Genomic DNA, 55,904 nt, shown 5'->3' on the forward strand with positions numbered 1-55,904 from the left:
GCCGGGGGGGGAAACCGGTCGGTCGGTCAGCGCACGCCGACGGCGGGGAGGGCGACGCCAACGCCGGCGTCGTCCAGGCGGGTCTTCCAGTCCCTGGCCTCGCCGATGGCGGCGGCGTAGTCGGCCCGGCGCCGGGCGGCCCGGCCGGTGACGGCGACCTCGGCCATCGCCCGCCCCGCGTACTGGGCCTCGATCCCCTCCCGCAGCATCTGGAGGGCCTCGGACCGCAGCTGGGAGATGCGGGACTCGGTGACGCCGAGGAAGCGGGCCAGCTCCTGGCTGGTCGTCCCCTCGAGGAAGTAGCCGACGATCACGAGGCGGTGCCGCTCGGGCAGCAGGCCGACCGCGTCGCGCAGGTAGGCGTGCAGCTCACGGCTCTCCAGCTCCTCGGACGGCTCGAGGGTGGCGTGGTCGGTCAGGACGTCGACCAGGGTCATCTCCTCCTCGTCGTCCTCGGCCACCGTGTGCTCGAGGGCCAGGACGACGGACCGGAAGATGCGGTCCTGGAGGCGGGCCAGCTCGCTCGCCGACATGCCGAGCGCCTCGGCCATCTCGTCGCGGGTCGGGACCCGGCCGAGGTCGGTCGCCAGCTGCTGCTCGACCCCCTCAAGCTTGCGGGCCAGGTTCCGCACCGAGCGCGGGGCCCAGTCGGCCGAGCGGACGGCGTCGAGGATGGCGCCCCTGATCCGCTGGGCGGCGAACCGGTCGAACGGCACGCCCCGGGAGGCGTCCCACCGCTGGGCCGCCTCGACCAGCCCGAGCGCACCCGCCCGGGCCAGCTCCTCGCGGTCCACGTGACGGGGGAAGTGCACCGCCACCTGGAACACGATGTGCTTCACGAGGGGCAGGTGCTCCTCGACCAACGCCGACAGCTCACGGTCCTCGACCATTGCACGCCCTCCACTCCAGCTCGCCGCCACCGGTCATCGACGGTTGCGGGGGAGGGCTTGAGGAATTTCTCTCAGGGCTGGTAGGCGGCGCCCTCGAACACGGCGGCCCGGACCCCCCGCCGGGCCAGCTCGGCGAGGAACGGGACCGGCTCCACGAGCTCGGCCAGCCCGGCCGCGCCCGGTCGCCGCACGTCCCCGTTGGCGACGGCGAGGGCGGCGACGGCGGCGACGGCCCCGGCGGCCACGGCCGGCCGGTCCATGGCCCCGAGCACCCGCACGTCGCGGCTCACGCCCTGGCGCCCGCGGACCTCGACCCGCACGGCGCCGACCGTCCCCTCCGGGTGGGGGCGGCGCAGCATCGGCAGGTGGGCGGTGAAGCGGTCCCGGCGGTTGGCCGCCAGGCGCGCGGTGACCCGGCCGACGCCCGGGAAGGCGGGCACGAGCAGGAGCGCGTCGGGCAGCGCGGCCCGGTAGCAGTCCTCGGCGCCGACGGGGTCGGGGAACCAGCACAGCTCCCGACCCGAGCCGCCCCGGCGCCGGACCCAGCCGCCGTCCCGCCAGTCGATGGCCATGCCGCCGAGGGCCTTGTGGTGCAGGCGGGCGCACGCCGGCCCGCCGGTGCCGACCTTGGCGACGTGGATCTCGTCCACCCGCTCGACGTCGGCGGCCGCGTGCCGGGCCAGCACGCAGGTGAGGCCGGGCGAGAAGCCGGCGGCCACGACGACCGAGCGGCCCCGCTCCCTCGCCTCGGGGTCGAGGTCGAGGAGCGCCTCCACGTCGGCCACGGCGTCCGACACCGACACGACCGACACGCCCCGCTCGAGCAGCGCCCTGGCCTCGGCGGCGTGGTCGCCCGACGGGGTGGCCAGCACGGCGACGTCGGCCTCGACGGGCGCCGGGTAGGGCGGCTTGTCGACGACGGCCTTGGCGCCGAGCGAGGCCGCCGCCGACTCCACCCGGTCGACCCGCTCGTCGCGGAGGACGACCTGGTCGACCTCGTCGGCGGACACCAGCTGGCGGGCGACCCGGGCGCCGACGGCCCCGACGCCCACGACCGCGACCCGCATCAGCGCAGGTCCGGCCCGGACAGCTCCCGCCAGCCGCCCTCCTGGGGCGGCACCCCACCGGAGCCCCGCAGGCGGATGGCGGCGGCGATGGCGCCGGCCGCGACCAGTGCCGTCACCGCTCGCCGGAGGGCCTTCATGCGCCGAAGGGTACCCGCGCCGTCCCCGGCGTCAGCAGACGGCGGGGATGCGGGTGGTGAGGACGTACCGGTAGGCGGCGTCGCAGTTGCCGAAGATCACGAGGCGGATCGAGCCGTCCTCGTTGTGGACCTGGCGGCCGTCGACCGGGAGCTGCTCGGGCTTGGCCGACTGCTCGGCCGCCGCCTTGAGCGGCACCGCGCACCCGGCCACCGTGAGGACCAGGGCCGCCAGCGCCGCGGCGCCCCGCCCGGAGGTGCGTCGTCCTCCACCGCCCTCTGCCATCCCCGACCTCCGCGCCGACGCCGACCGAGCCGTGGACGAACCGGGATCGGCGGTCGGTGGCGACGGTGCCGCGGACGAGTCGGTCCAGGAACGCTCGGCCCGTCCTTGCCCAGGATCCGCCGGCCGAACCGTGGTGGCACTCGGGCGAGCACGCGCCGTGAGCCCGCCGGTCGCGAGGCTCGACGGCCGGGGCGGCCGGAGCGCCGGGGCCCGCCCCCGGCGTGCGATCGGGTGGGGCTAGCTGGAATCGAACCAGCGACCTCATCCTTATCAGGGATGCGCTCTAACCGACTGAGCTATAGCCCCGGAGGCGGTCGAGGCTACACGACCGGGCGGCGGGTCTCCTCCTCGATGACCGTCACCCGGATGCCGCCGACGAGGTCGCTGATGAGGTTGAACAGCACGGCCATCAGCACGTTCGTGGCGGTGCCGGCGACGACCATGACGAGGCCGACGAGGGCCGACGCCCGCAGCATCTGGTTGGGCTCGAACTGGAACGTCTCGAACCCGAACAGCTCCTCGACGAAGCTCTCGATGTTGTCCACCAGGCCGGTGGACGCGGCCGCGTTCCACAGCAGGACGGCGGCGGTGAGCACGACGAGGAACAGCACCAGGTAGAAGAGCAGCGAGAGCTTCAGCACCGACCACGGGTCGACGTGGCGGATCTGGCGACGGACCTTGCGGGCCCGCATCTTCCGGGTGCGGCGCTTGGCCCGCCAGCCCCGGTTGAGGTTGGCCGGGGGCGAGTGCTTGCCGCGGCGGGGCAGCGGCTGGGTGTCCTCCGGCGACGCGTCCGGGTCGACGTCGGGCAGCGGGGCGGCCCGGAGGTCGACCCTCGTCTGGTCCGGGGCCATCGCCGGCGCCGCCGCCCCGGTGACGAACGGCGGCGGCATGGTGGGCGCGGTCACGTGCCCGGTCCCGTTGCCGCCGACGGCGGGAGGTGCCGGCGGGGCGGCCGTCGCCCCGGTGGCGTAGTGGCCGGCCCCGTTGCCGGTGTACGGCGGCGGGGGCGGCGGCAGGACCGACGGACGGCCGGCGTGGCCGGCGCCGTTGCCCGACATCGGCGGCGGCGGCACGACGGACGGGCCGCTCCCCATGTGACCGGCGCCGTTGGCGGCGACCGGCGGCGGGGGCGGCACGTAGGACGGCGCGGGCGCGGCGGTGAGGGGCAGGGTCGTCGCCCCTGGCGGCGGGACCGGTCCGGTCCCGGGAACGGCGGGCGCCGGCTTCGGCGGGGCGACGACCTCGTCCCAGGCGCGTTGGGGCCGAGAGCCGTCGGGCTGCATCACAGGCAGTGTAGGTAACCAGTCGGGCGGGTCGTAGTCGCGCCCTTCCCGTCGGCCGCCCCGGCACCGGCGTGAGGCCGCCGATCAGGGCCCACGGGCACCGCAGAGCTCGAAGTGGACGGGGTCCGTCGCCGGCAGCGGCTGGCACAGCCCGGCCTCGGCGGCCACCGTCAGCAACGTCGGGACGAACGACGACGGGACGTCGATGGCCAGCCCCCGCTCGTGCATCGACGTGCCCGGCCGGGCCACCGGGAACGGGTTGGTGGCTCGGTCGGCCCACAGGACCGCCTGCTCGGCCGTCGAGCGGTACCCCGAGACCACCGGCACCGGCTGCCCGAGCAGCGCGCCGGCCCGCTCCACGGCCGCCGCCATCGCCGGCACCAGGCCGCCCACGTCGCCCGCGCCGGCGCCACTGACGCCGCCCCCGCCCCGCTCCAACGCGGCCCTCGCCCTGGCCGTCGCCCCGTCGACGGTCACCTCGACCTGGGCGGCGCCCCCGTCGACCGTGAACGAGACGAGGCGACCGCCGTTGGCCGCCGCGGCGTCGGCGGCGGACGCCTCGCCCTCGGCGGCACCGGCCAGCGCGCCGGCGTCGGCGGCCGTGCGGGCCCTGGCCCTGGCGAACGTGGCCCCTCCGAGGTGGGTGAGGGCGACCGCCGCCACCCCGGCCAGGAGGACGACGACGGCGAGCAGGGGCGTCGCCTGCCCCCGGTCGTGAGGAACGGGGGGACGACGGAGATCGGATCCGGGCGGCACGGGCCACCTCCAGGGCGCGACAGGGTCGAGGCGTCGGGGGAAGTGGCGCTGGGCTGCCGCGGCGTCGGGCGCGGCGGACGTCAGCCCGTCGTGGCGTCGGGGGAAGTGGCGCCGGGGGAAGCGACGTGGGTGGCGGCGGGAGGCCGCCGGAGGTCAGGCCTCCGGGTCGTCGGCGCCGAGCACGGGGGCGGCGGCGGCCACGGCCTGGCCGCGATCGAGGTTCATCACCCGGACGCCGGTGGCGTCGCGGCCCTGGGAGCTGATCTCCCTGACCGGGATGCGGATGACCACGCCGGCCCCGCCGATCAGCAGGATCTCGTCGTCCAGGCCGGCGAGGAAGGCGGCGACGACCCGACCCCGGGCACGCGTCAGTCGCATGCCGATCACGCCCATCCCGCCCCTGCCCTTGCGGGGGTAGTGGACGAGCTTGGTGCGCTTCCCGTAGCCGGCATCCGTGACGATGATCAGGTCGGCGTCGTCCCTGGCCACGTCGCAGGACACGACCTCGTCGCCGGCCCGCAGCTTCATGCCGATCACGCCGCCGGCGGCCCGGCCCATGGGCCGCACTTCGTCGCCGGCGAAGCGGATCGTCTGGCCGTCGGCGCTGACCATGAACACGTCGTCGCCCTCGTTGGCCGGGATCACCCGCACGAGCTCGTCGCCGTCGCGGAGGTTGATGGCGATGAGCCCCGCCCGCAGGGACGAGTCGTACTCGGTGAACCGGGTCTTCTTCACCTGCCCGTTCTTCGTCGCGAAGAACAGGAAGTGGTGGGACTCGTAGTCGCGGGTGTCGATGATGGCCTGCACGGTCTCACCCGGCGCCAGCGGCAGCAGGTTGACGATGGCCGTGCCCCTGGCCGTGCGGTCCTTCATCGGGATCTCGTGGGCCCGCAGCCGGTACACCTTGCCGCGGTTCGAGAAGAACAGCAGGTAGGCGTGGGCGCTCGTGTGGATGATGTGGACGACGTAGTCCTCGTCCCGCAGGCGGGTGCCGGCCACGCCCCGCCCGCCCCTCGCCTGGGTGCGGAAGGCGTCGGCCGGGACCGTCTTCACGTAGCCCTTGGCGCTCATGGTGACGACGAGCTCCTCGTCGTCGATGAGGTCGAGGTTGTCGAGGTCGCCGGGGTCGAAGGTGATCTCGGCCTTGCGGGGCGTGGCGAAGTCGGCGCGGATGCGGCCCAGCTCGTCCTTGATGACCCCCCGCAGCTTGCCCTCGTCCTCGAGGATCGAGCGCAGCTCGGCGATGCGGGCCCGCAGGGTCTCGGCCTCGCCCTCGAGGTCCGAGCGACCCAGCCGGGTGAGGCGGCTGAGGGTCATGTCCAGGATGTGCTCGGCCTGCACGTCGGTGAACGAGAACGGCTCCGCCGTGAGCGCGGCGCGGGCGGCGGCCCGGTCGTCCGACGCCCGGATGGCGGCGATGATCGCGTCGATCAGGTCGAGCGCCTTGAGCAGGCCCTCGACGATGTGGAGCCGGCGCTCGTCCTTGTCCAGGCGGAAGCGGGTCCGCCGGGTGACGACCTCGATCTGGTGGGCGATGTAGGCGCTCAGCAACTGGGCGAGGTTGAGGGTGCGGGGCACGCCGTCGACCAGCGCCACCATGTTCACGCCGAAGCTCGTCTGGAGCGGCGTGTGCTTCCAGAGGTTGTTGAGCACGACGTTGGCGTTGGCGTCCCGCTTGAGCTTGATGACGAGCTTGGTGTCGTTGCCGGACGACTCGTCGTTCAGCTCGGCGATCCCCTCGAGCTCGCGGCTCGTCACCAGCTCGGCGATGCGGGCGAGGATGGCGTTGGGCGACGCCTGGTAGGGCAGCTCGGTGACGACGATCCACGTCGTCCCCCGCCGGTCCTCCCGGATCTCGGCCCTCGCCCGGATCTTGATCGAGCCCCGGCCCGTCCGGTAGGCGTCGAGGATCCCCGAGCGGCCGAGGATCAGCGCGCCGGTCGGGAAGTCCGGCCCCTTCACGAACTGCATGAGGTCATCCGGCGTGGCGTCCGGGTGGTCGATCAGGTGGACGGTGGCGTCGATCGCTTCGCCCAGGTTGTGGGGCGGGATGTTCGTCGCCATGCCGACGGCGATGCCCTGGCTGCCGTTGACGAGCAGGTTCGGGAAGCGGGCGGGCAGCACCTTGGGCTCGGTGAACTCGCCCGAGTAGTTGTCCTGGAAGTCGACGGTGTCCTCGTCGATCCCGTCGAGCATGTGGTTGGCCAGGGTGGCCAGCCGGCACTCGGTGTAGCGCTGGGCGGCGGGCGGGTGGTCGGGCGAGCCGAAGTTGCCCTGCCCGTCGATGAGCGGGTGGCGGAGGCTGAAGTCCTGCGCCATGCGGACGAGCGCGTCGTAGATCGCCCCCTCGCCGTGGGGGTGCAGCTTCCCCATCACGTCGCCGGTGACCCTGGCGCACTTCAGCCGGGGCCGGTCGGGGCGGGCGCCGAGGTCGTGCATACCGTAGAGGATCCGGCGGTGGACCGGCTTGAGCCCGTCGCGCGCGTCCGGCAGGGCGCGGCTGACGATGACGGACATGGCGTAGTCCAGGAAGGACCGCTCCATCTCCTCCTGGATCTCGATGGCCTCGAAGGAGCCGAACGTCGTGGAGGTGCCGTCGCCGTCGTCGGGCGGGAGGTTCGTCGTGTCGCTCATCGTCCTAGATGTCCAGGAACCGGACGTCCTTGGCGTTGGCCGTGATGAACTGCTTGCGCAGCGGCACGTCGTCGCCCATGAGGATGCTCATCACCTCGTCGGCGATCGAGGCCTGCTCGACCGACACCTGGAGCAGGGTCCGCCTGCCCGGGTCCATCGTCGTCTCGCCGAGCTCCTGCCAGCCCATCTCGCCGAGGCCCTTCAGGCGCTGGAACTCGAACTTCCGGCCCTCGTGGCGGGCGAGGAACACCGCCTTCGCGGCGTCGTCCTTCAGGTAGACCTTCTCCTTCCCGACGACCGTGGAGTACAGCGGCGGCTGGGCGATGAAGACGTGGCCGGCCTCGACGAGCGGCTTCATCTGGCGGAAGAAGAACGTGAGCAGCAGGGTGCGGATGTGGCTGCCGTCGACGTCGGCGTCCGCCATGATGATCACCTTGTGGTACCGGATCTTGGCGAGGTCGAACTCCTCGCCGAAGCCGGCGCCGATGGCCTTCACCAGGGCCTCGATCTCGTTGTTCTTCAGCATCTTGTCGATGCGGGCCCGCTCGACGTTCAGGATCTTGCCCCTGATCGGCAGGATCGCCTGGGTGGCCGGGTTGCGGGCCTTGATGGCCGAGCCGCCGGCGGAGTCGCCCTCGACGATGAACAGCTCGGCCTCGCGGGGGTTGCGCGAGGAGCAGTCGGTCAGCTTGCCGGGCATGCCGGCGCCCTCCAGGGGCGACTTGCGGATGGCGGCGCGGGCCTGGCGGGCGGCGACCCTGGCCCGTGACGCCTGGATCGCCTTCTGCACGACCTGGCGGGCCTCGGTGGGGTGCTCCTCGAGGAAGTCGCCGAACTTCTCGTTGGTGGCCCGCTCGACGAGGGACCGGATGCTGACGTTCCCGAGCTTGGACTTCGTCTGCCCCTCGAACTGGGGGTCGCGCAGCCGGACGCTGATGATGGCGCTCAGGCCCTCGCGGATGTCCTCGCCCTGGAGGTTGTCGTCCTTCTCCTTCAGCAGCCCCTTGGCCCGCGCGTACTTGTTGACGGCGTTGGTGAGGGCCTTCTTGAAGCCCTCCTCGTGCATGCCGCCCTCGTTGGTGGCGATGCCGTTGGCGAAGGAGTGGAGGCCGTCGGTGTTGTAGCCGGTGTTCCACTGGAACGCGACCTCGACCTCTTGGTCCTCCTCCTGCTGGGAGAAGTAGCCGACCCGCTTGAACAGCGCCTCACGGGAGGCGTTGACGTGGCGGACGAAGTCGACGATGCCGCCCGAGTAGCGGTAGGTGACCGGCTCGACGATGGCGTCCGGGCGCAGGTCGCGGAAGCGGATCTCGAGGCCCTTGTTGAGGAACGCCATCATCTGCAGGCGCTCGAGCAGGGTGCGGGCCGAGAACGTCGTGTCCTCGAAGATCAGCGGGTCGGGCCAGAACCGCACGGTCGTGCCCGTCCGCCCCCGGGGCGCCCGGCCGATCATGTGCAGCTTCTGCTCGGTCTTGCCGCCCTTGGCGAAGGACATGAAGTGGCGGTTGCCGTCCCGGTCGATCTCGACCTCGACCCGCTCCGACAGCGCGTTGACGACCGACACGCCGACGCCGTGCAGGCCGCCCGACACCTTGTAGCCGGCGCCGCCGAACTTGCCGCCGGCGTGGAGGATGGTGAGCACGACCTCGGCGGCCGACATGTTCTTGTACTTCGGGTGGAGGTCGACGGGGATGCCGCGGCCGTCGTCGATCACCTCGCAGCCGCCGTCGGGCAGCAGGGTCACGTCGATGCGCGTGCAGTAGCCCTGCATGGCCTCGTCGACGGCGTTGTCCACGACCTCGTACACGAGGTGGTGGAGGCCGCTCGGGCCGGTCGAGCCGATGTACATGCCGGGCCGCTTGCGCACCGCCTCCAGGCCCTCGAGGACCTGGATGTCCTTCGCCCCGTAGGACCGGTCATCCGGCGGCACGGCGCGCTCCTCCAGGGCTCGAGGGACCGAGGCGAACGATCGGCCCGACCGGGGAAAACCGCAGGTCGGGAGCCGTGTTCACGATGGTTGACAGTTTACCAGCGGGGTGTGACAGCCAGGCTCACCGTCGCTCCGGCGGGCGCACGCGGACCTCGATCCTGGTGACCACGCCCTCCCCCGCCACGTCGGCGACGCGGCGCAGCAGGTCGGCCTGCAGGTAGCGCAGCTGGGTGGCCCAGCCCGGCTCGTCGACGGCGACGAGGAGCCGGCCGTCGTGGATCGACACGGGGCTGGCGTGGGCGGCCACCTGCTCGCCGACGAGCTCCTCCCAGCGCCCGAACACGGCCACCACGGCGCGGGCCCCCGGCAGCCCCAGGTCGCCGAGCGCCCGGTCCAGCCCCTCGCCGAGCGGGACGAGCGGGCGGCCGCCCTCGTCGTCGGTGCGCTCCCAGCCGGCGCCCATCTACGCCGCCGCCACCCGCCCGCCGGCGACGCGCAGCACCAGCTCGGGATGGGCGTCGGCGGGCAGCGGGCCGGCCGTCGTCAGCACCGCCTGGCCGGCCGGGAGGTGGGCGAGCAGGGCCGCGCTGCGGTCGGGGTCGAGCTCGGAGAACACGTCGTCGAGGAGGAGCACGGGTGGCGTGCCGACGGCGTCGGTGACGACCGCGTGCGCGGCGAGACGCAGGGCGAGGGCCAGCGACCGCTGCTCGCCCTGGGACGCGTGGGTGCGGGCCGGGAGCCCGCCGAGGCGCACGACCAGCTCGTCGCGGTGCGGGCCGACCAGGCTCACCCCCCGCCGCACCTCCTCGGTCCGGGCCGCGGCGAGCGCCGGCGCCAGCCCCTCGGCCATCCACGGCGCGTCGTAGGCGACCTGCACGTCGGCCGACGTCGACGCCACCTGGTCGTAGGCCTTGCCGAGCTCGGGCTCCAGCCGGGCGACCAGGCCGGCCCGTCCCCTGGCCAGGGCCTCGCCGTGCTCGACCAGCTTGGCGTCCCACACGTCGAGGGTGGCGGCCACCCCGTCCGACAGGCGGCCGCCGGCCTGGCGGAGGAGCGCGTTGCGCTGGCGCAGCACCCGCTCCACGTCGGCGCGCACGGCGTCGTACCGGGCGGCCAGGGCGACGAGCGTGTCGTCGAGGAACCGCCGGCGCTCGGCCGGGCCGCCCTTCACCAGCGTGAGGTCGTCCGGGGAGAACACCGTCACCCGCAGCGCGCCGAGCAGGTCCCTCGCCCGGCCCAGCCGCTGGCGGTTCACCTGCACCCTCGTGCGCACGCCCCGCCGGTCCGCGCCGGTCCCCCGCCCGGCCAGCTCGGCCTCGATGAGCAGCCGGCGGTCCGCCCGCTCGGCCTCGGCCCTGACCACCGCCCGCTCGGCGCCGACGCGGACCAAGGCCTCGACCGGTGCGCCCCGGAACGACGACAGCGAGGCCAGGAACCCGACCGCCTCGAGCAGGTTCGACTTGCCCTCGCCGTTGCCGCCGACGACGGCGGTGAGCCCGGGCGCGAGGGGCACGTCGGCCTCGGCGTAGTTCCTGAAGTCCGTCAGCCAGAGCCGGCCGAGGTGCACGGTGGCGTCACCAGGGGGCGGTCGCCCCCGTCACGACACCCGCACGGGCATGAGCAGGTAGAGGAACCCCTTGCGCTCCACCGAGCGGACCAGCGCCGGCTTGTGGGCGTCGACCGTCTCGAGGGTGATCTCGTCGCCGGGCGCCGCCTCCACCCCGTCGAGCAGGTACTCGGGGTTGAACGCCACCGTGAGCTCGGCCCCCTCGTACTTGGCGTCGAGCTCCTCGCGGGCCTCGCCGACGTCCTGGGCGACGGCCAGCAGCTCGAGCCCGTCGGGCCGCATGGCGAGGCGCACCGGGGTCGTGTCCCTGGCCATGAGCTTCACCCGGCGGACGGCGTCGAGCAGCGGCTCCCGACCCACCGTGAGGCGGTTCGGGTGGCTCGTCGGGATGAGGCCCCGGTAGTTCGGGAACTCGCCCTCGATCAGCCGGGTGGTGAGGCGGACGGTGCCGACGTCGAACGACGCGTCCCGCTCCCCCAGCCGCAGGGTGACCTCCTTCGGCCCCGTCAGCACCCTGGCCAGCTCGGTCAGGGCCCGCGACGGCACGAGCACGCTCTGGCCCTCCCGGAGGACGGCGACGCCCTCCAGGTCGCGCACGGCCAGCCGATAGGAGTCGGTGGCCACCAGGCGCAGCCCGTCCTCCTCGGCCGAGAGCAGCACCCCGGTGAGGATCGGGCGCGAGTCGTCGGCGCTGGCCGCCGGGACGACCTGGCGGAGCGCGGCGGCGAACTCGTCGGAGTGCAGGGTGACCGCGTCGCCGACCGGCTCGCTCACCCGGGGGAACTCGTCGGCGGGCAGCAGCCGGACGGAGAACTGCGACCGTCCGGCCGTGATCCTCGCCTCGTCGTCGTCGGCGTCCACGTGCACGGCGCCGGCGTCGAGGGCTCGCACGATCTCCGACGCCAGGCGGGACGGGATCACGGCCACCCCGTCCGCCTCACCCGACACCGGCGCGGTCACCGAGATCGTGAGGTCGAGGTCGCTCCCGGTCAGCCGCAGGGTGTCGCCGTTCAGCTCGGCCCGCACCCCGGAGAGCACGGGGAGCGCGCCGCCCCGGCTGGCGACCGCACGCCCCGCGGTGCCGAGCGCGTCGGCGAGGACGTCACGCTCGCATCGGAACCTCACTGGCCCTCTCCTTTGCTCTTCTCTCTAGATAGAACCGGTGCCGGTAGTAGGGGCTGTGGATTGTGGACGGCGGCCTCGCGGTGCAGGTCAGGCCGGCAACCGGAGCGCGCGTGCTGTCCCCAGGCTCCCACAGCGGGACGCCGGGGACGGTGACGGCGGGCGGCCGCGCGGTGGACGCGGCCCCGTCCGTCCCCCGCGACGGGCCGTCGGCCCACAGCCCTGTCCACCGTCGTTCCCCCGCCCGCCTCAGTCGCCGGCCTGGATGGCCTGCATGAGCTCGGTGACCTGGTTGTAGATCTGGCGCCGCTCCTTCATCAGCGCGCCGATCTTCTCGACCGCGTGGATGACGGTCGTGTGGTCCCGGCCGCCGAACTCCCTGGCGATGGCCGGGTAGCTCAGGTCGGTGAGCTCGCGGCAGACGTACATGCCGACCTGGCGGGCCGTGACGAGCGGGCGCCGGCGGCTGCGGTCCTTGATCTCGTCGACGGTGAACCCGAACATCTTCGCCGTCGCCTCGAGGATGACGGCCGGGGTGATGAGCCGGGGCTGGCGCTCGGTGAGGAGGTCGCCCAGCACCCGCTCGGCCAGCTCCGGCGTGAGCGGCTCGTTGTTCAGGCTGGCGTAGGCCGACACCCGGATGAGCGCGCCCTCGAGCACCCGGATGTTGTCGGTGATGTGGCTGGCGATGAACTCCAGCACGTCGTCGGGCGCCCTGGTCTCACGGCTCTCCCGCTCGGCCTTCTTGCGGAGGATGGCGAGCCGGGTCTCGAGATCAGGAGGTTGGATGTCCGTGATCAGGCCCCACTTGAAGCGGCTGCGGAGCCGGTCCTCCAGGGTGGCGATGGCGTCCGGCTGGCGGTCGCTCGAGATGACGATCTGGCGGTTGGAACCGTGGAGGGAGTTGAAGGTGTGGAAGAACTCCTCCTGGGTCCCCTCCTTGTTCTCGAGGAACTGGATGTCGTCGATGAGCAGGACGTCGAGCTCGCGGTAGCGGCGCTTGAAGGCCGTGCCGGTGTTGGTCCGGATGGCGTCGATGAACTCGTTCGTGAACACCTCGGTCGACAGGTAGCCGACCCGGTAGTCCGGATAGTTCTGGCGCACGTAGTGCCCGATGGCGTGCAGCAGGTGGGTCTTGCCGAGCCCAGCTCCCCCGTAGATGAACAGCGGGTTGTAGGACCGGGCCGGCGTCTCGGCCACGGACAGCGCGGCCGCGTGGGCGAACCGGTTCGACGCGCCGGTCACGAACGCCTCGAACGTGTAGCGGGGGTTCAGCGCGTCCGTGAGGCCCGCGACCGGCGGGCGGTCCTCGGCCGGGGCGTGGCCACCGGGCTGGAACGCGGCCCGGGGCGCCAGCGGCGGCGGCTCGAGGGGCGGCGGGGTGGGGTCCGGGTCGCCGACGGCGACCACGTCGACCAGCACCTCGACCCCCGCGAACCCCGCCTCGGCCAGGGCGTCGCGCAGCAGCGGCGAGTACCGGCCGTCCAGGCGGTCCTTCACGAGGGGGCTCGACACGGCCAGGAGGAGGCGACGCCCGTCGAAGGCGACGGGCTCGGCGTCCTGCATGGAGGACAGCCAGACCGCCTCGGAGACCTGGGCTCGCAGGTTGTCGGCGACCCGATTCCACAGGTCCTGCGCTTCGCCCACCAGCCTGCACGCCTCCCTCTGCCGGACGGCATCCACAACGCCGTCCACACACTGTGGACAATGCACCGAACACCGGGAGGAGCCCGGGTCGCCATCGGACCGTGCCGGGGGAAGCGGTGCGGCTGATGCCGCCGGGTGGACCGGAGCGACCGGGGCACGGTAGCACCGCGCCACTCGGGGCGCGCCGGCCGCCGGGCGGCCCCGTCCGCGGCGTTCGTGCCGGTCCACGGTTGCTCCCGGGACGGTCCAGGCTCTACCGTGACCGGTCGGCCCGACCGGCCGCGCGCGCCCTCGTGGCAGCCCGGCCCGCCTCGAGGAGGAGACCGTGAAGCGCACCTACCAGCCCAACAACCGGCGCCGAGCCAAGCGGCACGGCTTCCGGCACCGCATGTCGACCCGGGCGGGCCGGGCCGTGCTGCGGGCCCGCCGGCTGAAGGGCCGGCACCGCCTGTCCGCCTGACCCGGCCGTCGAGCGAGGTGACCCGTGGGGCCGGCCCCCGGCCTGGTGTGGCGGCTGCGCGGCCGCGCTGCATTCGCGGCGCTCATGGCCGACGGGCGACGGGTGCGGAGCGGGCCGGTCACGGTAACGTACCTGGCGGCGCCGGGCACCGAGCCGCCGAGGGTCGCGTTCTCCGTCGGTCGGGCGGTCGGGCCCGCCGTCGTGCGGAACCGCATCCGGCGCCGGCTGCGGGCCATCACCAGGGAGCTCGCCGCCGACCCCGCCGGCCTCCCGCCGGGCAGCTACCTGATCGCGGTGCGCCCGGCGGCAGCCACCCTGGACTACGTCGGACTGAGAGCGAGTGTGGAGCGAGCGGTGAGAGGGATCCCCGGAGCGGCGGCGTGACGCCGCCGGCCCGTGCCCTCCGTGCCCTCGTGCGCGGCTACCAGGCGGTGCGCGCCGGCCGGCCGTCGCCCTGCCGGTTCGTCCCCTCGTGCTCGGTCTACGCCGTCGAGGCGCTCGAGCACCACGGCGCCGCGCGCGGCTCCTGGCTGACCGTCCGCCGCCTCGCCCGCTGCCACCCGTGGGGTGGCGCCGGCTACGACCCCGTCCCCCAGCGCCCCGAGAGAGAGGCGGCGTAGGTGTTCGACCTCATCGCGTCGGTCCTGGCGTGGTTCTACGACCTCGTCCCCTCCTACGGGGTCGCCATCATCCTGCTGACCCTCACCGTCATGGTGATCCTCACCCCCTTGACCCTCAAGGGCACGCGGTCGATGATCGCCATGCAGCGCCTCCAGCCGGAGATGCGCAAGCTCCAGGCCCAGTACAAGGACGACCGGCAGAAGCTCAACGAGGAGCTGCTGAAGTTCTACCGGGAGCACAAGATCAACCCGCTGGGCGGCTGCCTCCCGCTGCTGCTCCAGGCGCCGGTCTTCATCGTCCTCTACCGGGTGATCTCGGGGCTGACCCACCGGGCCGGCATCGGGGCCACCGCCGGGTCGGTCCTCGCCGGCGGTGAGGTGCTGAACACGTTCCGGCCCGAGTACCTCGACCGGAGCAGCGCGCTCTACCAGGCCCTCTCCCACGACACCGAGATGCGCTCGTTCGGCATCAACCTCGCCGACAGCGCCAGCCGGGCCCTGTCCGAGGGCGGGTTCCTCCACGCCCTGCCGCTGCTCGTGCTGATCCTCTTCGTGGCGGCGACGAGCTACATCCAGCAGAAGCAGGTGTCCGGGCGGAACCCGAACGCCACGATGAACCCGCAGCAGCAGATGCTCCTGCGGATCATGCCGGCCTTCTTCGCCTTCATCTCCCTCGGCCTGCCGGGCGGCGTCGTCCTGTACTTCTTCGTCTCGAACCTCTACCGGATGGGCCAGCAGGCGTTCATCACGAGGACGATGTACCGCGACGGCACCGTGCCCGTCGACGTGCCGGCGAAGGACGTCACCGCCAAGCCGGCCAAGGGCGACAAGCCCGCCAGGCCCTCGCTCGGGCGCGGCGCCAAGCCGCCGGTCGAGGCGAAGGCGAAGGTCAAGCCCCAGCCCGCCGTCGGGCGGTCGGGCAGCACCAGCGCGTCGGCCAAGAACGGCGCGCCGGCGAAGACCTCGCGCATCGGCCGCGTCACCCGCGACGGCTCCGCCGACGGGGCGCCGCGCCGGCCCGTGACGAGGGCGTCCACCACCCCGCCCGCCGCCAACGGCCGGGCCCAGCCGCCGGCCACCCAGCCGCGGCCCCGCAAGAAGAAGAGGAAGTAGCGCCGTGGAGTGGGTCGAGACGACCGGTCGGACCATCGAGGAGGCGAAGGACGCCGCGCTCGACGAGCTCGGCGTCGACGAGGCCGACGCCGAGTTCGAGGTGCTGGAGGAGCCGAAGAGCGGGCTGTTCGGCCGGCTGCGGACCGAGGCCAGGGTGCGGGCCAGGGTCAAGCCGACCACGCCCAGGCCGAAGGCCGAGCGCCGCACGCGGCGCCGGCGGTCGAGCGGTGACGGGGACGACGCCGGCACGGCGGGCGAGGCGACGGCCGAGGTCGAGGCCACCGCGGGCCCGGCCGGCCAGGGAGCGGCCGGCGACGACGCCGGTGGCACCGGGGCCAGGCGCAGCCGCGGGCGGCGCGCCTCCGAGGGTCGCGGCAGCGGCCGGGGGACGCGGGCGGCGAGGACGACGACGAGCGACCGGGACGAGGCGGCCGCGCCGCCCGACGACGGGAAGGAGCCCGCCATGGAGGCGGCCGGCATGACCGTGCGCGAACAGGGTGAGGTGGCGAGCGAGTTCCTCGAGGGCCTGGTCGACGCCTTCGGCCTCGACGGCACCGTGGAGGTCGACGAGGTCGACGAGGAGACGGTGGAGGTGGCGATCGTCGGGGCCGACCTCGGCCTGCTGATCGGGCCCCGGGGCCAAACGCTCACCGCCGTGCAGGAGCTGGCCCGCACCGTCGTGCAGCGCCAGCAGTCGGCGCCGCCGGTCGGGCGCCTCAGGGTCGACATCGGCGGCTACCGCCAGCGTCGCCGCGAGGCGCTGGAGCGGTTCACCCGCGACGTCGCCGCCCAGGTGATCTCGACGGGCGTGGCCAAGGCGCTGGAGCCGATGTCCCCCGCCGACCGCAAGGTCGTGCACGACACGGTCAACACGATCGACGGCGTGGCCACGAGGTCCGAGGGCGAGGAGCCCCGCCGGCGAGTCGTGATCGTGCCCGCCGAGGGCGCCTGACCTGGACGAGGCCCTCCTCGCCGTCCTCCGGCGGGCGCAGGCGCTCGGCTTCCTCGGGCCCACCCCGGTCGAGGACCACCTCGAGCACACCGCGGCGTTCGCCGGCGCCGTCGGCGACCCGGGCTCGGCCCGGTGCCTCGACCTCGGCAGCGGCGCCGGCGTCCCCGGGCTGGCCCTCGCCTGCTGGTGGCCCGCCACTCGCTGGCTGCTCGTCGACGCCGGCGCCCGCCGCTGCGACGCCCTCGTTGCCGCCGTCGCCACCCTCAAACTCGGCGACCGGGTCGAGGTCCGCCAGGCCAGGGCCGAGGAGGCCGGGCGCGACCCCGAGCTGCGGGCGGCGTTCGACCTCGTCGTCGCCCGCTCCTTCGGCCCGCCCGCCGTCGTCGCCGAGTGTGCCGCCCCGTTCCTGCGGGTCGGCGGCCGGCTGGCGGTGAGCGAGCCCCCGACCGGCGACGACCGCTGGCCGCCGACCCCCCTCGCCGAGCTCGGCTTGGAGGCGACCGAACGCAGCGATGTCGGCGCCGCCCACGTGCAGCTCCTGCGCCAGACGGCCCCCTGCCCCGACCGCTACCCCCGCCGCACCGGCGTCCCTACGAAGCGCCCCCTCTTCTGACGTTCCACGTGGAACGCCGACGCCGCGGGTCGGCGCCGCGCACGTCGAGCCCTCGTCAGGTGGCCCGGTCCCCGACCGCTAGCGCGTCGCTCCTAAGCGCGTCCTCTCTTCTCATGTTCCACGTGGAACGTCGGCGACCCGGCGGGTGGCCGATACTGGCCGGCATGGCAGACCGTCCGGGCGTCCGCGCCGCGCACGTCGCCCCTGCATCACGTGGCCCCGTGCTCGAACGCTAAGTGCGTCGCTCCCCGCGGGCCGCCGAGCTGACCGCCGCGGGAGTCCGCGCCACGTCGAGGCCCTGCGTCCGGGGCCCCAGGCGCGGACCGCTACACGACGCGCGAGCCAGGGGCGTGCGATTCAGCGCAGGTGCGCGCGCCGCCGGGCGGTTAACGACTCCGGACTCTGCTGACGTTCCACGTGGAGCGTCCGCCGCACGTCGCCTCCCGCGGCCGGCGGCTCGGCGCCGCCGGGTGACGAGCGAGTCCGGACCGCTCTGCTGACGTTCCACCTGGAGCATTCGTTGCACGGAGGCCGCCCGTGGGGGGCGCCCCCAGCGCGGACGCCGTCGATGGCCGCGACGACTCCCGACGGCCGCCAGTTTGGCTACGCCGCGTGCACCCCGCGCCGTACCCGTGCGTTCGCGCTGCGGCAGCCGATAGCGGCGCGCGCCTTGCCACAGCCCCGGGCCGGCGGCGAGCGACAGGCGCTTAGGGCGGCGGGCTCGCTGGCGTGAACGGGCGAGGCTCGAGCCGTTGTTTCACGTGGAACGGCTGCCTCGGCCCGGCCCCGCGGCCCCGGGAGGTCGAGGGTGCTTGCTTCTGGTAGGTGGGGCGGCGAGGATGACCCGCGTGGGACCCGACGGCGAGGACGAGCTGCTGGCCAGGGGCCGGGCGATCGTCGAGCAGCTGGCCGGGTCGAACGGGACCGTCGAGACGCCGCCGGCGCCGGCCGAGGAGGCCGACCTGCCGGGGGCGGAGGCGCTGCCGGTCGAGGCCGAGGAGCCCGTCGCACCGCCGCCGGCGCCGCCGTTCCTGCGCCCGCTCCCCCGGTTCATCGCCGTCGCCAACCAGAAGGGCGGCGTCGGCAAGACGACGACCGCAGTCAACCTCGGCGCCTGCCTGGCCGAGCTCGGCTACCGGGTGCTGATCGTCGACCTCGACCCGCAGGGCAACGCCAGCACCGGCCTCGGCCTCAACCCCCGCAACCTCCAGGCCTCGATGTACGACGTCATCCTCCACGACACGCCGCTCGAGGACTGCGTCGAGGCCACCTCGATCCGGAACCTGTTCGTCGCCCCGGCCAGCCTGGACCTCGCCGGCGCCGAGATCGAGCTCGTCCCCGCCTTCAGCCGGGAGCTGAAGCTGCGGCGGGCGCTCGAGGAGGTGCGGGACGACTACGACTACGTCCTCATCGACTGCCCGCCCTCGCTCGGCCTGCTGACGGTCAACGGCCTGGCGGCGGCCACCGAGGTGCTCGTGCCCATCCAGTGCGAGTACTACGCGCTCGAGGGGCTCGGCCAGCTCCTGCGCAACGTCAGCCTCGTGCAGCGCAACCTCAACCCGTCCCTCGAGGTCACCGCCATCGTGCTCGTCATGTACGACGCCAGGACCAAGCTCTCCGACCAGGTGGCGCGCGAGGTGCGGGCGCACTTCGGCCCCAAGGTCTGCCGCAACGTCGTGCCGAGGACCGTGCGCCTCTCCGAGGCGCCGTCCTTCGGTCAACCGATCACCACGTTCGACGCCACCTCCCGCGGCGCCATCGCCTACCGGGAGCTGGCCAAGGAGGTCAGCGGTGGAGCGCCGCAGCGGGTTGGGTAGGGGCCTGGGGGCGCTGATCCCCCCCGACGTCGACGGCGAGCCCCGGGGCGCGACGGGGCGGGGCGAGCTGCGGGAGCTGGCGGTCAGCGACGTCCACCCGAACCGGTACCAGCCGAGGGCCCACTTCGACGAGGAGTCGCTCGACGCACTGACGGCGTCGGTCCGCGAGCTCGGCGTCCTCCAGCCCGTGCTCGTGCGGGTCGACCCCGAGGGCGGCTACGAGCTCATCGCCGGCGAGCGGCGGTGGCGGGCGGCCAAGCGGGCCGGCCTGCCGACGATCCCCGCCCTCGTCCGCGACGTCGCCGACGCCAGGGCGCTCGAGCAGGCCCTCGTCGAGAACCTCCACCGCCAGGACCTCAACGCCCTGGAGGAGGCGGCCGCCTACCAGCAGCTCATCGAGGACTTCCACCTCACCCACGACCAGGTCGCGGCCCGGGTCGGCAAGAGCCGGGTGGCGGTCAGCAACACGCTCCGGCTGTTCCAGCTGCCGCCATCCATCCAGCGGCTCGTGGCCGACGGCCAGCTGTCCGCCGGCCACGCCCGCGCCCTGCTCGGCACCCCCGACCGCTCCTTCCAGGAGCAGCTGGCCCGCCGGGCCGTGGCCGAGGGGTGGTCGGTGCGCCAGGTGGAGGAGGCGGTGCGGGCCCGGTCCGAGCGGGGCCTTTCGCTCCCGGAGCCGGCCACCCGCCGGCTGCGCCCTCCCGGCCTGCTCGAGCTCGAGGAGCTGCTGTCGTCCCAGCTCGACACGAGGGTGCAGGTGACGATGGGCGCCAAGCGGGGCAGGGTGGTGATCGAGTTCGCCGACCTCGAGGACCTCGAGCGCATCTACCGGGCGATGACGGAAGCCTCACCTGCTGGTTGAGGGTCGCGGGCCGCACCGGCCAGCGTGATCCTCAACTCGAAGTTCTCCCCACGGTGTGGTTAACCCTGTGGAGAACCGTCGGCCTGCACCGGAGTCTCGACCCAGCGGGTGAGAGCACGGGCCAAGGCCTCGACCACCGCTGCAGACCGGGCCACGACCAGGGCAGGAGGGCCGAGCTCGCACCAGGTGGCCGGCATCCGGGTCTCACGCAGCACTGGAAGGCGCATCCCGGTCGGCGCTGCCGGGCCGGCGTCGAGCACCGGCGCGACCTCTTCGCAGAGGAGCTCGGCCAGGCGGCGCCCGCCGGTCGACTCGAACCCTCGAGCGGCGTAGAAGGCGACCGAGCACCCCGGCCCGCCGGCGGTCAGGCCGACGTAGGCGTCGGCGGCGAACTCGTTCGCCTCCCTGGCGTGGGCCGACTGGTCGGGGTGGTGGACGGTGAGGACGGTCGCCCCGACGTCGTGGAGGGCCCGTGCGACCGCGTCGGCCAGGGCCGCCACCCCGCCGGTCTCGCCGACGGCGACCCGCCGCTCGGCCAGCCGCTTCGGGGCCTGGCGCAGGGTCTCCCGCTCGCGCACGACGGCCACGTGCGCCGGGGACCCGACCTTGGCGCCCAGCCGCACCAGGGTGTGGACGCTGTCGGGCCCGCAGATCCCGTCGGCGCCGAGGCCGGCGTTCTTCTGGAAGTCGGTGACGGCGGCCGCCGTGCGGGGCCCGAAGATCCCGTCGACCCGGCCGGCGTCGAAGCCAAGCGCGCCGAGCCGCAGCTGGAGGTCGTGCACGTCCTCGCCCCGCAGCATGGGGGAGCGCAGGTAGAGCAGGCGATCGCCGAGCCGGTACCCGGCCTCGACGAGCGCGGCCCAGGTCTGGCGGCCGCAGATGCCGTCGACCCGGAGGCCGCGGCTCTGCTGGAAGGCCCGGACGGCGGCCTCGGTGGTGGCCCCGAACGCGCCCGGCTCGTCGTCCGCGTCGAAGCCGAGGGCGACGAGCCGGTGCTGGAGGTCCTTCACCGCTTCCGGCGGGCTCTGCGATCCGAGGGGGAGGCCGTCGTCGACAGGCACGACCGCCATTCTTCCCCGCCCGGGCCGGCCGGAGCGCCGGCGATCAGTCGATCAGACGAACTCGGAGAGCTCCTGGAGCAGCTGGGCCTTGCCCTTGGCGCCGACCAGGCGCTTCACCGGCTCGCCCTCCTTGAAGACGATGAGCGTCGGGATGCTCATCACGCCGTAGCGGCGGGCCAGGTCGGGGTGCTCGTCGATGTTCAGCTTCGCCACCCGCAGCTTGCCGGCCTGCTCGGCGGCGATGTCCTCGAGGATCGGGGCGATCATCTTGCACGGCCCGCACCACTCGGCCCAGAAGTCGACGACGACCGGCTCGGTCGCGGCCTTCAGCTCCTCGTCGAAGCTGCCGGCGGTGAGGGTGGCGATGTCGGTGGCCATTGCGTGGTTCCTCTCCTCGGGTGCTCACGACGGCCAACACGGCGGCGCCGCGGCGAATTCCGCGCTACCAGGTCGTCTCGGTGGCCATCTCGTGCTCGCCGTGCGCCTCCAGCCAGCGCTCGAGGTCGATGGCCGCCATGCAGCCGGTGCCGGCGGCGGTGATGGCCTGGCGGTAGGTGTGGTCGGCGACGTCGCCCGCCGCGAACACCCCGGGGACGTTCGTGGCCGTGCCCGGGCCGACCACCAGGTAGCCGGCGTCGTCCATGTCGAGCTGGCCGGCGAACAGCGCCGTGTTCGGGGCGTGGCCGATGGCGACGAACACGCCGCCGGCGGCCAGGTCGTGCTCCTCGGCGGTCTTCACGTTGCGGAGCCGGACCCCCTCGACGGTCGTGTCGCCGAGGATGTCGAGGACCACCGAGTCCCAGACGAAGCGGATCTTGTCGTTCTTGAACGCCCGCTCCTGCATGATCTTCGACGCCCGCAGCTCCGAACGTCGGTGCACGACGGTCACCTCGGAGGCGAACTTCGTCAGGAAGAGGGCCTCCTCCAGGGCCGAGTCGCCGCCGCCGACGACGACGATGGGGCGGTCCCGGAAGAAGAAGCCGTCGCAGGTGGCGCACGTCGACACGCCGTAGCCGAGCAGCCGGCGCTCGTTCTCCAGGCCGAGCATGAGTGACCGCGCCCCAGTCGACACGATCACACTCTTCGCGGTGTACGTCGGTTCTGCGGCATCCGGGTCGCCGACCCAGACCTTGAACGGCCGGGACGACAGGTCGACGCGGGACACCCGCTCGGTGCGGATGTCGGCGCCGAAGCGCATGGCCTGCTCCCGGAAGCGGAGCATGAGCTCGGGGCCCATGATCCCCTCTGGGAAGCCGGGGAAGTTCTCGACCTCGGTGGTCAGCATGAGCTGGCCCCCGGGCTGGTCGCTCGTCGACGACGGCTCGCCCTCGAGGACGAGGGGCGACAGGTTGGCCCTGGCCGTGTACACGGCGGCGGTGAGGCCGGCCGGGCCGGAGCCGATGATGATGACGTTCCGCAGGTCGTTCACGGGTGGTGCTCCCTCGCTGGGTGGCGACCGCGCCGAACGTGCGGGCGGCCGGCCGGATTCCCGGTCAGGCTGCGGCCGGCGCCCGGCGCTTCCGCCACAGCAGCAGCCCGGCCAAGGTGAGCACGGCGCCGACGATCAGGTGGGCGGACCACACCTCGCCCGGCACCAGCACGTCGACCAGCCGGACGAGCGCGGCGACGAGGAGCACGAAGGCGACGATGCCGGCGATGGCGGCGAGCAGCCCGTAGACGATGCCGCGCGCCACGGTGATGGCCGGGCCGGTCGTGCGGTCGCGCACCTGGCCGACGACGCGGACGACCGTGTCGGCGGCCTGGGCCGGCCAGTCGTCGGGGATCGACAGCCGCGTCGACGAGCCGTCCTCGGGGGCCCCAGCCGGGTGCGCCATGGCCGGAGCGTAGTCCGGGGCGGCTCCGCCTAAACCTGGCGTCAGGGCGCGAGGGGGACGGGGCCAGCGAGGACGGCGCACGCCCCGGCGTCGACGGCGACGACCAGCCGCCGGCCGTCGTCGGTGTCGAAGACCTGCACGACCACCGGCGTCCCCCGGTACGTCGCCGTGGCCGTGCCGCTGCGCGTCCCGTCGACGCCGACGTCCTCCGGGGTGAGCTCGTCGCAGGCGGTGAGCATGGCGGCCGACTCGTCGCCGCCGCCGTCCCCGGCCTCGGTGGTCGCGCCGGGCGCAGAGTGCGACGCCACGGAGGGCGCCGGCAGGGCGTCGCGCGTGACGGCGGCCAGCTCCTCGGTCGACGACACCTCGCCCAGGTCGGGGATGGCGTCCGCCCCCGCGGCGGCGCCGGCCCCGGCCGTGTCGAGGTCCTGGGTGGCCTCCGCGGCGCCGCCCCCGGCCCGGTCCTCGGCCACCGGCCCGCTGGCTGCGGTGCCGGCGTCCTCGTCGGGGTCGGCTGCGCCCCGCAGCAGCGGGACGGCGAGGGCCAACACCACGAGGACGGCCGCGGCCGACAGGATGGCGGTGGACCAGCGCCGGCGGCGGGCGACGTCGACGACCGGGGCGACGGCACCGTCCCCGGTGGCGCCCGATGCGGCGGCGGCCATCGCCACGGCCACGGCCTTCGACCTGACGGCGGCGGGCGGGGGCGTCACGGGGGCGGCGACGGCGGCCGCCGCCCGGGCCAGCGCGTCCAGCCGGTCCCTCGCCGCGCCGTCGGCCGCCAGGCGCGCCTCGACGGCCGTCGCCTCGTCGGGCGCCAGCTCGCCGTCCAGGTAGGCGGACAGCTGCTCGTCGGTGGGGGAGCCGGGTTCGGTCATCTCGCGGGGGTTGGACGAGGCGAGCCGGGGCCCGGGTTCCCGGCCAGGCGATCGGCCAGCGCCGCCCGGCCCCTGGCGATCCGGGAGCGGACGGTACCGGGAGGGATGTCGAGCACCTCGGCGATCTCGGCGTAGTCGAGCCCGCACAGGTCGCGGAGCACGACCGCGGCCCGGAACTCGGGGGCCAGGCCGGCGAGCGCGGCGTCGACGTCGACCTTGGCCACGGCGGCGTCGTCGACCCCGCCGGCCACCGCCTCCTCCCCGGGGCGGTCCTCGGGCAGGCCGGGGTCGGGCCGGCGCCGACGGCGGCGGACCTCGTCGAGGGCGGCGTTGGTCGCCACCCGGTAGCACCACGTGGAGAACGCCGACCGGCCGTCGAAGCGGGGGAGGCCGCGGACGATGGCGATCAGCGCCTCCTGGGCGGCGTCGAGCGCGTCGGCGTCGTTCCCGGTGAGCCGCCGGCACACGGCGTGGACCCGGTCGTAGTGGCGGCGCAGCAGCGCGTCGAGGGCCGCCCGGTCGCCGTCCCGGGCCGCGTCCACCAGGGTGCGGTCGTCCGCCTCGGGCGTGATCGGCGGAGCGTAGCGGCGGGCCGCGCTCAGCCCAGGGACAGCTCGTCGAGGATGACGCGGTAGCGGCCGTCGCTGCCCAGCTCGCCCGGGTCGGTGACCCAGAGCAGCAGGTAGGAGCCCTCGGCCTCGCCGAGGTCGAACTCGGCGGTGTCGCCCAGGGCGTCGCGGGCGGCCACCGGCTGGCCCCAGTCCTCGAGGGTCGTGCCGGGCTGCTCGGCCACGTAGACCGACGCCGCCCACCCGGTGCTCTGGGCCACCACCCGCAAGGTGCCGGCCCGCCCGGCCCGGTCGAGGCGGAGGACGAGCCCGACCCCCGGCTTCCCGGCGAGCGTCCGCTGCTCGTAGCCCTCCGAGGTCCACGCCGTCGACGGGTCGCCGTCGAGCAGCCGGCCCACGTCCTCGTCGTTCTCGCGACCGTCACCCGGCGGCGGGTCGAGGATCGTCACCTCGACGATGGCCGACGGCGGCGGCTGGGTGCCGGGGCCGGGATCGACGCCGACCGCGTCTCTGGCCCGCCCGAACAGGTCCTGGCCGGTGCCGGTCCTCGACAGCAGCACCCCGGCGACGCCGAGGCCCACGGCCAGCAGGACGACGAGGACGACCGGCACCAGCCAGCGCCGCTCGGTCTGGCGGAACGACGGCGCGCCGGTCGGCGGCGTGTGGGGCTCGGGCGCCGTCCAGGCCGTGAGGTCGCCGTCCCGGCCCGGGTCGGCGGCCAGCAGCGCGGCCCGGAAGTCGCCGGCGGTGGCGTAGCGGGCCTGGGCCTCGCGGGCCATGGCCCGCAGCACCACGGCCTCCAGCCGCCTGGGCACCCCGGCCCGCACCGACCGGGGAGGCAGCGGGTCGCGGTGCAGCCGGGCCAGGGCCGTCGCCACCTCGCTGTCGGCCTCGAACGGGGCCCGGCCGGTCAGCACCTCGTAGAGGACGACGCCGAGCGAGTACACGTCGCTGCGGGGGGTGACCGGCTCGCCGCCGACCTGCTCGGGCGAGAGGTACTTGGCCGTCCCGAGCATGGCGCCGGTCTCGGTGAGGTCGCCGATGTCGACCGCCTTGGCGATGCCGAAGTCGCCGACCATCACCCGGCCGTCCTCGGACAGCAGGATGTTGGCCGGCTTGACGTCGCGGTGCACGACCCCCCGGCGGTGGGCGACCTCCAGCGCGTCGGCCACCTGCCCGATCACGTCGATGGCGTCCGACGGCGCCAGCGGGCCCGACCGGTCGAGGCGGTCGCGCAGGGTCGCCCCCCGCACCAGCTCCATGACGATGGCCTCGACGCCGTCGTCGGAGCAGGTGTCGAAGATCGACACGATCGACGGGTGCGACAGCCGGGCGGCGGCGATGGCCTCGGCCCTGAACCGCTCGACGAAGGACCGGTCGGCGGCCAGGTGGGCGTGGAGGATCTTCACCGCCACCGGCCGGGCGAGGACCTCGTCGACCCCCTCCCACACCTGGGCCATGCCGCCGGTGGCGAGGCGGCGGACCAACCGGTAGCGGCCGACGATCAGGCGGTCGGTGAGGTCCTGCGACGGCAGGGGAGCGGGGCTGGCCACGCGGCGGCCACCGTACCCCCGGCCCACCCGCCGGAGCCGTTCACTCCTGGGCGCCGTCCCGGACCTGGAACACGACCCCCATGGCCCCCCGGCCGGCGTGGGTGCCGATGACCGGGCCGATCTCGCCGACCACCACCTCGCCGTCGTAGAGCGGGCCGAGGCGGGCGACGAAGTCGTCCACGTCGTCGGCGTCGGCGTGCATGACGGCCAGGTTCTCGACCCGGCCCTGCTGGCGCACCTTGTCCACGAGGTAGGCGAGCGCCTTGGTCCTCGTGCGCTGGCGGGACTCGGGCTCGACCTTGCCGTCGCGCACCTCGATCACCGGCTTGATCGACAGCAGCGACCCGAGCGCGGCCTGGGCGCCGCCGATGCGGCCGCCCTTCTTGAGGTTGTCGAGCGTGTCGAGGGCGCCGTAGACGCGGGTGCGGGCGACGAGGTCCTCGACGGCGGTGGCCACCGTGTCGAGGTCGCGCCCGTCGGCGGCCAGGCGGGCGGCGGTCACGGCCATCATCCCGAGGCCCATGGTCACCGAGCGGGAGTCGACCACCCGCACGGCGAGGTCGCCGGCCACGGCCTTGGCCGCCACCTCGGCGGCCTGGATGGTCGCCGACAGCGCACCCGACAGCGCGACGCACACGATGCCGTCGGCGCCCTGGTCGGCGAGGCGCCGGTAGGCGGCCTCGAACTCGCCGGGCGGCGGGGCGGCCGTCTCCGGGAGGACGGCCGAGCGGGCGCACCTGGCCCAGAACTCCTTGGTCGACAGCTCCCGCCGGTCGACCAGCTCCTCCTCGCCGAACCGCACGCTCAGCGGCACGATCTCGATGCCCAGCTGGTCCGCCAGCTCCTGGGGCAGGTCGCACGAGCTGTCGGTCACGATGCGCACGGGCATGGACCGCGGAGGTTAGTCCTGGCCCGGCGCGGCGGCCCCCACGAGGCGGCGCCGCCGGCGGGTGCCGCGCCAGTGCCGCGCCCACCACGCCAGCAGGAACACGAGCGCCCCGGCCGACAGCACGATGCCGACCCCCGACACGGCCGTCGACCGCACCGTCAGCCGGGTCGTGCCCAGCTGGAGCAGGCCGTCCGGGGAGGTCAGGCGCACTTCGACCCGGCTGGTGCCCGAGGTCCTGGCCTCGACGACGACCTCGAGGCGGGTCGTCCCCTCGGCCAGCTCCAGCGGGAACGACTCGCCCTCGGGGAAGGCCAGCTTGTTGTCGCTGTCGAGCTGGACGGTGACGTCGACGGGGTAGCCCGCGTCGTTGCGGAACGTCAGCGGCAGCCGCCCCCGGCGGGCGGTGATCGTGATCGAGCGGTTGCCGGGCACCTGGACGGCGCCGGTCTCCCGGTCGATGGCGGCGACCACGGCGTCGACGTAGTCGTCGCGCTGCTCGGGGGTGAGCGCCTCGGACCCCGACACGAGGAGGCGGCGCTCGAGCTCGTCGAAGCGGGGGTTGACCGGCCCGATCATCGACCGGTAGCCGACGAGCGCGAGGCGGGTGAGGCGGAGGCGGTCGGCGTACCCGGCGAGCGACGGCGCCGGCGCGGCGGGGAGGAGGTCCCTGGTCAGCCGTTCGCCGGACGCGTCGACGGCCGGGGCGACGTCGCGGAACAGCTCGTCGACGTCGACCGGGCGGACCACCGAGGCGGGCGAGGCCAGGCCGGCGAGCAGCGCGTCGAGGAAGGCGGCGTCGGGCGCCCAGGTGTCGGGGGCCACGACGGCCACGCCCCTGACCGTGCCCGGCGAGTCGAAGAAGAGGACGGCGAGGTCGGCGAGGAGGCGGTGGGCGTTGAGGACCGGGTCGGCGGTGGCCGTGAAGTGGGCGGCCAGGCCGGCGTCGGCGGCGACGGCCGCCTGGGCCCGGTCGGTCTCGCCCCTCACCGTGAACGGCGAGGTCAGGGTGCGGTTGAACACGGTCTCGTCGAGGGGCTGGAGGGTCGCCTCGGGCAGCACCACCTGATCGACGCCGAGGTCCCGGAGCTGGGCCAGCGCGGCCGGCGTGGTCGTCGGCCCGGCGATCCAGGTCCTGGCGTCGGGGCGCACCGACAGCTGGTCGGCGATCACGTCGGTGCCCCTGGTCAGCTCGGCGCCGGCCTCGGGCCCGAGCCCGGCGGCCACCCAGGCGGGCAGGTCGAGGTCGACGTACGGGCGCCCGAGCACCTGGCGGTCGTCGACGGCCGAGCGCAGGGCGTCGAGCACGCCGACCTGGGCGTCGGTGCCGCCGGCCAGGGCGTCGACGGTCTCGGGCGTCGGCGCCAGGGTGAGGGCGACGTCGGGGTGGGTGTCGAGGGCGTCGGCCAGGACGCCGAGGGCGGCCTCGGCGTCCGGCGACACCTCGGTGCCGCCCTCGGGGGTGAGGCTCGGCGGGGCGCGGAAGGGGAGCACGAGGGCGGCCAGCAGGTCGGGCGACTCGTCGTCGCCGCCGGGCACGACCACCAGGTGGGTGACGACCCGGGTGAGGGACTCGGCCGAGGCCGGGGTGCGCAGGTCGAGGGTGACGGGGTGGACGCCGCCACCCGTGCCGAGGTCGAGGCCGCCGGCGCCGAGGTCCACCGCCACCTCGGCGGTGCCGTTCCCGTCGGGGTCGGCCTCGTCCCACGCCCGGGCCACGACGGCCACCGGCGAGCCCAGCTGCTCGCCGTCCAGGGTCGCCGCGAACGTGGACCTGAACGTCACCCTCCCGTAGACCGTCAGCGCCAGCTCGACCTCGCCCGTGTCGGCCGGCAGCCCGTCGGCGCTCACCCTGGCCCGGAACTCGCCGTCGGGCCGGGACCAGGCGGTCTGCTCGACGAGCGCCAGCCGGGGCGCGCCGCCCTCCTGGGCGCCCGCCGGCACGGGCGCCGGCAGCACGGCCACGGCGGCGGCCAGGGCCGCGGCGACGACCGCCGCCGCCCGCCGGGCGCTCACGGCGGCGGGAGGCGGCGCTCGGCCGACGGGTCGAGCACCGTCCACAGCACGGCCAGCCCGCCGGGCTGGAGGCGGAACCCGAGGCGCAGGTAGAGGCGCAGGGCGGCCTCGTTCTGCTCCTGGGTGTTGACGACGGCCCGCTCCCCGCCGTGCCGGCGCATCCACCGCAGCCCGTCGACCACGAGGGCGGCGCCGATGCCCCGGCCGTGGTGGTCGGGGTGCACGGCCAGGCGCTGGAGGTACCCCCTGGCGCCGGCCCGGCCCGAGACGGCGTACCCGACGAGGGTCGGGTCGACGGCCACCCGGAGCCGGCTGGCCGGGGTGGCCGAGATCGCCTCCTGGAGGCCGGGGCCGTCGAGGCGCCAGAACGGCGGGAAGGCCAGCTGGTCGACGGCGAGGACGGCCCGCCGGTCGGTCCGGTGGCCCCGGCGGAGGCGGACCTCGGCCGGCACCTCGGGCTCGTCGGGCAGGTCGGACAGGTCCCGCGCCAGCAGGTGGAGCCGCTCCCGCACCGTGAAGCCGGCGGCGAGGAACCCGGCCTGCTCGGGCGGGGTCAGCGCGGCGGTGACGACCTCGACCACCCCGTGGCCGGCCAGGCGGGCGAGGCAGCGCCGGACGGCGGCCGTCGGCACGGCGGCGTCGGCCTGCGGCGCCAGGTACCCGACGCTGGGGTCGCTGCGCCAGCGGCTGACCCGCAGCCGCTCCTCGGTCCAGGACCGGGTGTCCAGCCGGCTCACCGGGGACGGGCGGGGAGACTGGTCATCCTCGGGCCGAGGATACGGCCGCCCGCCGGTCGGGCCGGGGCACGCGGCGGTAGCCTCCGTCGCGGTGGCCGTCCTGTTCTCCACGTCACCGCGCTACCTCGACCACGACACCGGCGTCGGGCACCCGGAGCGGCCCGCCCGCCTGGACGCGGTGGTCGCCGGCGTGAAGGCGGCCGGCGTGGGCGAGGCCCTCGTCCCGGTCAGCCCCCGCCCGGCGACGACCGAGGAGCTGACGAGGGTCCACAGCGAGCGCTTCGTCGCCGCCGTCGAGCGCCTCTGCGGGGGCGGCGGCGGCCGCATCGACGCCGACACGGTGGCCGGGGCGTCGTCCTACGAGGTCGCCGCCCTCGCCGCCGGCGCCGGCCTCGACGCGGTGGAGCGCCTGGAGCGGGGCGAGGCCGACGCCGCCTTCTGCGCCGTGCGCCCGCCCGGCCACCACGCCACCGCCACCCGGGCCATGGGCTTCTGCCTGTTCAACAACGTCGCCGTCACGGCGGCGGCGCTGGCCGACCGGGGCGAGCGGGTGCTCGTCGTCGACTACGACGCCCACCACGGCAACGGCACCCAGGACGTGTTCTACGAGGACCCGAGGGTCGTCTACGTCTCGATGCACGAGTGGCCGCTCTACCCGGGCACGGGCACGCTCGACGAGACCGGGCGGGGCGACGGCGCCGGCGCCACCGTCAACCTGCCGTTCCCGGCCGGGACCACCGGCGACGTCTACCTCGCCGCCCTCGACGAGGTCGTGCTGCCCCTCGCCGAGGCCTTCCGGCCGACGTGGCTGCTCCTCTCGGCCGGCTTCGACGCCCACCGCCGCGACCCGCTCACCGGGCTGGCGCTCTCGGCCGGCGACTACGCCGACCTGACCGCCCGCCTCGCCGCGCTGGTCCCGCCGGGCCGTCGCCTCGCCTTCCTCGAGGGGGGCTACGACCTCGAGGGGCTGGCCTCCTCGGCCGGCGCCTGCCTCGCCGCGCTGGCCGGCGGATCGTGGCGCCCGGAGCCGGCCACGAACGGCGGTCCCGGCCGGGCCGTGGTGGCCGCGGCCGCCCTCCGCCGGCAGCGCGATTCCCTCAACGACCCCACCTGACCGGGCGATAGGGATGCACGGCCGAGCTCGGCCGCCCATCCGCGACCGCCGACGAAGGGGAACAGAGGGGACACCTTGTGGTCGACCTGAGCACGCTCCTGGCGCACCTCATGGAGCAGCGCGGATCTGACCTGCACGTCAAGGTCGGCGGCCCTCCCCGCGTCAGGGTGGACGGGAAGCTCGTCGCCGCGCCGTTCGACCCCGTCACCCCCGCCGACGTCGACCGCATCGCCAGGGAGATCCTCCCGCCGGGCCGGGCCCAGGAGTTCACCGAGACGGCCGAGGCCGACTTCGCCCACAGCCTCCCCGGCGTCGGCCGCTTCCGGGTCAACGTGCACCGCCAGCGGGGGACGGTCGGGCTCGTGTTCCGGGTGGTCACCCCCGGGATGCCGACCTACGACGCGCTGGCCATGCCGCCGGTCGTCACCCGCCTGGTCGACACCCTGCGGGGCCTCGTGCTCGTCACCGGCCCGGCCTCGTCGGGCAAGACGACCACGGTCGCGGCGCTGCTCGACCACCTGAACCAGCGGGTCGAGGCCCACATCATCACGATCGAGGACCCGATCGAGGTGCTGCACCCCGACAAGCAGTCGATCGTCACCCAGCGGGAGATCGGGACCGACACGATCGGCTTCGCCGACGCCCTCCGCCGGGCCACCCGCCAGGACCCGGACGTGATCTACCTGTCCGAGGTGCCCGACGCCGAGGTCATGTGGCTGGCGCTGACGGCCGCCGACACCGGCAACCTCGTGATCTCGACCATGCGGACGACCAGCGCGGTCGAGACGGTGAAGCGGGTGGTCGACTTCTTCCCGTCCCAGCAGCACCGCCAGGTGCGGCTGCTGCTGGCCCACTCGCTGCGGGGCGTGATCAGCCAGCGGCTGCTGGAGCGGGCCGACGGCAAGGGCAGGACGCCGGCCGTGGAGGTGCTGGTCGGCACCAACCGGGTGTACGACGCCATCGTCGACGGCAACGACGACGCCCTCGAGCAGCTGATCAGCGAGGGCGAGTACTACGGGATGCAGACCTTCGACCAGAGCCTGTTCGACCTCTACAAGGACGGCATGGTGAGCCTGCGCGACGCGCTGGCGGCCGCGTCCCGGCCCGAGGACCTGCGCATCGCCCTCCAGGCCGCCGGCCTGACGGCGCCGTACTGAGCCAGGCGGCCGGTCCCGCCCCGGTCGCTACGGTGGGGCCGTGGTCCCCGAGCGGCTCCGGGCCGTGCTCGACGAGGTCCGCCCGCTGGCCGAGCGCTTCGAGCGGGCCGGGCGGCGCGTCTACCTCGTCGGCGGGGTGGTCAGGGACCTGCTGCTCGGCCGGGAGCTGAGCGGCGACCTCGACCTCACCACCGACGCCCGCCCCGACGAGACCAGGCGGGTCGTCGCCGGCTGGGCCGACGCCGTGTGGGCCCAGGGCGAGCGGTTCGGCACGGTGGCGATGAAGAAGGACGGGCGCACCTACGAGGTGACGACCCACCGGGCCGACGCCTACCGGCCCGACTCCCGCAAGCCCGACGTGGCCTTCGCCGACGCCGTCGACGCCGACCTCTCCCGGCGGGACTTCACGGTCAACGCCATGGCCATCGCCCTGCCCGAGCCCCGCCTGATCGACCCGTTCGGCGGCGCCGCCGACCTCGCCGCCGGGCGCCTGCGGACCCCGCTCGACCCCGAGGTGTCCTTCGGCGACGACCCGCTGCGCATGCTCAGGGCCGCCCGCTTCCTCGCCGGCTACGGGCTGGTGCCCGAGCCCGAGCTGGTGGCCGCCGTGCGGGCCATGCACCCCCGCCTGGAGATCGTGTCGGCCGAGCGGGTCCGCGACGAGCTCGACAAGCTGGTGACGGTCCCCGAGCCGGGCGCCGGCCTGTGGTTCCTCTGCGACACGGGCCTGGCCGACGAGTTCCTCCCCGAGCTGCCCGGGCTGCGGCTGGAGCAGGACCCGATCCACCGGCACAAGGACGTGCTGGCCCACACGATCGCCGTCGTCGAGAAGGTCCGCCCCGAGCACCGGGTCACCCGCCTGGCCGCCCTGTTCCACGACGTCGGCAAGCCGAAGACCCGCTCGATCGGCCCCGGCGGGGTCAGCTTCCACCACCACGAGGTGGTCGGGGCCCGCATGACCCGCGAGCGGATGCAGGCGCTGCGCTACCCGACTGACGACGTCGAGCAGGTCAGCCGCCTCGTGTTCCTCCACCTGCGGTTCCACACCTACAAGATGGGGTGGACCGACAGCGCCGTCCGCCGGTTCGTGCGCGACGCCGGCGACCAGCTCGACGAGCTCATCGAGCTGACGAGGTGCGACTGCACGACCCGCAACCTGCGCAAGGCCAAGGCCCTCGACCGGCGCATGGACGAGCTCGAGGAGCGGATCGCCGAGCTGCGGGCCAGGGAGGAGCTGGCCGCCATCCGGCCCGACCTCGACGGCCGCCAGGTGATGGCCCACCTCGGCGTGCCGCCCGGCCGGGTGGTGGGCGAGGCGCTCGCGTTCCTGCTCGAGCTGCGCCTCGAGGAGGGGCCGCTCGGCGAGGAGGAGGCCCTCCGCCGCCTCGACGCCTGGTGGGCCGGGCGCCGGGCGGCCGGCGACTGAACGGCGCCGCCGCGGCGGCTAGGTCCCGACCTTCCTCGCCCGCACGACGAGCGTGGTCGGCACGCGGGCGCCGCCGCCCGGGGGCTCGGGCTCGATCAGGGTGTCGACCCGGAAGCCGGCCCTCCCCAGCGCGGTGAACAGGTCGGCGACGGTGCGGGGGCGGATGCCGTCGACCGGGGAGCGGTCGAACCAGCTGCGGCCCTGGGCGAGCGCGAACCAGGCCGGGTGGGGGAGGGAGAGCACGAGCGGCCCCTCCGTCCGCAGCACCCGGTGGACCTGGCGGAACACCCGGCTGAGGTCGTCGACGCGGGCCAGCCCCCAGGCGGCGACGGCGACGTCGATCGAGTCGGCCCGCACGAACGGCAGCTCGGCCGGGTCACCGTGGTGGACCTCGACCCGGACCCCGGCCCGGTCCGCCGCCCGCCGGGCGCCGGCCACCGCGTCGGCCGACGGGTCGACGGCGATCACCTTGGCGCCCTGGCCGGCCATGGCCACGGCGGCCGCCGCCGACGCCGGCCCGCAGCCGAGCCCGAGCACCCGCTTCCCGGCGAGCGCCCCGAGCAGCCGGGCCTCGGCCTCCGTCGGGCCCTCGGGCCCGTAGCGGACCTCGGCGGCGCCGGCCGGGCCGTCGCCGTCGCCGTCGCCCGGGCGGTTCCAGGCCAGGGGGTCGGACGCCATGGCCGAAGTGTGGCGCGCCGGGCGGCGCCGTCAGCGGATGGCGTGCGAAGGTGGCGCGGTGCGGGTGGCGACGTTCAACGTGCAGCACGCCAGGCGGCCCGACGGCGCCGTCGACGTCGACGCCCTGGCCAACGCCTGCGCCGGGCTGGCCGCGGACGTGCTCGCCCTCCAGGAGGTCGACCGGTCCGTCCCCCGGTCGGGCCGGCGGGACCTCGCCGCCGAGGTGGCGCGGCGGTGCGGGGCGGCGTTCGCGTTCGCGTCGGCCCGGCCCCTCGACGGCGGCGCCTACGGCAACGCCGTCCTCGTGCGGGGCCGCATCGGGGAGGTCCGCGCCCTGCGCCTGCCCCGGCGCGGGCGCCGGGAGCCGAGGGGCGCGCTGCTCGCTCGGGTCGTCGTCGCGGGCACGGCGCTCGGCGTGGCCGCCACCCACCTCGGCACCGACCAGACGGAGTCGGCCCGCCAGCTGGCCGCCGTGCTCCGGGCCCTCCGCGACCTGCCCCGCCCGTGGCTGCTGCTCGGCGACCTCAACCGCCACCCCGACCAGGTGCTCGACGCCGTGACGGGCGCCGGGCTGGACCTCGTCGGCGGGCCGCCCACCTACCCCGCGGGCGCGCCGGTGGCCCGCATCGACCACGTCGCCCTGGCCGGGCTGCGGGCCGAGCGGGTCGACGTCGTCCCCGCTCCGGTGAGCGACCACCGGCCGCTCGTGGTCGAGGTGGCCCCCGCCGGGGCAGGGGCCACCGTCGACCTCAGGTGACGCTCCGGGCTCAGCGCCCGGCGGCGAAGTCCTCCACCATCTGGCGGGCGTCCTCGTCGCGGTACTGCACGGGCGGGCTCTTCATGAAGTAGGCGGACGGGCCGAGCAGCGGGCCGCCGATGCCGCGGTCCTTCGCCACCTTGGCGCAGCGGACGGCGTCGATGATGACCCCGGCCGAGTTGGGCGAGTCCCACACCTCGAGCTTGAGCTCGATGTTCAGCGGCACGTCGCCGAAGTTGCGGCCCTCGAGGCGGAGGTAGGCCCACTTGCGGTCGTCGAGCCAGGCGACGTGGTCGCTCGGGCCGATGTGGACGTCCCTGGCGGCGATGCCGTGGTCGATCTGGCTGGTGACGGCCTGGGTCTTCGAGATCTTCTTCGACTCCAGCCGGTCCCGCTCCAGCATGTTCTTGAAGTCCATGTTGCCGCCGACGTTCAGCTGGTAGGTGCGGTCGAGCACCGTGCCACGGTCCTCGAACAGCCGGGCCAGGACCCGGTGGAGGATGGTGGCGCCCACCTGGCTCTTGATGTCGTCGCCGACGATCGGCACGCCGGCCAGGGTGAACTTCGCGGCCCACGCCGGGTCGGAGGCGATGAACACGGGGATGGCGTTGACGAAGGCCACGCCGGCGTCGATGCAGGCCTGCGCGTAGTGCTTCTGGGCCTCCTCGGAGCCGACCGGCAGGTAGCTGACCAGCACGTCGGCCCGGGACTCGCGGAGCGCGGCGGCGACGTCGACCGGCTCGGCCGGCGACTCCTCGCAGGTCTCCCGGTAGTAGCGGCCGAAGCCGTCGAGGGTCGGCCCCCGCAGCACCTCGACGCCGAGCTCGCCGACCGGGGCGAAGCGGATCGTGTTGTTCTGGCCGGCGAAGATCGCCTTGCCCACGTCGAGGCCGACCTTGTCGGCGTCCACGTCGAAGGCGGCGACGACCTCGATGTCACGGATGTGGTAGCCGCCCAGCTCGACGTGCATGAGGCCGGGCACCTCGTCGGTCGGGTCGGCGTCCCGGTAGTACTGCAGGCCCTGCACCAGCGAGCTGGCGCAGTTCCCGACGCCCGCGATGGCGAGGCGGATGGGGCTCATCGGTGGTTCCCTCCGGTTGGGGTGGGGACGCCGCGGTCCCGCTCGGCCTCGATGAGACCGTCGAGCCACGCGAGGTCCGACGCCAGGCTCTCGACCTGGTGCTGGAGCAGGGAGAGGCGGTAGCGGTCGGGCCGCTGCCCGTCCTCCCCCGCCATGGTGAGGGCCGCCTCGGTGGCGGCCATCCGCCCGGCCACGGCGGCCCGGCGGTGCTGGAACAGCGCGACCCGCCGGTCCGACGGCAGGAAGCGGCAGAAGGCGACGGCGAGGGCGAAGGCCCGGTCGTCGGCCACCTCCCCGGACAGGAGCTCGAGGAAGCGGCGCTCGCCCCGTTCGGTGATCCCGTACACCTTGCGCCCCCGCCGGTCGCGGCGGGGACGGCGTCGGGCCCGGAAGGCGGCCAGCTCGCCGGCGATCGACCCGGTCATCGGGGTGGTGGCGACGGCCTCGTCGTCCACCTCGACGGCCTCCACCTCGCCGGCCCGCTCCAGCTTGGCGAGCGCCGGGTACAGCGACCCGAACGACACCGAGGCGCGCGGCCCCAGCAGCTCGCCGAGCCGCTTCTTCAGCTCGTAGCCGTGGAGCGGGCGCTCCTTGAGCAGGCCCAGCAGGGCGAGGTCGATCACTGCGGCGCCACTATATCGGACCGATGTATCAGCGCGACGTGTTTGCGCGTGTTCGTCTCCGACGGAGCCGACCGCCCGGAGCGCTGGCTACCCTTCCTGTCCGTGACGTTCAGCCGGGAGGCGATCAAGGGGGCAGGGGTCGCCGGGCCCGGCACGGTGGACTACCGGCTGGTCCGCCAGTCGGTGATCTCGGAGTTCCGCAAGGGCCGCCTGGCCCAGCACGAGGTCTGCGACGCCCATCCCGAGCTGCGCCGGGCCGCGCAGCACCACGGCGAGCCGACCTCCCGCGAGTGCCCGATCTGCGAGGAGGCGAACGTCGTCCTCGTCACCTACGTGTTCGGCGCCCGGCTGCCGTCGTCGGGGCGGTGCATCAGCCAGAAGGGCGAGCTGTCGAAGCTGGCCGAGCGGTCCGACCAGCTGGCCTGCTACGTGGTCGAGGTGTGCCCCGAGTGCGCCTGGAACCACCTGACCCGCACGTTCCTCGTCGGCCGGCCGACCGGGTGATCGGGCCGGCGTAGTGGCCGGGACCAGGGCGGAGCGGCGGGCCGATCGTCGCGCCGGCCACCGCCGGTCGATCCTCTGGCGCTGGCGCCGGCTGCTGTTCCTCCTCGCCCTGCTCGGCATCGCCGGGGTGGCCGGCGCCGGCTACGTGCTGTCGTCGATCCCCCTGCCGCCCGAGCGGACCCCCGAGCAGACCTCGTTCATCTGCGGCGCGGACGTCTCGTCGGGCTGCGGGCCGGCCAACGCCATCGCCGAGCTGCACGCCGAGCAGGACCGGGTGCTCGTCGACCTCGACGACGTGCCCGGCGTGCTGGTCGACGCCGTCCTCGCGGCCGAGGACCGGGACTTCTTCGACCACGGCGGCATCGACCCGTTCGGCATCGCCAGGGCGGCCTGGGCCGACATCAGGGACGAGGGCAGGACGCAGGGCGGCTCGACGATCACCCAGCAGTACGTGAAGAACGTGTACCTGTCGAGCGAGCGGACCCTCGTCCGCAAGCTCAAGGAGGCGGTGCTCGCCGTCAAGCTCGAGCGCGAGCTCGGCAAGGACGAGATCCTCGAGCGCTACCTCAACACCGTCTACTTCGGCCGGGGCGCGTACGGGGTGGGCGCCGCCGCCCGGGCCTGGTTCGGCAAGCCGGTGGACGAGCTCGGCCTCGCCGAGTCCGCCTACCTGGCCGGGCTCATCCGGGCGCCGGAGTCGGCCGACTTCTCCGAGCACCCCGACGAGGCGACCAGGCGCCGCCGCACGGTCCTCGACGCCATGGTCCAGGTGGGGACGATCACCCGCCAGGAGCGCGACCAGGCCGACGCCGTGCCGTGGACCTGGCCGTGGGTGATGCCGAAGGACGAGACCCCGGAGAGCACGGAGGTGACCGACGCCGCCGCCGCGGCCGACGCCGAGTACTTCGTCGAGGCCGTCCGCCGGTACCTCTCGGAGCGCTACGGCGACGCCAGGGTCTACGGCGGGGGCCTGCGGGTGTACACGACCATCGACCTGCGGATGCAGCAGGCGGCCGTCGACGCCGTCGCCTCGACCCTGGACGAGCCGGGCGACCCTGCGGCCGCGCTGGTGGCCGTGGACGACGGCGGGTTCGTGCGGGCCATGGTCGGCGGGAACGACTTCGCCACCAACCAGGTCAACCTGGCCCTCGGCCGGGCCGGGGGCGGCAGCGGGCGCCAGCCCGGGTCGACGTTCAAGGCCGTCGCGCTGGCCGAGGCCGTCCGGGAGGGCTACTCGGTGCTCTCCACGTTCGAGGCCCCGGCCGAGATCACGATCCCCGAGGCCGACGCCGGGGGCGACTGGGACGTCGAGAACTACGACCAGGCCGAGTACGGCACCCTCGACCTCGTCGACGCCACCCGGCTGTCGGCCAACACGGTGTACGCCCAGCTGATGGTCGAGCTGGGCGCCGAGAACGTCGTCCGCATGGCCCACGACCTCGGCGTCACCGCCGACCTCCAGCCCAACAACTCGCTCGTGCTCGGCGGCGGCGAGGTGTCCGTGCTGGACATGGCCACCGCCTTCAGCACCCTGGCCAACGAGGGCGTGCACCGCACCCCGGTCATGGTGACGAGGGTCGAGACGGCCGACGGGCAGGTGCTCGAGTCGAACGTGCCGTCGGAGAACGTCGTGCTCACCCCGGAGGAGTCGGCGGTCGTCACCTACTGCCTCCGCCAGGTGATCGCCGACGGGACGGGCGTGGCCGCCGCGTTCGGCAAGGAGGCGGCGGGCAAGACGGGCACGACGTCGTCGTATCGGGACGCCTGGTTCGTCGGCTACACGCCGAAGCTGACCGCCGCCGTGTGGATGGGCTACCCGGACCCCGACGCCGAGGGCAACCCGGTCCCGATGCTCGACGTCCACGGCCGGCGGGTGACGGGCGGGTCGTTCCCGGCCGAGATGTGGCGGGCGTTCATGGAGGTCGCCACCGAGGGGATGGACACCGGCGAGTTCCGCGAGCCGGAGGACTTCCAGGGCGTCATCCTCAACGAGGACCTGCGCACGACGACCACCGAGGAGCCGCCGTCGACCGCCGCCCCGACGACGACGGAGGAGACGCTGCCGCCGTCGACCGAGCCGCCCTCGACCGAGCCGCCGACGACCGAGACGATCCCACCGCCCACCACGGGCACGACCCTGCCGCCGACGACGGTGACCCTCCCGCCGACGACGGACACCCTGCCGCCGACGACCGACACGACGGCGACGACGGGCCCTCCCTAGCCGGCCACCTCCTGGTGGGGGTAGTGGGCCCGGCACGGGAAGCACCAGCGCTCGACCTCGTCCTGCACGTCCACCCGCTCGGGCTCGTCCCAGGCCGCCGGGGTCACGTAGACCCGCCGCACGGCCACCAGGTCGTCCGCGTCGCCCCCGCAGCTCTCGCACCGGCCCACCTCGCTCATGCCCCGCACTTCTACACTCGCGGGCGACCGCCGGCAGCCGAGTGGCGCTGGACGGGAAGGAGGCTCACATGAGCACGCGTGTGACGGCGCCCGCCGTACGGGGGCGCAAGCGGGTCACGGGGTCCGAGCCCCTCGTGATGGTGACGGCGTACGACGCGCCGACCGCCCGCATCGCCGACGAGGCCGGCGTCGACCTCATCCTCGTGGGCGACTCGGTCGCCATGGTCGTCCTCGGCTACGAGGACACGCTCCAGGTGACGACGGCCGACATGGCCCACCACGTGGCCGCCGTGGCCAGGGCGAAGCCGGCGGCGCTGGTCGTCGGCGACCTGCCGTGGATGAGCTACCACGTGTCGGTCGAGGAGACCGTGCGCAACGCCGCCGCCCTCGTGCGTGCTGGGGCCACGGCGGTGAAGCTCGAGGGCGGGCGCAAGCGCCTGCCGATGGTGAGGGCCATCCTCGACGCCGAGATCCCGGTGATGGGCCACCTCGGCCTCACCCCGCAGTCGATCCACGCCATCGGCGGGTTCCGGGTCCAGGGCCGGGCCCCCGACGCCGCCCAGGCCCTCCTCGAGGACGCCCAGGCGCTGGCCGAGGCCGGCTGCTTCGCGCTGGTCCTCGAGTGCGTGCCCGACGAGGTCGCCCGCCTCGTGACCGAGGCCGTCCCCGTGCCCACCATCGGGATCGGCGCGGGGCCGTGGTGCGACGGGCAGGTCCTCGTGTTCCACGACGTGCTCGGCCTCCAGGACGAGCTGCGGCCGAAGTTCGTGCGGCGCTACGCCGAGCTGAAGGGCGACGCGGTGGCCGCCCTGTCGGCGTACGCGGCCGACGTCAGGGGCGGGCGGTTCCCCGCCGAGGGCGAGAGCTTCCACCTGAGCCCCGAGCAGGCGGCCGCCCTCGGGCTCGCCCGGCTCGGCGAGGACGAGCCGGTGGTCCTCTACGGGGGTGCTACGAAGTCCGGGTGACCGACGCGCCGGACCGGCCGCCCACCGGGGTGGCGACCCCCGAGCAGCGGGGCGTCCCCGGCTGGGTCGGCTGGGCCGTCTTCGCCGTGCTCGCCGCCGCGGTGGTCGGCTTCCTGCTCTGGGGGGCCGACCGCCCGGTGGACCCGTACCTCGTCGACACCGCCCCGGCCTCGTCGACGGTGGCGTCGCCGTCGGGCCGGACCTCCCCGGTCGAGGGCCTGGCCGAGACGGGGGCCACGATCACCACGCCCGACGGCCGCAGCATCGAGCTGTGCCTGCTCGTGGCCGAGTCCCGCGAGGAGCGGGCGCAGGGCCTGATGGGGGTCACCGACCTCGGCGGCTACGACGGGATGCTGTTCCGGTTCCCGACCGACACGACGTCGGGGTTCTGGATGAAGGACACCCCGATGCCGCTCACGATCGCCTACTACGACGCCTCGGGGGCGTTCGTGTCCTCGGCCGACATGGCGCCCTGCCCGGACGACGACTGCCCGGTGCACGAGCCGGCCGGTCCGTTCCGGTCGGCCGTCGAGGTGCCGAGCGACCGCTTCGCCGAGCTCGGCATCGCCGAGGGGACGGTCCTCGTCACCGGCCTCGGCTGCCCGCCGCCCGACTGACCGGCGTTCCTGTCACACCCCCTCGGCATGCTGTCCCCGTGCGAGGGAACCGGCCGCAGCCGAGTAGGATCGTTCGGCCCAATCGAAGCCCTGCCCCGGGCCACCGGGGCCCCGGTCGCAGCGCGGCCGGGTCCAGAGGGAGGTGATGCTCGCCTCATGCGAGCGTACGAGCTCATGATCATCTTCGACCCCGACCTGGACGACGCCGGCGTCCAGGCGCAACAGGACCGGGTCCGGTCGGGGATCGAGTCCGCCGGCGGGCGCATCGCGTCCGCCGACGTGTGGGGCAGGCGCCGCCTGGCCTACGAGATCGACCACAAGCACGAGGGCTACTACGTCGTGTACGAGGTGGTCGCCGGCGGCGGTGCTCTCGACGACCTGGAGCGCCAGCTGCGGCTCGCCGACGAGGTCGTCCGCCACAAGCTGATCCGCCTGCCGGACCGGGAAGCGGCTCGCCGCGGCCTGGTCGACGGCCGGCGGGCCCCGGCGTCGGCCGGGTAGCGAAGGAAGACGAACGATGGCAAACGGGAACAGCGTCACCGTGGTCGGCAACCTCACGCGCGACCCCGAGCTCCGGTTCACCTCGAGCGGCCAGCCCATGGCCACGATCGGCATCGCCGTCAACCGGTCCTGGGTGGACCGGGTGTCGAACGAGCGCCGCGAGGTCACCAGCTTCTTCAACGTGGTCGCCTGGGGCACCCTCGGCGAGAACGCCGCGGAGTGCCTGTCGAAGGGCGACCGGGTGGTCGTCACCGGCCGGCTGGAGCAGCGGTCGTGGGAGACCCAGGACGGCGACAAGCGGTCGGTGGTCGAGATCAACGCCGACGAGATCGGCCCGAGCCTGCGGTGGGCGACCGCCGAGGTCCGCAAGAACGACCGTCGCGCCGGCGACGGCGGGTTCGATGGTGGTGGCGGTGGGGCGTCGCGCCCGGCGACGAACGAGCCGCCCGCCTACGACCTCAACGAGGAGCCGTTCTGATGCCGAAGAAGCCGAGGGCGAAGAACCGGGACAACGCCCGGCGGAGCAAGAAGAAGATCAGCGTCCTCACGTCCGAGCAGGTCGACTACGTCGACTACAAGGACGTCAACCTCCTGCGCCGGTTCATGTCCGACCGGGCCAAGATCCGGGCCCGCCGGGTGACCGGCAACGACGCCCAGCAGCAGCGCGAGGTGGCGCGGGCGATCAAGAACGCCCGCGAGATGGCGCTGCTGCCGTACACGAACCGGGTCACCACCCAGCGGGGCGGCGGCGGCCGCGGGCGCGACGGCGACCGCGGGGATCGTGGTGACCGGGGCGACCGCGGTGACCGCGGGGATCGCGGCGACCGGGGTGACCGGGGCGACCGCGGCGCGCCGGTGACGGCCCCGGCCGAGGTGGCGGTGGGCGCGGAGGAGGCCTCGTGATGCGCGTGGTGCTCCGGGCCGACGTGGCCACGGTGGGCAAGAAGGGCGACATCGTCGAGGTCAGCGACGGCTACGGGCGCAACTACCTGCTGCCGAAGGGCCTGGCCATGAAGGCCAGCCCGGGGGCCGAGGCCCAGGCGTCGGCCATGCGCCGCTCGCGCGACGTGAAGGACGCCAGGGAGCGGGCCTCGGCCGAGGAGGTGGCCAAGCGCCTCGTCCCGGCCGTGATCCGCATCCCGGCCAAGGCCGGCACCGAGGGCCGCCTGTTCGGCTCGGTGACCGCCGCCGACATCGCCGACGCCGTCGTCGCCCAGACCGGCATCGAGCTCGACCGGCGCCGGCTGCTGCTCGACGAGCCGATCAAGTCGGTCGGCGTGCACCAGGTGGCCGCCAAGCTCCACGCCGACGTGGAGTTCCCGGTCACCGTCGAGGTGGTCGCCGGCTGACCGGCGCCGGCGCGCTGTCCACACCACCCCACAGCAAATCCCCAGGGTTCGCGGTCTAGCGATCCCCAAGCCGGGGGGGCGAAGGTGGCGAGCCGCCGCGGGGCGCGGCGGCTCGGGAGGAGGAGCGCGACGGATGGTCCAGGCGATGACGGACGACGCCCCGAGGGCGAGGCGGGGAGGGGGCGGGAGGGTCCTCCCGTACAACCTCGAGGCCGAGGAGTCGCTGCTCGGGGCCATGCTCCTGTCGAAGGACGCGATCGCCGCGGCGGTCGACATCGTCGTCGCCGACGACTTCTACAAGCCGGCCCACGGCCACATCTTCGACGCCGTCGCCTCGCTGTTCGCGGCCGGCGAGCCGGCCGACCCGGTGACGGTGGCCGAGGAGCTGCGGCGGGCCGACCTGCTCGACGCCGTCGGCGGGCCGGCCGGCCTCGTCCGGCTCCAATCGGCCACGCCGGCGACGTCGAACGCCGCCCGCTACGCCCGCATCGTCGAGGAGCACGCCCTGCTCCGCCGGCTGATCCACGTGGCCGGCGAGATCGCCGAGCTCGGCTACGAGGTGCCCGAGGACGTCACCAAGGCCGTCGACCGGGCCGAGTCGCTCGTGTTCGAGGTGGCCCAGCGCCGGGTCACCGACACGGTGAAGCCGATCGTCCCGCTGCTCGACGACGCCATCGACCGGCTGGAGAAGCTGTACGAGCGGGGCCAGTCGATCACCGGCATCCCCACCGGCTACAACGACCTCGACGAGCTGCTGTCCGGGCTCCAGCCGTCGGCCCTCTACGTCGTCGGCGCCCGCCCGTCGATGGGCAAGACGGCCTTCGCCCTCGGCATGGCCACCCACGCCGCACTCACCGTGCACAAGCCCGTCCTCTACTTCTCCCTGGAGATGAGCCACCTCGAGCTCACCCAGCGCCTCCTCACCTCCGAGGCGAGGGTCGACGGCACGCTCATGCGCACCGGGAACTTCAAGGAGGCGGACTGGCCGAAGATCATCAACGCCACCGGGCGCCTGGCCGACGCCGACCTCTGGATCGACGACAACCCGAACCTCACGATCATGGAGATCAGGGCCAAGGCCCGCCGGCTGAAGAGCCGGGTGGGGGACATCGGCCTCGTCCTCGTGGACTACGTCCAGCTGATGACCGGGCGGTCGACGGCCGAGAACCGCCAGGTCGAGGTGTCGGAGATCAGCCGGGGCCTGAAGATCCTCGCCCGCGAGCTGGAGGCGCCGGTCGTGGCCCTGGCCCAGCTCAACCGGAGCCTCGAGCAGCGGGCCGACAAGCGGCCGATGCTGTCGGACCTGCGGGAGTCGGGCTCCCTCGAGCAGGACGCCGACGTCGTCCTGTTCATCTATCGCGACGAGGTCTACGACCCCGAGTCGGCCGACCGGGGGACGGCCGAGATCCTCGTCGCCAAGCACCGCAACGGCCCCACCGGCCGGGTGCGCCTCGCGTTCATCGGGCACTACGCGAAGTTCGCCAACATGGCCAGGGTGAGCGCGTAAATCGAACGACCTGCATGTTTGATTTTGGTTGGTTTCCGTTCTACCGTTCGAATCGTGAGCCTCGACGAGGAGCTGGCCGATCTCGACGACCGCATCGACAGCCGCAGCACCGAGCTCGTCAGGCTCCAGGCGGAGCTGGCCGGGCTGCGGGCCCAGCGGGCAGCGCTCGGCCGGGCCGTCCGGGACGCCGCCGACCGTGAGGAGGCCACCGCCAGGGTGGCGAGCGGGCTCTCCCCCGACCTCCGCCGGGTCGACCGCACCGAGGCCATCGAGCACGTGCTGCGCTCGGGCAAGCGGCTGATGTCGATCAGCGACGTGCTGGACGCGCTGCGGGCGGCCGGGCGCAGCGAGCCCGACCGCCAGGTCGTGGCCTCGACGCTGAACTTCCTGCACCGCCGGGGGCGGATCAGCAAGCCCCGCCGCGGGTTCTACGCGACCTGACCTGCACGGGCCGGCCCGCCGGCCGACAGGGACACCGTGGACGAGGGAGTGGCGCCGGCGCGGCGCGCCCCGTGGTGGCCCGTCGCCGCCGTGGGCCTGCTCGCCGCGGCCGCCACGGCGACGGTGGGGCTCGTGGGACGGGACGCGGCGCCGGCCGCCGGCGTGCCGGGACCGCCCACGTCGGCGGCGGTGACGCCGGCCGGGTCGGGGGACGACGCGGTGGCGCCGTTCCTCGCCGCCTGGGAGCGCGCCGCGTCCGGCACCTTCGTCGTCCGGTCGACCTTCGAGCGGCGCCTGGCCGGCGGCCAGGCGATGTCGGCCGAGTCGGTGCTGGCCCAGCGCCCGCCCGACCGCCTGCTCCGCCAGGGCGGCACGGTGACCGGCCGGCTGGCCGGCCGCCAGGTGGCCTGCGCCGAGGTCGAGGGCGACCCGGTGCCGTGCGCGGACGCCGGCCCGGCGCCGCCGTGGCCCGACCAGGTGGCGGCGGAGGTGGCCGCCGTCCGCCGACTGGTGACGGGCGTGTCACCACGCTACGCGGTCGAATCGGTGGCCGACGGGTGCTTCCGGCTGCGCTTGCGGGTGTGGCAGCCGGCCCCGCCGTACGGGACGCGGTCGACGTTCTGCTTCGACCCGGCGACCGGGGCGCCGACCCGCACCGAGGTGGCCAGGCCGGAGGCCACCGACGTGACCACGGCGACCGACATCTCCGCTCCCACCAGCGAGGACTTCCTCGTCCCCGGCTGACCGCCGGGGTGGGCGGGTGGGGAGGAGCGGAGGCCACATAGGCGCCAGCACCCTCTGGTGAGAGGCTGGTGGCGATGCGTGTGGAGGGAGTAGCGACCTCCGCTCCCGATCCCCTGGGCCGGTGGTGGGCGAGACACACCGGCACTCTCAGTGATCGGCGGTGCCCGGCCCGGTCTTGAGCGGAACTTCCCGACGTAGCCTCCGACCGTGCGACGACGCCCCGGCCCGGCCCTCACGGTGGCCCTCGTCGCCACCCTGTGGGGCACCGTCGGCGTCCTCGTCCGGGAGGTCGACCTGCCCGCCGTCGCCATCGTCGCCGGCCGGGTGTGGCTGGCCGCCGCCGCCCTCGGCGTGTGGCTGGCCGTCCGGGACGTGCCCGGCGCCCGGCTGCTCGCCCACCGCCCCGGCCGCACCGTCGTCGCCGGCGTCGTGCTGGCCGGCCACTGGGTGGCCCTCGTCGAGGCCCTCCAGCGGGCCCCGATCGGCACCGTCCTGCTCCTCACCTACCTCTCGCCGGTGCTGGTGGCGGCGGCCGCCCCGAGCACGCTCGGCGAGGTCGTGCCGAGGACGACGGTCGTGGCCCTCGGCCTCGGCGTCGCCGGCATGGCGCTGGTGGTCCTGCCGGGCGGCGGCGGGGGACCGGGCGACGGCCCGGCCGGCGTGGCCCTCGCCGTGGTCGCCGGCGCCTCGCTCGCCGTGCTGACGATCCTGTCGAAGCCCCTCTCGGAGGGGTACGGCGGCGTGCGGCTGGCGTTCCTCGAGATGGCCGTCGCCGGCGTCGCCCTGCTGCCGGTGGCGGCCGTCGCCGACTGGGGCCCGCCGCGCGGGACGTGGCTGTGGCTGGTCGTGCTGGGCGTCGTCCACAGCGGCGCGGCCGTGGCCGTCTACCTCGGCGCCCTGGCCCGGCTGCCGGCCACGTCGGTCGGCATCCTCGCCTACCTCGAGCCGGTCAGCGCCGTGCTGTTCGGCTGGCTGCTGCTGTCCGAGTCGCCCCATCCGGCGACGGTGGCCGGCGGCGCCCTGATCCTCGTCGCCGGCGGCCTCGTGGCCAGGGCCGGCGCCCCCGTCCCCTCCCCGGAGGTCGCCGGTGCTGCTCGCTGACGACGCGCCCCTGTTCCTCGGCCAGGACCTGCTGGCCTGGCTGGTGCTGGCCCTCGGCGGGGCGCTGGCCGTCGGCAACGTGCTCGCCCTCGTGCGCCCGCCCGAGGGCCGGAGCGAGGGCGACCTGGCCAGCGCGCCGCTGGCCCGCACCGTCGCCATGGCCGCCCTCGGCGCCGTCGCCGCCGTCTGGGCCCTGGCCAGCCTCCTCGTCGACTAGAGGACCGGCCGGCGCCGTCGCCGCGGCCGTCAGGCGGGCAGCGGCAGGCGCACCGTGAACCGGCACCCGGGGCCGGCGTTGGCGACGTCGATCTCGCCGTCGTGGGCCTCGACCAGCCCCTTGGCGATGGCCAGCCCGAGCCCGGCCCGGCCGTCGCCCGGCGTGCGGGCGGCTTCGCCCCGGAAGGCCACCTCGAACACCCGGCCGAGGTCCTCGTCGGCGATCCCGCCGCAGCTGTCGGCGACGGCCACGTAGGCCCGGTCCCGCTCCACCCCGGCCTCGACCCAGACGGTCCCGTCGGCCGGCGTGTGGCGGATGGCGTTCTCGAGCAGGTTGCGCAGCGCCCGCAGGACCTCCGGGGTCGACAGCTCCACCTCGACCGCCCGCCCGTCGAGGTGGCCCTCCAGGCGGACGCCCTTGGCCTCGGCCACCGGCCCGGCGGCGGCGACGGCGTCGGAGACGACGTCGGCCAGCGCCGCCCGCTTCATCTCCAGCCGCAGGGCGCCGGCCTGGATGCGGCTCAGCTCGAACAGGTCGTCGACGAGGGCGGCGAGCCGGTCGGCCTCCTCCCGCAGGGTGCGGTGGTAGCGGTGGACGGTGGCCTCGTCGGTGACCACGCCGTCCTCCAGCGCCTCGGTGACGGCCCGGATGGCGGCGAGGGGCGTGCGCAGGTCGTGGGACACCCAGGCGACGAGCTCGCGGCGGGACCGCTCCATGGCCCGCTCCGAGGCCCGGGAGGCGTCGAGCCGGGCCGACATGGCGTCGAGCTCGGCGGCCAGGTCGGCCAGCTCCCGGGGGGCGGGGCGGTCCCCGGCGGCGCCGGCGCCGTCGCCGTCGCCGATGCGGCGGGCGGTGGCCCCGAGCCGGCGGCTGGCGGCCCCGACGCGGCGGCCGAGCACGACCGCGCACAGCACGCCGGCCGTCCCGCCGGCGGCCAGGATGACCCGCAGCGCCGCCAGGTCGTGGGCCGAGACGTACATCGCCTGGGCGGCCGCGGTCGTCCCGGCGGCCACGGCCGCCACCCCGGTCAGGGCGACGACGGCGACCTGCTCGGCGAGGGACCGCCGGCGCAGGGCCCACAGCGCGGCGGCCCCGGCCACGCCGGCCACCGCGGCCCAGCCGACGGTGAGGACCACGAGCGCCACGGCGTCGCCCGCCGGCAGCCCGGTCGCCACCGCGACGGCGACGACGAGCACGGCCCCGGCGGCCGCCGTGGCCACCGGCGCCCACCGCGTCATCTCGCCGCTCCCACCCGCCCCGCGTCGCAGCGGTAGCCGACCCCCCACACCGTCGCGATCAGCGACGGCCGGGACGGGTCGTCCTCCACCTTCTCCCGCAGCCGGCGGACGTGGACGGTCACCGTCGACGTGTCGCCGTAGGTGTAGCCCCACACCTGCTCGAGCAGCTCCTCCCGGCGGAAGGCCGTGCGGGGGTGGCGCAGGAAGAACACCAGCAGCTCGAACTCCCGGGTGGTGAGGGCCACCGGCGCCCCGGCCCTGCGCACCTCCCGGGCGGCCACGTCCACCTCGAGGTCGCCGGCGACGAGCACCTCGGGCCCGGCCGGCGGCCGCTCGGGCGGCGGCGCCTGGGCCCGGCGGAGCACGGACTTCACCCTGGCCGTGAGCTCCCTGGGCGAGAACGGCTTGGCCACGTAGTCGTCGGCGCCGAGCTCGAGGCCGGTCACCCGGTCGGCCTCGTCGCCCCGCGCCGTCAGCATGACGATCGGGATCGGGCCCATGGCCCGCAGCCGGCGGCACACCTCGATGCCGTCGATGCCGGGGAGCATGAGGTCGAGCACGACGAGGTCGGGGCGGTCGAGGGCGGCCGCCTCCAGTGCCCGCCGGCCGTCGTGGACGGCCTGCACGGCAAACCCCTCGCGCTCGAGGTAGCGGCGGACGACGTCGGCGACCGTCCGGTCGTCGTCGACGATCAGCACCCTGGCCACCGTCCCACCCTACGGACGCGGACGGCCCGGGGCCGGGCCGCCGGCCGGTAGTTCCGTCCCTCGTAAGGGGTAGGCCGGGCCCATGGCTCGCGTCGCGATCGTCACCGGCTCGGACTCCGGCATCGGCAAGGCCACCGCGGTGCGCCTGGCCCAGGACGGCTTCGACGTCGGCATCACCTGGCACACCGACGAGGCCGGTGCCAAGGGCGCCGCCGCCGAGGTGCAGGAGCTGGGCCGGCGGGCCGAGGTCCGCCACGTCGACCTGTCCTCGATGCCCGGCCCCGAGTCGGTCGTGGACGACCTGGCCGACGCCCTCGGCGGCCTCGACGTGCTCGTGAACAACGCCGGCACCGGGTCGTCGAGCCCGTTCCTCGACCAGGACCTCGACGGCTGGCGCCACGTGCTGGAGGTCGACCTGACGGCGCCGTTCCTGCTCGCCCAGCGGGCGGCGCAGCGCATGGTCGCGGCCGGCAAGGGCGGCCGCATCGTGAACGTCACGTCCGTGCACGAGCACGTGCCCCTGCCCGGGTCCTCGGCCTACTGCGCGGCGAAGGGCGGCCTCGGCCTCCTCACCAAGGTGATGGCCCTGGAGCTGGCCGAGCACGGGATCACGGTGAACGCCGTCGCCCCCGGCGAGATCTCCACGCCGATGACCGGCCAGCACGACGTCGACCCCCACACCGAGGACCGCCCCGGCATCCCGGCCAAGCGGCCGGGCCACGCCAGGGAAGTGGCGGAGGTGATCGCGTTCCTGGCCGGCGAGGGCTCGTCCTACGTCACCGGGTCGTCCTACGTGGTCGACGGCGGGCTCCTCCTCATGGCGGCCGTGCGGAACGAGGCCGGCTGAGGTGGACGTCGCCCCCGGGACGATCGTCGTGTGGGGCGACGTGGCCTGCCCGTGGGCCACGCTCGCCGTGCTCCGCCTGCACGCCACCCGGCGCCGGCTCGGCCTCGAGGGTCGGGTGACCTTCGAGCACCGGGCCTTCGCCCTCGAGCTGGCGAACGAGCGGCCCACGCCGTGGTCGACGCTCCAGGCCGAGGTGCCGGTGGTCGGCAACCTGGCCCCGGACGCCGGGCTCCAGGTCTGGCAGGCGCCGCCGTGGGAGTGGCCGGTCACCGTGCTGCCGGCGCTGGCCGCCGTGCAGGTGGCGGCCGAGCAGGGGCCGGCGGCGGCCGAGGCGCTCGACCTCGCCCTGCGCCTGGCCATGTTCGCCGACAGCCGGTGCGTCGCCATCCGGTCGGTGGTCCTCGACGTGGCCGGGAGCTGCGACGGGGTCGACGTGGACGCCCTGGCCGGCGGGCTCGACGACGGGCGCGGGACCCGGGCCGTCATCGACCAACACCGGGCCGCGGCCGACGCCGGGGTGCAGGGCAGCCCGCACCTGTTCCTCCCCGACGGCTCCGACGCCTTCAACCCCGGGGTGGAGATGCATTGGGAGGGCGGGTACGGGGAAGGGTTCCCCGTGGTCGATGCCGACGATCCGAGCGTGTACGAGCGGCTGCTGACGACCGCCGCCGGCTGAGCGCCGGGGGTCGCTCGCGGCCGTCCACGGCCGTGGGTGACGAATGTGTTACTGTCTCGTGACCCTGACGGTCACCTTCCCTGCGGTGCCGTCCCGGACCATCAGCGAGGCAGGGTGTGCATCGGCTCCTGACGCCCCCGGCCCATCGGGTCGTGGTGGCCATCCTCATCGGCGCGGCCGTCCTCCTGGGCGCGCTGCCGGCCCGTGCCGGCGACTCCCTGTCCGACGCGCGCGCGCAGCGGGACCGGGTCCGCTCGCAGCGGTCGCAGCTGGCCTCCCAGCTCGACACGCTCGAGGCCAGCGAGGCCGAGGTGAGCGCCGCGCTCGGCGGGCTGACCGCCAACGTGCGGGACCAGGAGGCGCTCGTCGCCGACGCCCGCCGGGCCGCCGACGAGGCCCACCGGGAGCTCGAGGTGGCGCGCGCCGAGGAGGCCCGGGCCGAGCAGCAGCTGGTCGAGCTGGAGGGGTCGCTCCGGGAGCTGGCCGTGCGGGCCTACGTCCAGCCGCCGTCGGAGGACGACCTGATCGCGCTCTCGTCGGACTCGGCCGACCAGGCCATGGTCCGCCAGGCCCTGCTCGACGTCCGGGCCGGCCAGTACACCGACCTGCTCGACCGCATGGAGGCCGCCAGGGAGGACCTCGAGCGCCAGCGGCAGCGGGCCGAGGACGCCGCGGCCGAGGCCGAGGCCCGGCAGGCGGCCGTCGAGGACCAGCTGGTCGAGCTCCAGGCGGCGAGGGACGAGCAGGCCCAGCTGATGCAGGCCGTGCAGCAGCGCATCGACCACAACCTGTCCGAGGCCGCCGCCCTGGCCAGCCTGGACCGGCAGCTGTCCGACCAGATCGCCCGCCGCGAGGCCGAGATCGCCGCCCAGCTGCGGGCCGCCGAGGCCCAGCGCCGGGCCCAGGAGCAGGCGGCGGCGCAGGCCGCGGCCCAGCGCCAGGCGGCCGCCCAGGCCGCGCAGCAGCAACAGCAGCAGGCGCCGGCCCCGTCGGCCCCGGCCACGAGCGCGCCGGCCGCGCCCGCCACCACCTCGCCGCCGCCCCCGCCGACGACGGCCCCGCCGCCCCCGCCGCCGCCCGAGCCGGACCCGCCCACCTTCGTGTCGCCGGGCCTGTCCAACGTCCGGGGGATCGTGGTGGCGTCGTCCATCGCCGGCCAGCTGTCGGCCATGCTGGCCGCGGCCGAGGCCGACGGCATCGTCCTGTCGGGCGGCGGCTACCGCGACCCCGCCCAGCAGATCGCCCTGCGCCGGGCCCACTGCGGCACCAGCTACTACGCCATCTACCAGATGCCGGCCTCGCAGTGCTCGCCGCCGACGGCCATCCCGGGCACGTCGATGCACGAGCAGGGCCTCGCCATCGACTTCACCTACGGCGGGTCGGTGATCTCGTCGCACAGCAGCCCGGCCTTCCAGTGGCTGGCCGCGCACGCCTCGACCTACGGCTTCTTCAACCTGCCGAGCGAGCCGTGGCACTGGTCGGTGAACGGCAACTGACCCACCACATGGGGTAGTCGCGCCCGCACGTCCCGTCGTACGATCCCGCGGCGGGCGGGACGCGACGAAAGGTGGGGGACATGCAGCGCTTTCGGCGGTGGGGGCTGATCGCCCTCGTCCTGGCGGCCCCGCTGGTGGCCGTCCCCGAGGTCGGCGCGGCGGCGCCGACGGGCCCGACGGTCCTCGCCCGCTCGGCCGCCTCGACGGTCGTCCGGGACGGGGCCTGGGTGTTGCGGACGTACTCGACGGCGCTGGCGTCGCCGACGGTCGTGACCTACCGGGGCCGGGCCGTGGACGGCGGCTGCCGCTACGGCGGCACCGAGCGGGTGCGGCCCGGGGCCGTGCCGGCCGGGATGGTGGTCGTCGAGCGGGAGATCGGGCACGACCTGTCGGCCTGCCGGCTGCGGGTCGAGCGGGGGCTGGCCCCGGCCGGCTCGGTGGGCGGGGCGGACGGCCGCGTCGTGTCCCGCGAGGCCGTGCCGGCCGGCGAGGTGGGGCCGTCGACGCGGGCCAGCGCCGGCGCCTTCCACATGACGTACTACGAGGACCCGATCGGCATCGACGTGACGAGCGTGCAGGCGGACATCCGCTGGTCCTACGACTGGTCGTGCGTGACCAACAGCTGGGACCACATCGGCCACTGGGGCTGGTACACGCCCTCCGGCTGGGTGCGTGACGACTACTCGGTCAGCGCCTACCGCTACTGCGACGGCGCCACGACGATCGTCTACGGCCTGTTCCACAACACGCCGTTCTGCTACCCGTACCCGGCGACCTACAACGAGTACGACGTCACCGTCGTGAAGGGCCAGAAGGACGGGTCGTACTGGATGCAGTGGAACGCCTACAAGTGGGGCGGCTGCAACGAGATGCTGTCGTTCCACCGGACGCACGGCTGGATCTGACGTGCTGGCGGTGCCGCTCCTCGCCCTCGGCCTGGCCGCGCTGGCGGTCGTGCGGGGCGGGGGGCGGCCCCGGCCGGCGCTCGTGGCCGCCGCGCTGGCCGCCGCCGCCGTGGCCGCCGCCGGGGTGGGCGTGGCGCTGGCCGGGGACGAGGGGCCCGGCGTGGTGGCCTGGGCCGCCGCCCCCGTCGTGCTGACGGCGGTCGACCTCGCCGGCGCCCGCTCGTCCCGGGCCGGGGCCGTCCACCTGGGGGCGGTCGCGCTCGTCGCCGCCTTCGTGGCCGTGACCGGGCTGTCGATCGGGGTCGTCTTCGTGCCCGCCCTGGCCCTCCTGGCCGTGGCCGGGCTGGGCGCCCCGGCCTACGTCCGCAGGTAGGAGGCGCCGTTCACGTCGACGACGGTGCCGGTGGTGAACACGGCCTCGGGCGAGGCCAGGAAGGCGACGACGGCCGCCACCTCGTCGGGGGTGGCCACCCGGCCGAGCGGGCTCTGGGCGCGGACGGCGTCGCCCTCCGGCCCCTCGAGGATCGACGCCGCCATGTCGGTGGCCACGAACCCGGGCGCCACCGTCGTCACCGTGATGCCGTGGGGGGCGAGGGCCACGGCCAGCGACTGGCCCATGCTGTTCAGCCCGGCCTTGCTGGCGCCGTAGGCGGGGTGGTCGGGCTCTCCCCGGAAGGCGCCCCGTGAGGACACGTTGACGATGCGGCCACCGCCCCGGCGGAGCAGGTGCTGCACCGCGCACCAGGTGACGTTGGCCGTCCCGACGAGGTTGGTGTCGATCACGGTCCGCCAGGCCCGCTGCCAGTCCTCGTAGGACACCTCGGCGATGCGGTGCTCCTCGTAGACGGCGGCGTTGTTGACGAGGATGTCGAGGCCGCCGAGCCCATCGGCGGCCTCGTCCACCATCCGCCGCACGCCCTCGGGGTCGGCGAGGTCGGCCTGGACGACGAGATGGCCGTCGCCGGCCAGCAGGGCGAGGGTCTCCCGGGCGGCGTCCTCGCCCGAGCGGTGGTGGACGGCCACCCGGGCCCCCAGCGAGGCGAGCCGGGCGCAGACGGCCCGACCGATCCCCCGGGACCCGCCGGTGACGAGCGCGGCGGAGCCGGAGAGGTCGATCACGGAGCAGGGAGGCTAACCCCCGCCGCCGAGGATGTGCTCTGATCCAGGCGACATGGCGCTGGAGCCGGAGGGTGGGGATGGCGGACGTCGACGGCACGTGTGACCCGCAGTTCGAGCGTGTCCGGGCGACGCTCGCGCAGCAGCTGGACGCCGAGGAGCTCGGCGCGTCGGTCGCCGTCGACGTCGACGGCGAGACCGTCGTCGACCTCTGGGGCGGCTGGAGGGACGAGGCGCGGACGACCCCGTGGACCCGCGACACGATCGTCACCGTCTGGTCGACCACGAAGCCGGTCACCAACCTGGCCATGCTGACCCTGGTCGAGCAGGGCCGGCTCGACGTCGACGCACCGGTCGCCCGCTACTGGCCGGAGTTCGCCGCCAACGGCAAGGAGGGGATCACCGTCCGGCAGGTGATGTCCCACACCTCGGGCCTCTCCGGGTGGGACTCGCCGCTGACGATCGAGGACGTGTACGACTGGGACGGCGCCGTCGCCCGGCTGGCCGCCCAGGCCCCGTGGTGGGAGCCGGGGACGGCCTCGGGCTACCACGCCCTGAACCAGGGGCACCTGCTCGGCGAGGTGCTGCGCCGCATCGACGGGCGGTCGCTCAAGCAGTACGTGGCCGAGGAGCTGGCCGGGCCGCTGTCGGCCGACTTCCAGATCGGGGCGAAGGAGGAGGACTGGGACCGCATCGCCCCCGTCGTGCCCCCGCCGCCGCTGCCCGTGGACCTCGCCGTCCTCGACCCGATGAGCCCGGTGGTGCGCACGTTCACCGGCCCGCTCCCCGACGCGGGGTGGGCCAACACGCCCGGCTGGCGGGGCGCCGACATCGGCGCCGCCAACGGGCACACCAACGCCCGCGGCGTCCTCGACGTCATGCGGGTGGTGTCGCTCGGCGGCGAGGCCGGCGGGGTGCGGCTGCTGTCGGCGGCGACGATCGACCGCATCTTCGAGGTGCAGTCGTACGGCGTGGACCTCGTGCTCGGCCTGCCGATCCGCTTCGGCCTGGGCTTCGGCCTGCCGACCCCCGAGACCATCCCCTTCGTCCCCGAGGGGAGGATCTGCTACTGGGGCGGGTGGGGCGGCTCGTGGATCGTCATGGACCTCGAGCGCCGCCTGACGATCGGCTACGTGATGAACCGGATGGGCCCCGGCCTCGTCGGCAGCGACCGCACCGACGCCTACGTCACGGCCGCCTACGCCGCCTTCGACGAGAGCGGGTGACGGGAATCGAACCCGCGTTCTCAGCTTGGGAAGCTGATGTTCTGCCGCTGAACTACACCCGCGAGGAGCGCTCAGCTTAGTCAGCCCGTCCCCCGCCCGATCGCGGCGAGCCGGGGGAACAGCCACGGCGCGATCCAGTGGGCGCCGCTCACCGTGACGTGCACGCCGTCGGAGCGGACCCGCACGCCGTCGACGTCGCGCACGTACTCCGTGCCCGGCGTGACGTGGGCGCCGAACTCCACGAGCGTGACCGACCCGGGGTGGCGGGCGGCCACCTCCCGCACGAGCCGGTTCCAGGCGTCGACCCTGGCCGGCTCGTCCTCCGGGAAGATCCCGCCGTCGGGCCGCTCGCCCCGGCGGTAGTAGGGGGCGGTGAGCAGGGCGACGCGGGCGCCCCTGGCCGTCGTCACCGCCACCATCGTCTCGAGCTCCTCCAGCAGGTAGGCGTCGAAGGCCGGCTGGCCGACGTGGGCCCACTCGCCGTCGTGCACCCGCTCCATCACCTCCCACCGGCCGACGAGCACGGCGACCACGTCGGGGTCGTGGGTGGCGATCCAGCCCGCCCACGTCTCTGGCCAGGTCTCGCACTCCGGGAGCTGCTCCTTCTCGGCGCCGAAGTACCGGTACGGCCCGCCCCGCACGATCCCGCAGCCGAGGCGGGCCTCGGACACGAGGTCGACGCCGTACCCGCTCACGTCGGGCAGGCCCTGGGCCATCGTCATCGCCACCGAGTCGCCGACGAGCAGGACCTTCACGTCGCCGACGGGCGGCGGGCGGGTCGACGTCGTCGTCGAGGCGACGGTGACGGCCGCGGCCTTGGCGGCGCCGGCGGTGCCCGGAGGGGCCGGCGCGGTGGTCGACGGCGGGGCCGTCGTCGGGGGCGGGGGTGCGGCGGCGACGACCGGGGCGGCGGCCGGCCCGCCGACGGTGGCCACCACGACCACCACGGCGGTGACGGCGACGGCGCCGGCCAGGCCGAGCGCCAGGCGGGGCGAGCGGTCGCGCCGGGCCCGCACCGGCAGCTCCAGGAGGCGGTGGGAGGCGGCGGCGACGGCGACGGTCACGAGCGACCGCACGGCCAGCAGCGGCCACCCGGTCAGCCCGGTGCGGGCGCCGTTCAGGGCGAGGAACAGCGGCCAGTGCCACAGGTACACGCCGTAGGAGATGCGGCCGAGGGCGACGAGCGGCCGGGCCGACAGCGCCCGACCGACCGCGGC

General features: G+C 74.9%; 59 protein-coding genes, 2 tRNA genes and 1 pseudogene (1 of these 62 running past the window's edge). 30 read left to right on the plus strand and 32 right to left on the minus strand.

The genetic code is table 11. The annotated features are described in order from the left end of the window. Nucleotides 1-26 precede the first annotated feature (26 nt). From VGB14_04215 to dnaA, 13 genes are all read right to left on the minus strand, one after another. Nucleotides 27-890 (minus strand): FliA/WhiG family RNA polymerase sigma factor, encoded by an 864-nt coding sequence (locus VGB14_04215; protein ID HEX9992114.1) that lies wholly within the window; start codon nucleotides 888-890, stop codon nucleotides 27-29. Between the two features lie 71 nt (nucleotides 891-961). Next, on the minus strand, nucleotides 962-1,957 hold the full coding sequence (locus tag VGB14_04220; protein HEX9992115.1) for a Gfo/Idh/MocA family oxidoreductase: 996 nt from the start codon (nucleotides 1,955-1,957) through the stop codon (nucleotides 962-964). Next, complete coding sequence (locus VGB14_04225; GenBank protein ID HEX9992116.1) at nucleotides 1,957-2,094, minus strand: hypothetical protein; 138 nt, start codon at nucleotides 2,092-2,094, stop codon at nucleotides 1,957-1,959. Before VGB14_04225 ends, VGB14_04220 begins: the two co-directional genes overlap by 1 nt. A gap of 31 nt (nucleotides 2,095-2,125) precedes the next feature. After that, entirely contained in the window at nucleotides 2,126-2,377 is a 252-nt protein-coding gene (locus tag VGB14_04230) for a hypothetical protein (GenBank protein ID HEX9992117.1), read from the minus strand. A 232-nt stretch (nucleotides 2,378-2,609) separates the two neighbouring features. Continuing rightward, nucleotides 2,610-2,683 (minus strand) — tRNA-Ile (locus VGB14_04235). 14 nt (nucleotides 2,684-2,697) lie between these two features. Continuing rightward, on the minus strand, nucleotides 2,698-3,663 hold the full coding sequence (locus tag VGB14_04240) for a DUF3566 domain-containing protein (GenBank protein ID HEX9992118.1): 966 nt from the start codon (nucleotides 3,661-3,663) through the stop codon (nucleotides 2,698-2,700). Between the two features lie 84 nt (nucleotides 3,664-3,747). Then, entirely contained in the window at nucleotides 3,748-4,419 is a 672-nt protein-coding gene (locus VGB14_04245; protein HEX9992119.1) for a M15 family metallopeptidase, read from the minus strand. 153 nt (nucleotides 4,420-4,572) lie between these two features. Further along, a complete protein-coding gene (gyrA, locus tag VGB14_04250) occupies nucleotides 4,573-7,053 on the minus strand; it encodes a DNA gyrase subunit A (protein HEX9992120.1) in 2,481 nt (826 codons plus the stop codon). A 4-nt stretch (nucleotides 7,054-7,057) separates the two neighbouring features. Continuing rightward, the gene (locus VGB14_04255) at nucleotides 7,058-8,983 is read right to left on the minus strand and encodes a DNA topoisomerase subunit B (GenBank protein ID HEX9992121.1); all 1,926 of its coding nucleotides are present in this window, start codon (nucleotides 8,981-8,983) and stop codon (nucleotides 7,058-7,060) included. Between the two features lie 121 nt (nucleotides 8,984-9,104). Next, nucleotides 9,105-9,446, minus strand: a complete 342-nt coding sequence (locus VGB14_04260) for a DUF721 domain-containing protein (protein ID HEX9992122.1) — start codon at nucleotides 9,444-9,446, stop codon at nucleotides 9,105-9,107. Then, a complete protein-coding gene (locus tag VGB14_04265; GenBank protein HEX9992123.1) occupies nucleotides 9,447-10,550 on the minus strand; it encodes a DNA replication/repair protein RecF in 1,104 nt (367 codons plus the stop codon). Between the two features lie 30 nt (nucleotides 10,551-10,580). Then, entirely contained in the window at nucleotides 10,581-11,675 is a 1,095-nt protein-coding gene (gene dnaN / locus VGB14_04270; GenBank protein ID HEX9992124.1) for a DNA polymerase III subunit beta, read from the minus strand. Between the two features lie 246 nt (nucleotides 11,676-11,921). Continuing rightward, nucleotides 11,922-13,319 carry a chromosomal replication initiator protein DnaA gene (gene dnaA, locus VGB14_04275; protein HEX9992125.1) on the minus strand — a complete coding sequence of 466 codons (1,398 nt, stop codon included), beginning with the start codon at nucleotides 13,317-13,319 and terminating at the stop codon, nucleotides 11,922-11,924. A gap of 325 nt (nucleotides 13,320-13,644) precedes the next feature. Between dnaA and rpmH the strand changes: the two genes are divergently transcribed. The 7 genes from rpmH (at nucleotide 13,645) to VGB14_04310 (ending at nucleotide 19,756) form a co-directional block, all read left to right on the plus strand. Continuing rightward, nucleotides 13,645-13,779: a 50S ribosomal protein L34 gene (gene rpmH / locus VGB14_04280; protein ID HEX9992126.1), complete on the plus strand. Its 135-nt coding sequence runs from the start codon at nucleotides 13,645-13,647 to the stop codon at nucleotides 13,777-13,779. A gap of 380 nt (nucleotides 13,780-14,159) precedes the next feature. Then, nucleotides 14,160-14,399: a membrane protein insertion efficiency factor YidD gene (yidD, locus tag VGB14_04285; protein ID HEX9992127.1), complete on the plus strand. Its 240-nt coding sequence runs from the start codon at nucleotides 14,160-14,162 to the stop codon at nucleotides 14,397-14,399. Next, the gene (yidC, locus tag VGB14_04290; protein ID HEX9992128.1) at nucleotides 14,400-15,512 is read left to right on the plus strand and encodes a membrane protein insertase YidC; all 1,113 of its coding nucleotides are present in this window, start codon (nucleotides 14,400-14,402) and stop codon (nucleotides 15,510-15,512) included. It begins immediately after the preceding gene. Between the two features lie 4 nt (nucleotides 15,513-15,516). Then, the gene (gene jag / locus VGB14_04295) at nucleotides 15,517-16,464 is read left to right on the plus strand and encodes an RNA-binding cell elongation regulator Jag/EloR (protein ID HEX9992129.1); all 948 of its coding nucleotides are present in this window, start codon (nucleotides 15,517-15,519) and stop codon (nucleotides 16,462-16,464) included. A gap of 430 nt (nucleotides 16,465-16,894) precedes the next feature. Further along, nucleotides 16,895-17,077, plus strand: coding sequence for a hypothetical protein (locus VGB14_04300; protein HEX9992130.1), 183 nt, complete (start codon nucleotides 16,895-16,897; stop codon nucleotides 17,075-17,077). Between the two features lie 848 nt (nucleotides 17,078-17,925). Further along, nucleotides 17,926-18,894, plus strand: coding sequence for an AAA family ATPase (locus tag VGB14_04305; GenBank protein ID HEX9992131.1), 969 nt, complete (start codon nucleotides 17,926-17,928; stop codon nucleotides 18,892-18,894). After that, on the plus strand, nucleotides 18,869-19,756 hold the full coding sequence (locus VGB14_04310) for a ParB/RepB/Spo0J family partition protein (protein ID HEX9992132.1): 888 nt from the start codon (nucleotides 18,869-18,871) through the stop codon (nucleotides 19,754-19,756). The genes VGB14_04305 and VGB14_04310 overlap by 26 nt, the downstream gene beginning before the upstream one ends. Nucleotides 19,757-19,815: 59 nt before the next feature. Here VGB14_04310 and VGB14_04315 read toward each other — a convergent pair whose 3' ends face one another. From VGB14_04315 to VGB14_04360, 10 genes are all read right to left on the minus strand, one after another. Beyond that, complete coding sequence (locus tag VGB14_04315) at nucleotides 19,816-20,817, minus strand: peptidoglycan-binding protein (protein HEX9992133.1); 1,002 nt, start codon at nucleotides 20,815-20,817, stop codon at nucleotides 19,816-19,818. Nucleotides 20,818-20,868: 51 nt separating this feature from the next. Further along, nucleotides 20,869-21,195, minus strand: a complete 327-nt coding sequence (gene trxA, locus VGB14_04320) for a thioredoxin (protein ID HEX9992134.1) — start codon at nucleotides 21,193-21,195, stop codon at nucleotides 20,869-20,871. A gap of 64 nt (nucleotides 21,196-21,259) precedes the next feature. Continuing rightward, complete coding sequence (gene trxB, locus VGB14_04325) at nucleotides 21,260-22,246, minus strand: thioredoxin-disulfide reductase (GenBank protein ID HEX9992135.1); 987 nt, start codon at nucleotides 22,244-22,246, stop codon at nucleotides 21,260-21,262. A 64-nt stretch (nucleotides 22,247-22,310) separates the two neighbouring features. Beyond that, entirely contained in the window at nucleotides 22,311-22,652 is a 342-nt protein-coding gene (locus tag VGB14_04330; GenBank protein ID HEX9992136.1) for a hypothetical protein, read from the minus strand. A gap of 41 nt (nucleotides 22,653-22,693) precedes the next feature. Continuing rightward, entirely contained in the window at nucleotides 22,694-23,530 is an 837-nt protein-coding gene (locus tag VGB14_04335; GenBank protein HEX9992137.1) for a zf-HC2 domain-containing protein, read from the minus strand. Further along, complete coding sequence (locus tag VGB14_04340) at nucleotides 23,527-24,072, minus strand: sigma-70 family RNA polymerase sigma factor (protein HEX9992138.1); 546 nt, start codon at nucleotides 24,070-24,072, stop codon at nucleotides 23,527-23,529. Before VGB14_04340 ends, VGB14_04335 begins: the two co-directional genes overlap by 4 nt. Before the next feature lie 56 nt (nucleotides 24,073-24,128). Next, complete coding sequence (locus VGB14_04345; protein HEX9992139.1) at nucleotides 24,129-25,652, minus strand: protein kinase; 1,524 nt, start codon at nucleotides 25,650-25,652, stop codon at nucleotides 24,129-24,131. A 40-nt stretch (nucleotides 25,653-25,692) separates the two neighbouring features. Continuing rightward, entirely contained in the window at nucleotides 25,693-26,541 is an 849-nt protein-coding gene (locus VGB14_04350) for a DegV family protein (GenBank protein HEX9992140.1), read from the minus strand. 12 nt (nucleotides 26,542-26,553) lie between these two features. After that, entirely contained in the window at nucleotides 26,554-28,554 is a 2,001-nt protein-coding gene (locus VGB14_04355; protein ID HEX9992141.1) for a DUF6049 family protein, read from the minus strand. Beyond that, a complete protein-coding gene (locus VGB14_04360) occupies nucleotides 28,551-29,291 on the minus strand; it encodes a GNAT family N-acetyltransferase (GenBank protein HEX9992142.1) in 741 nt (246 codons plus the stop codon). Before VGB14_04360 ends, VGB14_04355 begins: the two co-directional genes overlap by 4 nt. A 91-nt stretch (nucleotides 29,292-29,382) precedes the next feature. Between VGB14_04360 and VGB14_04365 the strand changes: the two genes are divergently transcribed. The 3 genes from VGB14_04365 (at nucleotide 29,383) to VGB14_04375 (ending at nucleotide 32,988) form a co-directional block, all read left to right on the plus strand. Then, nucleotides 29,383-30,405 (plus strand): histone deacetylase, encoded by a 1,023-nt coding sequence (locus VGB14_04365; GenBank protein HEX9992143.1) that lies wholly within the window; start codon nucleotides 29,383-29,385, stop codon nucleotides 30,403-30,405. A gap of 77 nt (nucleotides 30,406-30,482) precedes the next feature. After that, nucleotides 30,483-31,562: a PilT/PilU family type 4a pilus ATPase gene (locus tag VGB14_04370; GenBank protein HEX9992144.1), complete on the plus strand. Its 1,080-nt coding sequence runs from the start codon at nucleotides 30,483-30,485 to the stop codon at nucleotides 31,560-31,562. 40 nt (nucleotides 31,563-31,602) lie between these two features. Continuing rightward, complete coding sequence (locus VGB14_04375; GenBank protein ID HEX9992145.1) at nucleotides 31,603-32,988, plus strand: CCA tRNA nucleotidyltransferase; 1,386 nt, start codon at nucleotides 31,603-31,605, stop codon at nucleotides 32,986-32,988. Nucleotides 32,989-33,006: 18 nt separating this feature from the next. Here the strand turns inward: VGB14_04375 and VGB14_04380 are convergent, their stop codons facing one another. Next, nucleotides 33,007-33,666: a methyltransferase domain-containing protein gene (locus VGB14_04380; protein HEX9992146.1), complete on the minus strand. Its 660-nt coding sequence runs from the start codon at nucleotides 33,664-33,666 to the stop codon at nucleotides 33,007-33,009. 58 nt (nucleotides 33,667-33,724) lie between these two features. Here VGB14_04380 and VGB14_04385 point away from each other — a divergent pair, with 58 nt between their 5' ends. After that, nucleotides 33,725-34,423: an endonuclease/exonuclease/phosphatase family protein gene (locus VGB14_04385; protein ID HEX9992147.1), complete on the plus strand. Its 699-nt coding sequence runs from the start codon at nucleotides 33,725-33,727 to the stop codon at nucleotides 34,421-34,423. A gap of 10 nt (nucleotides 34,424-34,433) precedes the next feature. Here VGB14_04385 and VGB14_04390 read toward each other — a convergent pair whose 3' ends face one another. Together VGB14_04390 and VGB14_04395 are read right to left on the minus strand one after the other, a co-directional pair. After that, the gene (locus VGB14_04390) at nucleotides 34,434-35,504 is read right to left on the minus strand and encodes an inositol-3-phosphate synthase (protein HEX9992148.1); all 1,071 of its coding nucleotides are present in this window, start codon (nucleotides 35,502-35,504) and stop codon (nucleotides 34,434-34,436) included. After that, entirely contained in the window at nucleotides 35,501-36,127 is a 627-nt protein-coding gene (locus VGB14_04395) for a PadR family transcriptional regulator (GenBank protein HEX9992149.1), read from the minus strand. Before VGB14_04395 ends, VGB14_04390 begins: the two co-directional genes overlap by 4 nt. Nucleotides 36,128-36,229: 102 nt before the next feature. On the opposite strand from VGB14_04395, the gene VGB14_04400 reads away from it, so the two are divergent. Continuing rightward, a complete protein-coding gene (locus VGB14_04400; protein ID HEX9992150.1) occupies nucleotides 36,230-36,631 on the plus strand; it encodes a DUF5318 family protein in 402 nt (133 codons plus the stop codon). Nucleotides 36,632-36,644: 13 nt separating this feature from the next. After that, entirely contained in the window at nucleotides 36,645-38,855 is a 2,211-nt protein-coding gene (locus tag VGB14_04405; protein HEX9992151.1) for a PBP1A family penicillin-binding protein, read from the plus strand. On the opposite strand, the gene VGB14_04410 is transcribed toward VGB14_04405, so the two are convergent. Next, the gene (locus VGB14_04410; GenBank protein ID HEX9992152.1) at nucleotides 38,852-39,034 is read right to left on the minus strand and encodes a hypothetical protein; all 183 of its coding nucleotides are present in this window, start codon (nucleotides 39,032-39,034) and stop codon (nucleotides 38,852-38,854) included. The genes VGB14_04405 and VGB14_04410 overlap by 4 nt on opposite strands. 68 nt (nucleotides 39,035-39,102) lie before the next feature. Here VGB14_04410 and panB point away from each other — a divergent pair, with 68 nt between their 5' ends. The 11 genes and pseudogenes from panB (at nucleotide 39,103) to VGB14_04465 (ending at nucleotide 46,476) form a co-directional block, all read left to right on the plus strand. Beyond that, nucleotides 39,103-39,999: a 3-methyl-2-oxobutanoate hydroxymethyltransferase gene (gene panB / locus VGB14_04415; GenBank protein HEX9992153.1), complete on the plus strand. Its 897-nt coding sequence runs from the start codon at nucleotides 39,103-39,105 to the stop codon at nucleotides 39,997-39,999. Continuing rightward, nucleotides 39,996-40,616, plus strand: coding sequence for a DUF192 domain-containing protein (locus VGB14_04420; GenBank protein HEX9992154.1), 621 nt, complete (start codon nucleotides 39,996-39,998; stop codon nucleotides 40,614-40,616). The genes panB and VGB14_04420 overlap by 4 nt, the downstream gene beginning before the upstream one ends. A 156-nt stretch (nucleotides 40,617-40,772) precedes the next feature. Continuing rightward, nucleotides 40,773-41,117, plus strand: a complete 345-nt coding sequence (rpsF, locus tag VGB14_04425) for a 30S ribosomal protein S6 (GenBank protein ID HEX9992155.1) — start codon at nucleotides 40,773-40,775, stop codon at nucleotides 41,115-41,117. A 16-nt stretch (nucleotides 41,118-41,133) separates the two neighbouring features. Beyond that, nucleotides 41,134-41,595, plus strand: coding sequence for a single-stranded DNA-binding protein (ssb, locus tag VGB14_04430; GenBank protein ID HEX9992156.1), 462 nt, complete (start codon nucleotides 41,134-41,136; stop codon nucleotides 41,593-41,595). Then, nucleotides 41,595-41,840, plus strand: a pseudogene (gene rpsR / locus VGB14_04435) (30S ribosomal protein S18). The gene ssb and the pseudogene rpsR overlap by 1 nt, the downstream one beginning before the upstream one ends. Nucleotides 41,841-42,019: 179 nt before the next feature. Beyond that, a complete protein-coding gene (rplI, locus tag VGB14_04440; GenBank protein ID HEX9992157.1) occupies nucleotides 42,020-42,466 on the plus strand; it encodes a 50S ribosomal protein L9 in 447 nt (148 codons plus the stop codon). 145 nt (nucleotides 42,467-42,611) lie between these two features. Further along, nucleotides 42,612-43,973, plus strand: a complete 1,362-nt coding sequence (gene dnaB / locus VGB14_04445; GenBank protein HEX9992158.1) for a replicative DNA helicase — start codon at nucleotides 42,612-42,614, stop codon at nucleotides 43,971-43,973. 54 nt (nucleotides 43,974-44,027) lie between these two features. Continuing rightward, on the plus strand, nucleotides 44,028-44,414 hold the full coding sequence (locus VGB14_04450; GenBank protein ID HEX9992159.1) for a hypothetical protein: 387 nt from the start codon (nucleotides 44,028-44,030) through the stop codon (nucleotides 44,412-44,414). 36 nt (nucleotides 44,415-44,450) lie between these two features. After that, nucleotides 44,451-45,158: a hypothetical protein gene (locus VGB14_04455; GenBank protein ID HEX9992160.1), complete on the plus strand. Its 708-nt coding sequence runs from the start codon at nucleotides 44,451-44,453 to the stop codon at nucleotides 45,156-45,158. A gap of 207 nt (nucleotides 45,159-45,365) precedes the next feature. Beyond that, nucleotides 45,366-46,259, plus strand: coding sequence for a DMT family transporter (locus VGB14_04460; protein ID HEX9992161.1), 894 nt, complete (start codon nucleotides 45,366-45,368; stop codon nucleotides 46,257-46,259). Further along, on the plus strand, nucleotides 46,246-46,476 hold the full coding sequence (locus VGB14_04465) for a hypothetical protein (protein ID HEX9992162.1): 231 nt from the start codon (nucleotides 46,246-46,248) through the stop codon (nucleotides 46,474-46,476). The genes VGB14_04460 and VGB14_04465 overlap by 14 nt, the downstream gene beginning before the upstream one ends. Before the next feature lie 29 nt (nucleotides 46,477-46,505). On the opposite strand, the gene VGB14_04470 is transcribed toward VGB14_04465, so the two are convergent. Together VGB14_04470 and VGB14_04475 are read right to left on the minus strand one after the other, a co-directional pair. Continuing rightward, nucleotides 46,506-47,714: a HAMP domain-containing sensor histidine kinase gene (locus VGB14_04470; protein HEX9992163.1), complete on the minus strand. Its 1,209-nt coding sequence runs from the start codon at nucleotides 47,712-47,714 to the stop codon at nucleotides 46,506-46,508. Further along, a complete protein-coding gene (locus VGB14_04475) occupies nucleotides 47,711-48,421 on the minus strand; it encodes a response regulator transcription factor (GenBank protein HEX9992164.1) in 711 nt (236 codons plus the stop codon). The genes VGB14_04470 and VGB14_04475 overlap by 4 nt, the downstream gene beginning before the upstream one ends. 82 nt (nucleotides 48,422-48,503) lie before the next feature. Between VGB14_04475 and VGB14_04480 the strand changes: the two genes are divergently transcribed. From VGB14_04480 to VGB14_04500, 5 genes are all read left to right on the plus strand, one after another. After that, entirely contained in the window at nucleotides 48,504-49,268 is a 765-nt protein-coding gene (locus tag VGB14_04480) for an SDR family oxidoreductase (GenBank protein ID HEX9992165.1), read from the plus strand. A gap of 1 nt (nucleotide 49,269) precedes the next feature. Further along, entirely contained in the window at nucleotides 49,270-49,944 is a 675-nt protein-coding gene (locus tag VGB14_04485) for a DsbA family protein (protein HEX9992166.1), read from the plus strand. 152 nt (nucleotides 49,945-50,096) lie between these two features. Further along, a complete protein-coding gene (locus tag VGB14_04490; GenBank protein HEX9992167.1) occupies nucleotides 50,097-51,440 on the plus strand; it encodes a D-alanyl-D-alanine carboxypeptidase family protein in 1,344 nt (447 codons plus the stop codon). A gap of 80 nt (nucleotides 51,441-51,520) precedes the next feature. Continuing rightward, entirely contained in the window at nucleotides 51,521-52,345 is an 825-nt protein-coding gene (locus VGB14_04495) for a hypothetical protein (protein ID HEX9992168.1), read from the plus strand. A gap of 10 nt (nucleotides 52,346-52,355) precedes the next feature. Next, the gene (locus VGB14_04500; protein HEX9992169.1) at nucleotides 52,356-52,718 is read left to right on the plus strand and encodes a hypothetical protein; all 363 of its coding nucleotides are present in this window, start codon (nucleotides 52,356-52,358) and stop codon (nucleotides 52,716-52,718) included. On the opposite strand, the gene VGB14_04505 is transcribed toward VGB14_04500, so the two are convergent. Continuing rightward, nucleotides 52,703-53,464, minus strand: coding sequence for an SDR family oxidoreductase (locus tag VGB14_04505; protein HEX9992170.1), 762 nt, complete (start codon nucleotides 53,462-53,464; stop codon nucleotides 52,703-52,705). The genes VGB14_04500 and VGB14_04505 overlap by 16 nt on opposite strands. Before the next feature lie 77 nt (nucleotides 53,465-53,541). Between VGB14_04505 and VGB14_04510 the strand changes: the two genes are divergently transcribed. Then, on the plus strand, nucleotides 53,542-54,687 hold the full coding sequence (locus VGB14_04510; protein HEX9992171.1) for a serine hydrolase domain-containing protein: 1,146 nt from the start codon (nucleotides 53,542-53,544) through the stop codon (nucleotides 54,685-54,687). Here VGB14_04510 and VGB14_04515 read toward each other — a convergent pair. Both VGB14_04515 and VGB14_04520 read right to left on the minus strand, forming a co-directional pair. Continuing rightward, nucleotides 54,679-54,749 (minus strand) — tRNA-Gly (locus VGB14_04515). The two genes, VGB14_04510 and VGB14_04515, sit on opposite strands and share 9 nt — an antisense overlap. A gap of 18 nt (nucleotides 54,750-54,767) precedes the next feature. Then, nucleotides 54,768-55,904: the 3' portion of an acyltransferase family protein gene (locus tag VGB14_04520; GenBank protein ID HEX9992172.1), read on the minus strand. Its footprint extends 864 nt past the window's final position; 1,137 of the gene's 2,001 nt are visible here — the last part of the coding sequence; its start codon lies off the right edge, out of view — the gene reads right to left on this strand; the stop codon is at nucleotides 54,768-54,770.

It is taken from the genome of Acidimicrobiales bacterium, from assembly GCA_036399815.1.
In the GTDB taxonomy this organism is placed as follows: Bacteria; Actinomycetota; Acidimicrobiia; order Acidimicrobiales; family DASWMK01; genus DASWMK01.

What these genes read in the sequence shown, in the direction of transcription:
- VGB14_04260 (HEX9992122.1), bottom strand. Translation starts at nt 9,446, where the DNA reads ATGGGCGCCGGCTGGGAGCGCACCGACGACGAGGGCGGCCGCCCGCTC.
- VGB14_04470 (HEX9992163.1), bottom strand. Translation starts at nt 47,714, where the DNA reads ATGACGCGGTGGGCGCCGGTGGCCACGGCGGCCGCCGGGGCCGTGCTC.
- rplI (HEX9992157.1), top strand. Translation starts at nt 42,020, where the DNA reads ATGCGCGTGGTGCTCCGGGCCGACGTGGCCACGGTGGGCAAGAAGGGC.
- VGB14_04390 (HEX9992148.1), bottom strand. Translation starts at nt 35,504, where the DNA reads ATGAGCCCCATCCGCCTCGCCATCGCGGGCGTCGGGAACTGCGCCAGC.
- dnaB (HEX9992158.1), top strand. Translation starts at nt 42,612, where the DNA reads ATGACGGACGACGCCCCGAGGGCGAGGCGGGGAGGGGGCGGGAGGGTC.
- VGB14_04410 (HEX9992152.1), bottom strand. Translation starts at nt 39,034, where the DNA reads ATGAGCGAGGTGGGCCGGTGCGAGAGCTGCGGGGGCGACGCGGACGAC.
- VGB14_04240 (HEX9992118.1), bottom strand. Translation starts at nt 3,663, where the DNA reads ATGCAGCCCGACGGCTCTCGGCCCCAACGCGCCTGGGACGAGGTCGTC.
- panB (HEX9992153.1), top strand. Translation starts at nt 39,103, where the DNA reads ATGAGCACGCGTGTGACGGCGCCCGCCGTACGGGGGCGCAAGCGGGTC.
- VGB14_04480 (HEX9992165.1), top strand. Translation starts at nt 48,504, where the DNA reads ATGGCTCGCGTCGCGATCGTCACCGGCTCGGACTCCGGCATCGGCAAG.
- VGB14_04330 (HEX9992136.1), bottom strand. Translation starts at nt 22,652, where the DNA reads ATGGCGCACCCGGCTGGGGCCCCCGAGGACGGCTCGTCGACGCGGCTG.
- VGB14_04230 (HEX9992117.1), bottom strand. Translation starts at nt 2,377, where the DNA reads ATGGCAGAGGGCGGTGGAGGACGACGCACCTCCGGGCGGGGCGCCGCG.
- VGB14_04220 (HEX9992115.1), bottom strand. Translation starts at nt 1,957, where the DNA reads ATGCGGGTCGCGGTCGTGGGCGTCGGGGCCGTCGGCGCCCGGGTCGCC.
- VGB14_04380 (HEX9992146.1), bottom strand. Translation starts at nt 33,666, where the DNA reads ATGGCGTCCGACCCCCTGGCCTGGAACCGCCCGGGCGACGGCGACGGC.
- VGB14_04350 (HEX9992140.1), bottom strand. Translation starts at nt 26,541, where the DNA reads ATGCCCGTGCGCATCGTGACCGACAGCTCGTGCGACCTGCCCCAGGAG.
- VGB14_04215 (HEX9992114.1), bottom strand. Translation starts at nt 890, where the DNA reads ATGGTCGAGGACCGTGAGCTGTCGGCGTTGGTCGAGGAGCACCTGCCC.
- gyrA (HEX9992120.1), bottom strand. Translation starts at nt 7,053, where the DNA reads ATGAGCGACACGACGAACCTCCCGCCCGACGACGGCGACGGCACCTCC.
- VGB14_04495 (HEX9992168.1), top strand. Translation starts at nt 51,521, where the DNA reads ATGCAGCGCTTTCGGCGGTGGGGGCTGATCGCCCTCGTCCTGGCGGCC.
- rpsF (HEX9992155.1), top strand. Translation starts at nt 40,773, where the DNA reads ATGCGAGCGTACGAGCTCATGATCATCTTCGACCCCGACCTGGACGAC.
- VGB14_04225 (HEX9992116.1), bottom strand. Translation starts at nt 2,094, where the DNA reads ATGAAGGCCCTCCGGCGAGCGGTGACGGCACTGGTCGCGGCCGGCGCC.
- VGB14_04510 (HEX9992171.1), top strand. Translation starts at nt 53,542, where the DNA reads ATGGCGGACGTCGACGGCACGTGTGACCCGCAGTTCGAGCGTGTCCGG.
- trxA (HEX9992134.1), bottom strand. Translation starts at nt 21,195, where the DNA reads ATGGCCACCGACATCGCCACCCTCACCGCCGGCAGCTTCGACGAGGAG.
- VGB14_04335 (HEX9992137.1), bottom strand. Translation starts at nt 23,530, where the DNA reads ATGACCGAACCCGGCTCCCCCACCGACGAGCAGCTGTCCGCCTACCTG.
- ssb (HEX9992156.1), top strand. Translation starts at nt 41,134, where the DNA reads ATGGCAAACGGGAACAGCGTCACCGTGGTCGGCAACCTCACGCGCGAC.